Source organism: Streptomyces sp. NPDC026377 (genome assembly GCF_055567715.1).
This window is the reverse complement of record NZ_JBVHPV010000015.1, coordinates 113,862-170,063: the sequence shown is the minus strand read 5'-3', so window position 1 is coordinate 170,063 and position 56,202 is coordinate 113,862. Positions and strand designations below refer to the sequence as shown.

Here is a 56,202-nt window from a genome sequence, read left to right as displayed (position 1 = left end):
CGCTGCTCGCGGCCCAGCTCTACCAGGAGAGCGGCTGGAACCCGACCATCGTCAGCCCCGCGAAGGCGCAGGGCATCGCCCAGTTCATTCCCGGCACCTGGGAGTCCCACGGCATCGACGGCAACGGGGACGGCAAGCGCGACGTCTGGGACCCGCAGGACGCCATCCCCTCGGCCGCTTCGTACGACTGTGAACTCGCCAAGTACGTCAAGAACGTGCCCGGGGACCAGGCCGCCAACATGCTGGCCGCCTACAACGCGGGCGCGTATGCGGTGATCAAGTACGGCGGGGTGCCGCCGTACCGCGAGACCCAGAACTACGTGAAGATCATCCGTACCCTGGAAAAGAGCTTCGCCCGCCCCACCACCCGAGTGGCCCCCTCCCAGCAGGCCGCGGGGGCCATCTACTACGCGCAGCAGAAGCTCGGGACCCCGTACCTCTGGGGTGGGGAGGGAACCGCTGCCCAGGGGGGACGGTTCGACTGTTCGGGGCTCACCCAGGCCGCCTACGCCAGCGTCGGGATCGAGCTGCCGCGCGTCGCCAACGACCAGTACAACGCCGGGCCCCACCCCTCCCGCAACGAGCTCCTCCCCGGCGACCTCGTCTTCTTCTCGGACGACCTCACCAACTCCCGCGCCATCCACCACGTCGGGCTCTACGTCGGCGGCGGGTACATGATCAATGCTCCGTACACGGGGGCTGTCATCCGCTTCGACAAGATCGACGCGCCCGACTACTTCGGCGCCACCCGGGTGACCAAGGACGGCGCCGCCGCGTTGCCCACCTTCAAACCGGGTACGTGAGCCGAGCCGGGTACGTGACCGGGGGCGCGAAGTGGCCGGAACTCGTCGGCACTCTCCGTCAAGTCATGGCCCTGAGCTGCGACGATGAGTCTCTCTTCGGTAACGTCGTCGTGATCATTCCGTGGAGAGTGGAACGCGAGGGCCGTTCAGGCCGTTCAGTGGACAGTGACAGCAGCAGTACTGACCACGGGGGTTGGTAGCTACACGCACAGGCAAGGGGCCTCGGCATGGCTGGACTCGCTCTCGACGGGTCGAACCTGGACGTCAGCCTGCTCTACGACATCAACGGACTCGCCGGCTCCGCTCCCACCTGGTTCGACCGGGTGATGGAGTTCGTCGGGGAGTACGGCATCCTGCTCGCCCTCGTCCTCGTCGTGCTCCGGTGCTGGTGGAGCCTGCGGCGCTCGGAGGACCGCGAGAGCGCGCTCGCCTCCCTCGCGGCCCTCGTCTGGGCGCCGCTCGCCGCCGGGATCGCGCTGCTCGTCAACATCCCCCTCAGGGGGTTCGTGGAACGGCCGCGGCCGTTCGTCGCCCACAAGGGACTCGACGTCCTGGTGGACGGCAAGACGGACTACTCGTTCGTGAGCGACCACGCCACGCTGGCGATGGCGATCGGGGCCGGCCTCTTCGTCGCGCACCGCAGATTCGGGCTGCTGGCCATCGGGCTCGCCCTCGCCGAGGGCTTCAGCCGGGTCTACATGGGCGTGCACTACCCCACGGACGTGATCGGCGGCTTCGCCCTGGGCACCGCCGTCACCCTGCTCCTCGCGCCGCTCGCGCTGATGCTGCTGACCCCGCTGGCGTCGACAGTGTCCCGCTCGCCCCGGCTCGGCCGTCTCGTACGGTCGCGGCGCGCCGGACAGTCCTCGCTGCGGCTCGCCGCGGATCTGCCGGAGCCGCGCGGCCCCAGGTCGGGAGCGGAGGCCGGGACGCCCGCCGGACCCGGGGAGAACGACCTGGCGGCGTAGGCGGGTTCGGCCGGTCGTCGGGCTTCGGCTGCCCAGGCCGCCGGTCGTCGTTTCGGTCGCCGCCGCGTGCCTGCCGCGCCTACAGCGCCTGCGGGAAGTCGAACAGGCGCGTCGGGTCGTACCGGCGCTTCAGCTCGGCGAGCCGGGGCGCGGCAGCGCCGTAGTACGCCCGGCGCCAGTCCCTCAGCTCCGGGTCGGTGTAGTTCTGGTAGGCGGACCCGTTGGCGTACCGGCTCAGGGCGTCATGGGTGGTATTCAGCCATGCCCGCTGGGCCGTTCCGGGGGTGTCCGGCCGCCAGGAGGCGATGTACTGCGCGAGCACCCGCGAGTGGCGGTGCACGAACGCCGTCGCCGTCGGGGGCACCCGGTTCAGCGCCCCGCCGAGCGCCGTGAGCGCCCCGCTGCCCGCCCCGCCGCCCTGTCCCACCGCCACGTTCCCGAACGCCTCGGTCCGGGCGATCAGGGCCCGTATGCCCTCGGCGGGGAGCGGCCGGTCGAAGAAGGCGGAGCGGGCGGCGTACGTCTCGCGCTGGAGCGTGCCCCGCGGTGAACGGCCGGGCGTGGCGCCGGGCAGCCGGCACCGGGCCTCGGAGAGTCCCGCGCAGCCGGCGTACGCGAGCATCGCGTCCGTGTAGCCGTCGCGGCGCAGCGAGACGGAGGCCGCGGGGGCGCCGACACGGTCGGCGAGGCGGTCCACGGCGTTGTGGAGGTCGCCGTAGGTGCCCAGCGAGAACACGGAGACGTCGACGGTCGGCGCGGCCCCGGCCTTCGCGCCGCCCGTCGCCGCCGCGAGATGGGCGGCGGACCAGATCTCGTCGGGCTGGTCGGGGCCCCACTCCTGCCAGGCCCCGACAACCTCCCGTGCCCTCGCCCAGGGCCAGGTCAGCCGGGCGGTCACGGTCCGGGGGGCGTCGTGCGTACGGAAGGTGAGGCCGGTGACGACGCCGAAGTTGCCGTTGCCCGCGCCGCGCAGCGCCCAGAACAGGTCGCTCTCGTGGTCGGCGTCGGCGGTGAGCCGGCTGCCGTCGGCGGTGATCAGGGTCGCGGAGGTGAGGCTGTCGCAGGTCGCGCCGTACGCGCGCGTGGCGACGCCGTGGCCGCCGCCCAGGGTGAGCCCGGTGACGCCGACGGTGGGGCAGGAGCCGCCCGGGATCGTCCGGCCGCCTCTGCCCAGGGCCCGATACACGTCGAGCATCCGGGCGCCCGCGCCGACCGTGGCGGTGTCGCCGTCGGCCCGGACGCCGTTGAGGCTCGACACGTCCAGGACGAGGCGGCCGGTGCCCGAGGACCAGCCGGCGTAGGAGTGGCCGCCGCAGCGCAGGGCGACAGGGGTGCGGTGGGCGCGGGCGAAGGCCAGGCACTCGCGTATGTCGGCCTCGTTCGCCACGTACGCGACGGCGGCCGGGCGCAGGCCGTCGAAACGGGTGTTGTAGAGCTGACGGGCGGTCGGGTACGCGGCGTCCCCGGGCCGCACCAGCGAACCGGCGAGCGAGCGCGCGAGGGCGGTCCAGACGGCCGGGGCCGTGCCGGAGGTGGAGGCGGTGGCCACGGGCGGGCGCCGCGACTTGGAGGGCTCGCCGCGGGCCGCGCCGGACGTGCAGGCGGACGCGGCGGCGAGGGCGGCCCCCGCGGCCCCGGCGGCGAGGAGGGAGCGCCGGTCCATGCGGGAACGTCTTCCCGGGCGGTTCGGCTGCGAACCTCGCGCGCGCCGGGCTAGTCCGCCGACTCGTGGCGTTCCGCGTCCCCCCTCGCCTTGTCGCGGGAGCGGCGGGCGGGGCCGGTCCAGCCGCAGGTGCAGTGGGCGTGGGCGAAGCTGCCGCGTTCCGTCGTCGTGGTGCGGTGCTCAGGGGCTGAGGCTCGGTCGGGCACGCTGCCACGGTACCCAGCGCCCGGCGCGGGCGTGACCGGGGCGGGGACGCGGTCGTTAGACGGGACGGGTGGTGCGGCGGATCCGGAAGGCGCTTGGGGGTTGACGGCGATGGCGGTGCGGCGGCAGGGGCTGGGGCGCGTGGGCTTCGCCGGTGCCGTCGTGACCGGCGTGACGGCCGCCGCGGTGGCCGTCACGGGCGTGCTCGTCGCAGGCTGCGGGGCCGACGCCTCTCCGGGCGCCGACGGGCCGCAGGGGCGCGCGGCCGAGCCCGGCCGGGTGGTGGCCCGCGCGGCGGACGCGCTGGTGGCCGCCGGCAGCTCCAAGACCAGCACCTCCATGGAGATGGCCGCGGGCGGCACCCGCGTGACGATCCGGGGCGAGGGGGTCTACGACTTCACGCGCCGCATGGGCCGGCTGAAGGTCGTGCTGCCCCGGGACGCGGCGGGCGCGGAGGAGCACCGCCCGATCACCGAACTGCTCGCGCCCGGCGCGCTCTACATGAAGAACCGGGGCGCGGGCGTCCCCGTCGACAAGTGGGTCCGGGTCGACACGGCGACGCTCCCCGACGGCAACCTGGTCACCGGCGGGGTCACCGACCCGATGGTCGCGGCCGAACTGCTGCGCGGCTCGGGCGCGGTGAGGTTCGTGGGCGAGGAGGACCTGGCGGGCGTCCGGGTCCGGCACTACCGGGGCACCGCCGACATCCCGCGCGCCGCGGGCGCCGCCGGGCCGCATGCGCGCGGATCGCTGGCGGCGGCGGCGAAGGGCTTCGGCCGGTCCAAGGGCGCGGTGCCCTTCGACGCGTACTTCGACGCCCAGGGCCTGCTCCGCAAGCTGCGCCAGCACTTCAGCTACGTGAACCACGGGCGTACGGTCGCGGTCGCCTCGACCACGCTGCTGTACGGATTCGGGGTGCCCGCCGCCGTGAAGCTGCCGGCGGAGCGGGACATCTACGCCGGAAAGATCGAGTCATAGGCGCCCGGGGGGCGTTCGGGAATTCAGTCATGGATGGTGGCGGAAATGGTCCGTCCGTGCCATGCGCGGTGTGTGTGCTCCTCCCTACGCTAGGAAGCCGACGACGGCAGGAAGAGGGGCAGAGGGGTGAGGTGCGTGGCCGGGCTTCGCAGCACAACCGTCCAGGACCACGTGGCCCTCGTCGAGATCGAGCTGTGCGGTGAGCTGATGATCGCCGCCTCGGCCGCCGACGGGGAGCGGCTCAGTCCCGACCTGATCGACCAGGTGCTCAAGGTCGAGCCCGAGACCCCCTCGGGGGCCGGGGGCTGATTCCGGCCGGGGCCGCGGCCCCGGGCCACGTGACCGGCCCTGGCCGCCGTTTTTCGGCCAGGCGGCCGGTGGCACGGGAGGCGCCGGGCCGCACCGGCGGGGTCCGGAGGCGGTCCACCGCGACCCCGCGGGCTCAGGTGCGCAGCAGGCGGGCGATCGCCTTCGTGGCCTCTTCCACCTTCGCGTCGATCTCCCCGCCCCCCTTCACCGCGGCGTCCGCCACGCAGTGCCGCAGGTGCTCCTCCAGGAGCTGGAGGGCGAAGGACTGGAGGGCCTTGGTGGAGGCGGAGACCTGGGTGAGTATGTCGATGCAGTAGACGTCCTCGTCCACCAGGCGCTGGAGCCCGCGGATCTGGCCCTCGATCCGGCGCAGCCGCTTGAGGTGTTCTTCCTTCTGCTTGTGGTAGCCGTGTACCGGGTGCGGCTGGTCCGTGTCCGTGAGGACGGTGTCCGGCTCGGCGGGCTCGGTGGTCGTCATCGCGTCCTCCCGTGGTGAGAAAAGGGGATGGATACCCCTCGTGGGTATAGGGTAACGAACCCCGTGGAAGGGGGTGCGGATACGGGCCGGGGGCCCGTGCTGATCACTGTGCCTGATGGGCGACACTGAAGTACGCCGGTTAGCCGTGGCCGGATGATGCGCCTAGCATCAGCCTGACCGAATCCAGAGCACCCCGAGGACCCCACGTGCGCTTTCGTCTGACCCCCAGGGAGACGAGCTTCTACGACATGTTCTCCGCGTCCGCGGACAACATCGTCACGGGCTCGAAGCTCCTGATGGAACTGCTCGGAGCGGATTCCGCGTCCCGGGCCGAGATCGCGGAGCGGATGCGGGCAGCGGAGCACGCGGGTGACGACGCGACTCACGCGATCTTCCACCAGCTGAACTCCTCGTTCATCACGCCGTTCGACCGCGAGGACATCTACAACCTCGCGTCGTGCCTCGACGACATCATGGACTTCATGGAGGAGGCCGTCGACCTCGTCGTCCTCTACAACGTCGAGGAGCTGCCCAAGGGCGTCGAGCAGCAGATCGAGGTGCTGGCGCGGGCGGCCGAGCTGACCGCCGAGGCCATGCCGAACCTGCGGACGATGTCCAACCTCACCGAGTACTGGATCGAGGTCAACCGCCTGGAGAACCAGGCCGACCAGATCCACCGCAAGCTGCTCGCCCATCTCTTCAACGGCAAGTACGACGCCATTGAGGTGCTCAAGCTCAAGCAGATCGTGGACGTGCTCGAAGAGGCGGCCGACGCCTTCGAGCACGTGGCGAACACGGTGGAGACCATCGCCGTCAAGGAGTCCTGAGCTTCGTGGACACCTTCGCACTGATCGTGACCATCGTGGTCGCGCTCGGATTCACGTATACGAACGGCTTCCACGACTCGGCGAACGCCATCGCGACCTCCGTCTCGACGCGGGCGCTGACCCCGCGCGCGGCGCTGGCGATGGCCGCGGTGATGAACCTCGCCGGTGCCTTCCTCGGCCAGGGGGTCGCGCACACCGTCAGCAAGGGCCTGATCGCGACGCCGACCGGCGACAAGGGGATGGGCATCCTCTTCGCCGCGCTGCTCGGCGCGATCGTCTGGAACCTCGTCACCTGGTACTTCGGCCTTCCCTCGTCCTCCTCGCACGCGTTGTTCGGCGGCATGGTGGGCGCGGCGCTCGCGGGCGGTACGGACGTCATCTGGTCGGGTGTCCTGGAGAAGGTCATCATCCCGATGTTCCTGTCGCCGGTGGTCGGTCTCATCGCCGGTTACCTGGTGATGTGCGCGATCATGTGGATCTTCCGCAAGGCCAATCCGCACAAGGCCAAGCGGGGCTTCCGTATCGCGCAGACCGTCTCGGCGGCCGGTATGGCGCTGGGCCACGGCCTCCAGGACGCGCAGAAGACCATGGGCATCGTAGTGATGGCCCTGGTCATCGGCGATGTGCAGAGCGCTGACGCGCCGATTCCGGTGTGGGTGAAGATCTCCTGTGCGGTGATGCTCTCACTCGGGACGTACGCGGGTGGCTGGCGGATCATGCGGACGCTCGGGCGCAAGATCATTGAGCTGGATCCGCCGCAGGGGTTCGCCGCGGAGACGACGGGGGCGTCGCTCATGTTCGTGACGGCGTTCCTCTTCAAGGCGCCGATCTCCACGACCCATGTCATCACCTCCGCGATCATGGGTGTGGGGGCGACCAAGCGGGTCAATGCGGTGCGGTGGGGGGTTGCGAAGAACATCATCCTTGGGTGGTTCATCACGATGCCTGCGGCTGCGATGGTCGCGGCGGCGAGCTATTACGTGGTGCGGGTCTTCTTCGGCTGAGCCGTGCCGCGGCGGGCCCGGGGCTCCGCCCCGGGCCCCCTTTTTTTGCCCTGCGGGCCGTGGCGGCTTGCTCACGCAGTTCCCCGCGCCCCTGGGAGGCCGTGGCCGAGCTGGGTTCTTTGGCCTGGCCCGACCCGCTGGGGGCGCGGGGAACTGCGCGATCAGCCCAGCACGGTCCGCAGGCGAAAGCGGAGCCCTCCGGACCCATGGTCGGCCGGAACGCGGAAATGGGCCCGCCCCCTGGCACCAGGGGGCGGGCCCTTCGTCTTGCGGTGGCACCGCCATGCAGCACCGCAGACGGTCGGGGGGGGGGTTATCCGAAGCGGCCCGAGATGTAGTCCTCGGTCGCCTGGACGGACGGGTTGGAGAAGATCCGCTCGGTCTCGTCGAGCTCCACGAGACGGCCGGGCTGGCCGACGGCCGCCAGGTTGAAGAAGGCCGTACGGTCCGAGACGCGCGCCGCCTGCTGCATGTTGTGCGTCACGATGACGATCGTGAAGCGCTCCTTCAGCTCGCCGATCAGGTCCTCGATCGCGAGGGTGGAGATCGGGTCCAGGGCCGAGCAGGGCTCGTCCATCAGCAGGACGTCCGGCTCGACCGCGATCGCGCGGGCGATGCACAGCCGCTGCTGCTGGCCGCCGGACAGGCCCGAGCCGGGCTTGTTGAGGCGGTCCTTGACCTCGTTCCAGAGGTTCGCGCCCCTGAGGGACTTCTCGACCACGTCCGCCAGCTGGTTCTTCTTGTACGACCCGTTGAGGCGCAGACCGGCCGCCACGTTGTCGAAGATCGACATGGTGGGGAACGGGTTCGGGCGCTGGAAGACCATGCCCACCGTACGGCGCACCGCGACCGGGTCGACGTCCCTGCCGTACAGGTTCTCGTCGTCCAGGAGCACCTTGCCCTCGACGCGGCCGCCGGGGGTGACCTCGTGCATCCGGTTCAGGGTGCGCAGGAAGGTGGACTTGCCGCAGCCGGACGGGCCGATGAAGGCGGTCACGGAGCGGGGCTCCACGGTCATCGAGATGTCCTCGATCGCCTTGTGGGAGCCGTAGTACGCGGTCAGGCCGCTGACGTCGATTCGCTTGGCCATCTGAATCACTGCTTCTTTCGTTGGTCGCGTCAGCGGCCGGTCTTCGGGGCCTTCCAGCGGGCGATGCCGCGGGCCACCAGATTGAGGATCATGACGAAGGCGATCAGGACCAGGGCGGCGGCCCAGGCGCGGTCGTACGACGCCTCGCTGCCCACCCGGTACTGCTCCCAGATGTAGAAGGGGAGCGAGGACTGGGCGCCGTCGAACGGGTTGGTGTTGATCAGCTGGCTGCCGAAGACGAGCAGCATGATCGGGGCGGTCTCACCGGCGATACGGGCGATGGCGAGCATGACGCCCGTGGTGATGCCGCCGATCGCGGTCGGCAGGACCACCTTCAGGATCGTGCGCCACTTCGGCACACCGAGGGCGAGGGAGGCCTCGCGCAGCTCATTGGGGACGAGCTTGAGCATCTCCTCGGTGGAGCGGACCACGACCGGCATCATCAGGATCGCCAGCGCCAGCGAGCCCATGAAGCCGGACGGCTTCAGCTCGAACATCAGCATCAGGGTGAGGATGAACAGGCCCGCCACGATGGAGGGGATGCCGGTCATCACGTCGACGAAGAACGTCACGGCCTTGGCGAGCGCGCCCTTGCCGTACTCCACCAGGTAGACCGCGGTCAGCAGGCCGAGCGGGGCGGAGATCAGGGTGGCTATGCCGACCTGCTCCAGGGTGCCGACCAGCGCGTGGTAGACGCCGCCGCCCTTCTCGAAGCCGGGGACACCGGCCATGGAGTGGGTGAGGAAGTCGCCGTCGAGGACCTTGGTGCCCCGGCTGACCGTCGTCCACAGCAGGGAGAGCAGGGGGATCAGGGCGAGGATGAAGCAGACCCAGACGAGCGAGGTGGCGACGCGGTCCTTGGCCTGGCGCTTGTTCTCGACGGCCGAGGTGACCGCGTACGAGATGATCACGAACAGGACCGCGGAGAGCAGGCCCCACTGGACCTTGCTCTCCAGGCCGAAGGCGAGGCCGATGCCGCAGCCGAGCGCGATGCCGGCGGCGCCGAAGGCGGCCCCGGCCCAGCGGGGCAGGCCCCGGCGGCTCAGGCTGTCCCGGCGGGGCGCGGACGCGGCCGGGCGGGTGTCCTGGACAACTGCGTTGGACATCAGGCGTTCGCCCCCGAGTACTCCTTGCGGCGCGCGATGATCAGGCGGGCCGCGCCGTTGACCAGCAGGGTGAGGATGAAGAGCACCAGGCCGGAGGCGATCAGGGCGTCCCGGCCCAGCTCGTTGGCCTCGTCGAACTTCGCCGCGATGTTCTGGGCGAAGGTGCCGCCACCCGGGTTGAGGATGTGGGCGGAGAGCAGATAGCTGGGGGAGAGGACCGTGGCGACGGCCATCGTCTCGCCGAGCGCGCGCCCCAGGCCCAGCATCGAGGCGGAGATGACGCCGGAGCGGCCGAAGGGCAGCACCGACATCCGGATGACCTCCCAGCGGGTGGCGCCCAGCGCCAGGGCGGCCTCCTCGTTCATCCGCGGGACCTGGAGGAAGACCTCGCGGCTCACGCTGGTCACGATCGGCAGGATCATGATCGCGAGCAGGATGCCGACCGTGAAGAGCGAGCGGGCGACGCCGACCTCGGTCTTCTCGAAGACGTAGGTCCAGCCGAGGTACTCGTCGAGCCAGGAGTTCAGGCCCTCCAGGTACGGCACGAGGAAGAGGGCGCCCCAGATGCCGTAGACGATCGAGGGGATCGCGGCGAGCAGGTCGACGACGTACGCCAGGGGCGCGGCCAGCTTGCGCGGCGCGTAGTGGGAGATGAACAGGGCGATGCCGACGGCGATCGGAACCGCGATGGCCATCGCGATGACCGAGCTGACGACGGTGCCGAAGAGCAGGACGGCGATGCCGAAGACCGGCTTCTCGGCGGCGGGGTTCCAGTCGAAGGTGGTGAGGAAGTTGCCCTCGTCCTTCGACAGGGCTATCGCGGCGCGCACGCTCAGGAAGACGGCGATCGACGCCATCAGGACGAGCAGCAGGATGCCGGAGCCCCGGGAGAGGCCGAGGAAGACCTTGTCGCCCGCGCGGCCGGTGGACTTGCGGCGCGGGGCGGGGGCCGGAGCCGGTGGTGGCGGAGTGTTCGTGGTCAGGGATGCCATCGATCTTTCCGGTCTGTGGGCGGGGACGGTGTGGGTCCCCTGGCGGCGGTGCACCGGATGGTGGGGGCGGGGGCCGGATCAAAGCCCCCGCCCCAGGGGCCTCGGGGCGGCCGGTTCACCGCTCGCCCCTCGGACCGACGGGTGTTACTGCAGACCCGCGACGGTCTCGCGGACCTTGGCGTTGATCTCGGCCGGGATCGGCGCGTAGCCGGCGTCGGAGAGGATCTTCTGACCCTCGTCGCCCGAGGTGTAGGTCAGGAAGGACTTCACCGTGCCGAGGGTGTCGGCCTTGTTGCCCTTGTCGCAGGCGATCTCGTACGTGACCAGGACGATCGGGTAGGCGCCCTCGGCCTTGGTGGCGTAGTCCAGGCCCAGGGCCAGGTCCTTTCCGGTGCCCTTGATCTTGGCGGCGGCGATCGCCTTGGAGGCGTTCTCCGGGGTGGCCTTGACCGGGGCGGCGGCGCCCGTGTTGATGTCCACGGTCTTGATGGACTGCGAGGTGGCGTAGGAGAGCTCGAAGTAGCCGATCGCGCCGTCCGTCTGCTTGACCTGCGCGGCGACACCGGCGGAGCCGGACGCGGCCTGGCCGCCCGGGGCGGGCCACTTCTTCTCGGGGGCGTAGGTCCAGTCGGACTTGGCGGTGGCGCCGAGGTACTTGCCGAGGTTCTGGGTGGTGCCGGAGTCCTCCGAGCGGTGGAACGGCTGGATCGCCTTGTCCGGGAGCTTGGCGCCCGAGTTCAGCTTGGCGATGGCCTCGTCGTTCCACTTCTTGATGTCGCCCTTGAAGATCTTGGCGAGCGTCGGGGCGTCCAGGACCAGGCTGTCCACGCCCTCCAGGTGGTAGCCGATCGCGATCGGGCCGCCGACCATCGGGAGGCTGATGCCCTGACCGCCGGTGCAGATCTTCTTGGAGTTGGCGACCTCCTCCGGCTTGAGCGCGGAGTCGGAGCCGGCGAAGGCGACCGTGCCCTGGTTGAAGTTGATGATGCCCTCGCCGGAGGAGGAGCCCTTGTAGTTGATCTCCACACCCTTGCAGGCCGCCATGTAGTTCTTGACCCAGAGGTCCATGGCGTTCTTCTGCGCGGAGGAACCGGAGGCCAGCAGCTGGCCCTTGGCGCCGTCGCACTTGATGTTCGACGCGGCGCTCGTCTTGCCGCCGGTCCCGCCGGTGGAGCCCGAACCCTTGTCGTTGTCGTCGCTGCCGCACGCCGTGAGGGCCAGGGCGCTGGACACGGCGATGACGCCGAGGGCGGTGGCGCGGAGCCGGTTCTTGCGCTGAAGCTTCACTTTCGGGTGTTCCTTCCAGGAGCCGCCGGGGTCCGTCCGTTGTACGGCGGCGTGCGAAGAGGTGTCCGGCCGGGCGGGTCGCCTCACACCGTGTAAGGCCGAAATTAGGCAGAACAGGTGAAGCCGCCGACGGAGGAGGGTGAACGGGAGGTGAACCGTGTCGGACAGTGCGGTGCCGACCGTTACCGGTTCGTGTTCGGCCGCCTCCCCAGATGAACGGCGCCCGGCTGGAAACCGACCCCCAGGCGGCGCGGGGGAGCGGGTTCAGCCCTCGGGGAGAGGCTTTTTCACGACCGGTGCAGCGCGTCCAGCAGGGCGTCCACCAGGGCGCGGTCGCGGGGCTGGGTGAGCCGTTCGCGGGCCGCCGCCGGGGTCAGCCACAGCACCCGGTCGATCTCGTCGTTCGGCTGGAAACAGCCCTCGCCGGCCTCGGCGGCCCAGTAGTCGACCGCCTTGGGGCGGCCCTGGGGGTCGATGTAGTGCGCGGACGGCAGCCGCGCCCCGGGCACGCAGAGGTGGCCGGTCTCCTCCCGCACCTCCCGGACGGCCCCCGCGAGCGGCTCCTCGCCGTCCTTGAGCTTGCCCTTGGGGTGCGACCAGTCGTCGTATTTCGGCCGGTGCACCAGGCAGATCTCCAGCCCCTCGGCGCCCTCGGGCGTACGCCGCCACAGCACGCAGCCCGCCGCGAGCACCGTCCCCTCCCGGTTCACGGCGCGGCCACCCGGGCACCGGCCGGCGCGGGCACGTCCGGACCCGTCTGCGGGCCCGTCTGGGCGCCCACGGCCGCCATCGGCTGCCAGATCTGCTGGAAGGCGAACCGGGCCGCCTCCACCTCGTGCCGCTGGTCGGCGTGGAGCACGCCGAGCGCGTAGGCGGTGGCCGGGGCGATCCTGGGGGTGCGGGCGGCCTCGGCGGCGTCGGCGGCGGCCTCGGAGGCGTCCCGGTGCCGGTCGAGCGCGAGCCCGGCCCGCAGCAGCCGCTCGTCGTCCTCGTACGGCAGACCGGCGCGCAGCACCTCCTGGGCGTACCGGTGCAGCCGCAGCCGCCGCCGCACCTGGTGCCACGGCGCGTCCTGGGCCTCGCCGGGCTGGGCCAGCGCCTCCGCGTTGTACGGATGGGCGGCGCGGGCCAGCGGCAGCGCGGCCACCGCCTGGCCCAGCCGCTGCTCGGCGAGGCGGGCGGCGGGCGGCAGCACCTCCACCGCGTACGCGGCCGCCGAGCCGGACAGGGGCACCTCGCTGGCGAGCAGCGCCACCGCGTCGGCCACCGCGTGGAAGCGGGAGGAGCCCATCGCCTGCAGGGCCGCCGAGTGCGCCCGGGTGCGGGCCAGGGTCAGCCGGCGGTCCAGGAGCGCCGCGGCCCGGGCGGCGCCCACCGCCGAGGCCGCCGCCTCGCCGCGCGGCGCGGGCACCTGGGGGCCGCCGGAGAGCCGGTGGAGGCCGTCGAGCAGCCGGGTGAGCCGGGCCGCGCAGGCGTGCTCCCCGGCCAGCGTGGCGCGGAGCCAGGACAGCTCCGTGCGCAGCGCCTCGGCCCACAGGGGGTCGAGCAGCGGGCGGAAGGTGTGCAGGGTGGCGCCGATGCGGCGGGCGGCGCGGCGCAGCGCCCGCGCGGCCTCCTCGGCGCCGTCGTTGTCGGGCCCCGCCTCGCGGTGCAGACGCAGCCCGCGCAGGAACTCGCCCGCCTGCGCGTGGAGATAGGGGGACAGGACGTCCGCGGCGGTCCGCGGTCCCGGGACGTTCTCAGGGCTTGGCACGCCGGCGCCTCCGGGCGTCTATCAGCATCTCCTGCACGTGGCGCAGCGGCTGTCCGTCGGCGTCGGCGGCGTGCCGGGTCCACTCGCCGTCCGGGCCCAGGTGCCAGGAGGTGGTGGAGTCCGACATACCGGTCTCCAGGAGCCGGGAGAGAGCCAGGCGGTGGGCCGGGTCGGTGACCCGCACCAGCGCCTCGATGCGGCGGTCCAGGTTGCGGTGCATCATGTCGGCGCTGCCCAGCCACACCTCGGGCTCGCCGCCGTTGCCGAACGCGAAGAGCCGGGAGTGCTCCAGGAAGCGCCCCAGTATCGACCGCACCCGGATGTTCTCGGAGAGCCCGGCGACTCCGGGGCGGACCGCGCAGATGCCGCGTACCCAGATGTCGACCGGCACACCGGCCTGCGAGGCGCGGTAGCAGGCGTCGATCACGGCCTCGTCGACCATCGAGTTGACCTTGATGCGGACGTAGGCGGGACGCCCGGCGCGGTGGTGGGCCGTCTCCTTGTTGATGCGCGAGACCAGGCCGTCGCGCAGGGACTTGGGGGCGACCAGCAGCCGGCGGTAGGTCTCGCGGCGCGAGTAGCCCGACAGCCGGTTGAAGAGGTCCGAGAGGTCGGCGCCGACCTGCGGGTCGGCGGTGAGCAGCCCCAGGTCCTCGTAGAGGCGGGCCGTCTTGGGGTGGTAGTTGCCGGTGCCGACGTGCGAGTAGCGGCGCAGCGTGTCGCCCTCCTGACGCACCACCAGCGACAGCTTGCAGTGCGTCTTCAGACCCACCAGGCCGTACACCACGTGGCAGCCCGACTCCTCCAGCTTGCGGGCCCACTTGATGTTGGCCTGCTCGTCGAAGCGCGCCTTGATCTCGACCAGGACGAGGACCTGCTTGCCGGACTCGGCGGCGTCTATCAGGGCGTCCACGATCGGCGAGTCGCCGGAGGTGCGGTAGAGCGTCTGCTTGATGGCAAGCACGTCCGGGTCGGCGGCGGCCTGCTCCAGGAACGCCTGTACCGAGGTGGAGAAGGAGTCGTACGGGTGGTGGAGCAGCACGTCCCGCTCGCGCAGGGCCGCGAAGATGTCGGGCGCGGACGCCGACTCGACCTCGGCGAGGTCGCGGTGGGTGCCGGCCACGAACTTGGGGAACTTCAGCTCCGGCCGGTCCAGGGCCGCGATGCCGAAGAGGCCGGTGAGGTCCAGCGGGCCGGGCAGCGGGTACACCTCGGCGTCGCTGATCTTCAGCTCGCGCACCAGCAGGTCCAGGACGTACGGGTCGATGGACTCCTCGACCTCCAGACGCACCGGTGGCCCGAAGCGGCGCCGCATGAGCTCCTTCTCCAGCGCCTGGAGGAGGTTCTCGGCGTCGTCCTCCTCCACCTCCAGGTCCTCGTTCCGGGTCACCCGGAACATGTGGTGGGCCAGGACCTCCATGCCGGGGAAGAGCTCTTCGAGGTGGGCCGCGATGACGTCCTCCAGGGGGACGTACCGCTGTGGCGACGCCTCCAGGAACCGCGAGAGCAGCGGCGGCACCTTGACCCGGGCGAAGTGGCGGTGGCCGCTGACGGGGTTGCGCACGACGACCGCGAGGTTGAGCGAGAGCCCCGAGATGTACGGGAAGGGGTGCGCGGGGTCCACGGCCAGCGGGGTGAGGACCGGGAAGATCTGCTGGCGGAAGAGGGTGAACAGGCGCGCCTGCTCCTTCTCGGTGAGGTCCGGCCAGCGGATGAGGTGGATGTTCTCGTCGGCGAGCGCCGGGGCCACGTCCTGCTGGTAGCAGGCGGCGTGCCGGGCCATGAGCTCGCGCGAGCGGGTCCAGATCAGGTCCAGGACCTCGCGGGGCTGGAGCCCGGAGGCGGACCGGGTGGCCACCCCGGTGGCGATACGGCGCTTCAGGCCCGCCACCCGGACCATGAAGAACTCGTCCAGGTTGGAGGCGAAGATCGCCAGGAAGTTCGCGCGTTCCAGCAGCGGGGTCGCCGGGTCCTCGGCGAGCTCCAGGACGCGCTCGTTGAAGGCGAGCCAGCTGCGCTCACGGTCGAGGAAGCGCCCCGAGGGCAGCTCGTCGCCGCCCGGCGCGTCCTCGCGGTCGCGCTCGTAGCCGTCGTACCCGTCGAGATCCGCGTCGATGTCCGGCTCCAGGTCGGAGACGGCGGCGGCGAGGGTGTGCGGCCGGTGCGCGGCTATGGAACCGACCGACGGCTGGGTGGTGGGCTGGAGGCGGACCTCGGCACTCGGCTGCTGGCTCATGAACCCATTCTTCCGCGCTCCGGCGATCTCAGGCGCGTCGGAGAGCACGTCGGAGCGGGCAGGCGTGAGCGCCTTGGGGCGGGCGGCGGTCCCGTTCCGGGAGGGTGGCACCTCGGGCTGCATTGAGCGAGCGTCGCAAGCGTGTCTGAATACGCGGTAACGGGGACATGACGTGAGGGAATCCGTGGCCTGGCGCGGATGTCAGGAGCACCCGCGCCCGGCGGGCGGAGTGCGGACGGCACCGAGGTCCACCGCCGTGTCCGCGCCCGGCCTGCCCACGCCCCGCGGCGCCGGGTACGGACAGGGGCGCGGGGAACCGCGCGACCGGCCCCCCGCCGTCCGCAGACGAAAGCCGGGCACACCCCGCCGAGGGCCCGGCCGGCCCTACGACTCCGTCCGGTACATCAGGTCCACCTCGTGCGTGGTGAACCCCAGGCGCTCGTACACCGCGACCGCCGCCGTGTTGTCGGCGTCCACGTACAGCATCGCCGCCGGCAGCCCCTCCGCCGCGAGATGGCGCAGCCCCGTCGCGGTGAGGGCCTTGCCCAGGCCCCCGCCCTGCGCGTCGGGCCTGATGCCCACCACGTACACCTCCCCGATCCTCTCCGCCGCGTGCACCTTCGTCCAGTGGAAGCCCACGATCCGGCCCTCGCGCTCGGCGAGGAAGAAACCCTTCGGGTCGAACCAGGGCTCCGCCTTGCGGTCGTCGAGGTCGCGCTGGGTGAGCGCGCCCTGCTCGGGGTGGTGGGAGAAGGCCGCCGCGTTCACCGCCAGCCACGCCGCGTCGTCCTCGCCGGGCACGAAGGTCCGTACGCTCACGCCCGGCGGGTAGACCGGCTCGGCGATGTCGGCGGGGTCCAGCGGCCGCCGCATCTGGCGCAGTTCGCGGAACAGGGTGAGGCCCAGGACCTGGGCGAGGTGGCGGGCGGCGGAGTGCCCGCCGTGCGCCCACACCCGCAGCCGCTTGCCGGAGGCGCCCAGCAGCGCCGAGCCGAGCGCCCGGCCGTGGCCCCGGCCCCGGTGGGCGGGGTGGATGACGAGCTCGGCGGCGGGCGCCTCGACGGGGTCGGTGTCCTCCAGCTGCGCGTACCCGATCAGCTCGGGCCCCCCGGCCGTGGCGAGCGTCAGCAGGAAGTGGCGGATGCCGGGCCGCCGGCCGCCCCGCAGCTGGAGCCGCCCCTGCTCGGACACGGCCTGCTGCCCGTCGGTCCCGGCGGCCTCGGCGAGCAGCGCGAGGACCTCCTGGGCCTGGGGGTGGGTGAGCTCGTCGAGGGTCCGGATCTCACGTCCGGAGGGGCCGGGCACGGCGGGGTCGGTCGTCATGGGTACGAGCGTACGGCGACCGGGGGCAAAACCTGACGTACCGACAAACGGCAACCATCCCGTAACCGCATCCCCCTGTCGCGCTACGCGCGTTGACCCTAGGCTTCCGCTCGCGGCGGCACGACCGGGTTTCGGCCACCGCCCGACCAGATCGCGGTTCTCCGCGCACACCAGGCTCCACCACCAGCTGAATCGTTTAGGGGAGAGATGACAGCGACACCCCGGAAGCACCACGGCGGCCGTGCGGGCCGCCGGGTCCTGGCGGCCGCCGCCGGCCTCACCACGCTCGGCGCGCTCGTCGCCGCGATGCCGGCCGCCGACGCCCACGACAAGGGCCACGGGCACCCGAAGCCCGCGCGGACGGTGGACGTCCAGCTCCTCTCCTTCAACGACCTGCACGGCAACCTGGAGCCGCCGGCCGGCTCGGCCGGGGCCGTGAACGAGAAGCAGTCCGACGGGACCGTGAAGTCCATACCGGCCGGCGGCGTCGAGTACCTGGCGTCCTCGCTGCGCACCGCGCGCGAGGGCCACCCGTACTCGATCACCGCCGCGGGCGGCGACATGATCGGCGCCAGCCCGCTGCTCTCCGGCCTCTTCCACGACGAGCCGACCATCGAGGCGCTCAACCGGATCGACCTCGACGTGACGGCCGTGGGCAACCACGAGTTCGACGAGGGCGCGGTCGAGCTCGCCCGGATGCAGAACGGCGGCTGCCACCCGGTCGAGGGCTGCTACGAGAAGGGCAGGAAGTTCCGGGGCGCCGACTTCCCGTATCTCGCCGCCAACGTGACCAGCGAGAAGACCGGCAAGCCGCTCCTCAAGCCGTACACGGTCTGGAAGAAGAACGGCGTCAGGATCGGCTTCATCGGCGTGACCCTGGAGGGCACCCCGGACGTCGTGACCGCCTCGGGCGTCAAGGGCCTGAAGTTCCACGACGAGATCGAGACGATCAACAAGTACGCCAAGGAGCTCGACCGGCAGGGCGTGAAGTCCATCGTCGCGCTCGTCCACGAGGGCGGGATGCCGGCGACCAACGCGTACAACTACGACTGCGACTCGGCCGGTCCCGGCAGCGGTCTGTCCGGTCCGGTCGTCGACATCGCCAAGGGCGTCACGCCCAAGGTGGACGCGCTGGTCACCGGCCACACCCACCAGGCGTACACCTGCACGATCCCGGACCCGGCGGGCAACCCGCGCATGGTCACCTCGGCGGCCTCCTACGGCAAGCTCTTCACCGAGACCACGCTCACCTACGACAGGCGGACCAAGGACATCGTCCGGACCGCCGTGACGTCCCCGAAGTCGGTGAACCGCGTCGTCCGCCGTGACCAGCCCAAGGCGCGGGACATCACCGACCTGATCGCCCGCTGGAACAAGCTGGCCGCTCCGATCGCGGGCCGCCCGCAGGGCTACATCTCCGCCGACATCAACGGCCGGGGCTCCGAAGCCCCCGAGAAGCCGCTCGGCGACCTCATCGCGGACGCGCAGCTCGCCGGGCTCTCCCCGGCCGACAAGGGCGGCGCCCAGCTCGCCTTCATGAACCCGGGCGGCATCCGCTCCGACCTCGTGTACAAGGCGAGCGGCGGCGAGGGCGACGGGGTGGTCACCTACGGCGAGGCGTTCACCGTCCAGCCGTTCACCAACATGATGAACGTGGTGGACCTGACCGGCGCCCAGATCATCCAGGGCCTCCAGCAGCAGGTCAGCGGCGGCAACGCGGCATCGCCGAAGATCCTCCAGGTGTCGAAGGGCTTCAGCTACACGCTCGACATGACCAAGGCGGGCGCGGACCGCGTCCTGGTGGACACGGTCAAGCTGAACGGGGTCGCCCTCGACCCGGCGAAGACCTACCGCGTCGCCATGAACGAGTTCCTCGCGGGCGGCGGCGACGGCTTCGCCGCCCTCGGCCAGGGCAAGAACAAGCTGGTCGGCGCCTCCGACCTGGACGTCTTCGACGCCTACCTGGCGGCGAACTCCTCGGCCTCCGCACCGCTCGCGCCCCCGGCCGGCGGCCGGATCACGGTCGTGGGCAAGGTGGCGGGCGAGTAGTCGCCTTCCGTCGTACGGGAAAGGGGTGCCGGATTCTTCCCGGCGCCCCTTTCCCCTTTCCCCATTCCCCACCCGCCCGACGCGCGTCCGGTGGCCCGCTCACACCCCCGGGGCGTCGGGCGGCGGGGTCGGCGCGCCCGGCAGGCGGATCGTGGCCACCGTGCCGCCGCCGTCCGGCGCCGCGCCGAGCGTGATCGTGCCGCCCGTGTGCTGGACCGTCCGGGCCACGATGGAGAGCCCGAGCCCCGAACCCGGCAGCGAACGGGCCGAGGGCGAGCGCCAGAACCGCTCGAAGACGTGCGGGAGTTCGTCGGCGGGGATCCCGGGGCCCTGGTCGCGCACGGTCAGGACGCCCCGGTCGAGGGTGACGTCGACGGTGCCGCGCGGCGGGCTGAACTTGACCGCGTTGTCCAGCACGTTGACGATCGCCCGCTCCAGGGCCGCAGGCTCCGCCCGTACGTACCAGGGTGCGAGCCGGGCCGTGATCTCCAGCTCGGGGCCGCGCAGCCGGGCGCGCTCCAGGGCGGCGCGGGCGATGTCGTGGAAGGCGACGACCTCCAGCGGGCCCGCGCGGACCGCGTCCGGCCGGGACAGCTCCTGCAAGTCGCCGATCAGGGCCGCGAGTTCGGTCATCTGCGCCTTGACGGACGCCATCAGCGCCTTGCGGTCGGCGGCCGGAATGGCCCGGCCGGTCTCCTCGCTCCGGGCCAGCAGCTCGATGTTGGTCCGCAGCGAGGTCAGCGGGGTGCGCAGCTCGTGCCCCGCGTCCGCGATCAGCTGCGACTGCCGGTCGCGGGAGGAGGCGAGGGCGGCGGTCATCGCGTTGAAGGACCGCGAGAGCCGGGCGATCTCGTCCTCGCCCTCGATGGGGATACGGACCGTGAGGTCCTCGGTACGGGCCACGTGCTCGACCGTGCCGGTCAGCCGGTCCACGGGACGCAGGCCCGTACGCGCCACCCAGAGCCCGGCCGCGCCGCCCGCCACGACCCCGGCCCCGGCGAGCCCCGCGAGGAGCAGCGCCAGCCGGTTGAGCGAGGAATCGATCTCGGTGAGCGGCCGGGAGAGCGACACGGTGACCACCCGGCCGGCGATCTGCTGCCGCTGGGTGCGCACGCGGACGTCCACTCCGCCGTCGGTGACGCCGCTGTGCAGGGCGTCGAGGCGGTGGCCCCGGGCCACGGCCACGTCCTGGGATGTGACCCGCACCGGAGGCGACTCGGGAGCCGCGCAGCGGGAGCCGTCGATGAGGACGACCTGGATGTAGGCGAACCCCGAGCGCTCGTCGTCGGGCACCGCCCCCGGCGTCCCGCAGGTGGCGAGCGCGGCCTGGACCAGGGTGGGCGGGGCGCTGGTGTTGCGCAGCGTGTTGTCCAGCTCCTCGCCGAGCTGGGCCCGGGTCAGCAGCCAGCACGCCACCGACACGGCCGCGACCGCGACCGCCACGGCCGTCGCCACCAGCAGCGCGAGCCGCGACCGCAGTGGCATCGCCCGGTAGCGCCGGACGACTCCGTTCACTCCGCGCCGCCCGTGCGCAGGGCGTACCCCACCCCGCGCACGGTGTGGACCACGCGCGGCTCGCCGCCCGCCTCGGTCTTGCGGCGCAGGTACATGACGTACACGTCGAGGGAGTTGGACGACGGCTCGAAGTCGAAGCCCCAGACCGCCTTGAGGATCTGCTCGCGGGTGAGGACCTGGCGGGGGTGGGCCAGGAACATCTCCAGGAGGGTGAACTCCGTACGGGTCAGCTCCACCACCCGCTCGCCCCGCGTCACCTCCCGGGTCGCCAGGTCCATGCGCAGGTCGCCGAAGGCCAGGACGTTGTCGTCGGGCCGCTCGCCGCCCGCCTGCCCCGCGTACGAGCTGCGGCGCAGCAGGGCGCGGATACGGGCGAACAGCTCGTCCAGCTCGAACGGCTTGACCAGGTAGTCGTCCGCGCCCGCGTCCAGGCCGGTGACGCGGTCGCCGACCGTGTCGCGTGCGGTGAGCATCAGCACCGGGGTGGTGGACCCGGCGCCGCGCAGCCGCCGGGCGGCGGTCAGCCCGTCCATCCGGGGCATCTGGATGTCGAGGACGATCAGGTCCGGCCGGTACGCCTCCGCCTTGGCCAGCGCGTCGAGCCCGTCCACGGCGACCTCCGTCCCGTACCCCTCGAAGGCGAGGCTGCGCTGGAGCGCCTCGCGGACGGCGGGCTCGTCGTCGACGATCAGGATGCGCTGGGTGTCGTCCTCGGCGGCTGCGGGGCTCATCGCTTGGGGGTCTTCCTCGGGTTCGGGTCGGGCCGGGTGCGGTCCAGCGTCGCATGCCGGACCCGCGCCCGTGGCGAGCATCAGCTGTAGCTGCCGCTGCTCTCGCCGCCGCTTGTGCCGCTTCCGCCGCTGCCGGCGCGGAGGGAGGCGAGGTCGGCCTTGACGGTGTTGACGGGGATGGCGAACCCGAGCCCGACGCTGCCCGCCGAGGAGGAGGACTGGGCCCCCGCCGAACTGGGGCTGTACATCGCGGAGTTGATGCCGACGATGTTGCCGTTCATGTCGATCAGGGCGCCGCCGGAGTTGCCCGGGTTGAGCGAGGCGTCGGTCTGGATGGCCTTGTACGTGGTCTTGGACGAGCCGGTGTCGCCGTTGAACTGCTGCCCGCCGAACTCGAAGGGCCAGCCGCCGCGCTGCCGCCCCTGCCCCTGGTCCTGTCCCTGCCCCTGCTCCTTGGCGACGGTGACGTCACGGTTGAGGGCGGAGATGATGCCGCTGGTGACGGTGCCGGTCAGGCCCTCGGGGGAGCCGATGGCGACGACCTGGTCCCCGACCCTGAGGTTGTCGGAGTTGCCGAGGCTCGCGGGCTTGAGACCGCTCGCCCCGCGCACCTTGACGAGCGCGAGGTCCTTGTCGGGGTCGGTGCCGACGACGCTCGCGGGGTACGTCTTGCCGTCGCTGGTACGCACCTTGACCTCGTCGGCGCCCGCGATCACGTGGTTGTTGGTGATGATCTCGCCGCCGGAGGTGATGATCACGCCCGATCCGGTGGACTCTCCGGAGGTGGAGGTGGCGCTGATCTCCACGATGCTGGGGGAGACGGCCTGGGCGACGCCGGAGACGGTGCCGGTGGTGCTCCGGGAGGCGTTCGTGCCCGGAACGCCGGGCGCACCAGCCGTACTGTCCCCACCGGCGGCCCACCGCTCCACGAGGGTGGCGGTCCCTCCGCCCACGGCCGCGGCGGCGATGGCGACGGCGGCGAGCAGCCCGACGGAGCGGCGGGCGCGGCGGGGGGCGGGGGCGGGGGTGCCGTCCGCGCTCCCGGGCTCGTACGGGGGCGGCGGGGGGTAGCCCCCGAGCCCCTGCGCGGAGGGGTGCGGCGGCTGCGGCTGCGTCTGCTTCGGCTGCTGCTCGGGGAAGGTCATGTGCATTACCTTCGCGGTGCTGGATGAGAGCTGTCTGAGGACGGGGTAAGAAGCCCGACAGAAGGATGTTTGCCCGAAATAAAGATTCCCGGGGGTGCGGGCGGGCGGGTGGCGGCGCTTGTCTGCGGACCGCGGGTGGCTGGTCGCGCAGTTCCCCGCGCCCCTGAGGGGTGTCGTGTTCGCCTGCGGACCGTGGGTGGCTGGTCGCGCAGTTCCCCGCGCCCCCAGGGGGTCGTGGTTGCTCGCGATTCTAGGCGGTGGGGGGTGCGCGCCGCCCAGCCGCGGCTGAAGCCCGTGCCCCCGATGCCCTGCGGCCGAGCCGGGGGCCCCGGGCGGCGGGGGGCCCACCTGAGGGGCGCGGGGAACTGCGCGACAGGCCCCCAGCGGCCGGAAGTGGAAGTCGGTGCTCCTCAGGGCCTTTGGCCGGGCCGAGAATCCCCGGCTGCGGGGGGCTCACCTGAGGGGCGCGGGGAACTGCGCGACAAGCCCCCACCGGCCCGCAGGTGAAGACGGGGCCCCGCAGGGGCGCGGGGAACTGCGCGACAAGCCTCCACCGGCCCGCAGGCAAAGACCGGGCCCAGCAGGGGCGCGGGGAACTGCGCGACCAGCCACCCACCCACCCGCAGACGACCACGCACCCGGCCCCGCACCCCCGGCCCCACACCGCCCCCTCGAACACCCGCACCCCAAGAGATAGCCTCGCGCCCATGCCCAATGGTCAGTGGTACCCGCCGGAATGGCCCGACCGCATCCGCGCCCTCGCCCACGGCACCCTCACCCCCGTACCCCCCCGCCGCGCCGCGACCGTCCTGCTGCTCCGCGCCGGAGCCGAGGGCGGCGGCGGCCTCGCCGTGCACATGCTGCGCCGCCGCACCTCCATGGCCTTCGCCGGCGGCGCCTACGCCTACCCGGGCGGCGGCGTGGACCCCAGGGACGACGCCAGACGGATCGGCTGGGCCGGCCCCAGCCGCGAGACCTGGGCGGCCCGCCTCGGCGTGGCCCCCGACGACGCCCAGGCCATCGTCTGCGCCGCCGTCCGCGAGACGTACGAGGAGGCCGGGGTCCTCCTCGCCGGGCCGGACGCCGGCAGCGTCGTCGGCGACACCACCGGCGACGACTGGGAGGCCGACCGCCGCGCCCTCGTCGCCCGCGACCTCTCCTTCGCCGAGTTCCTCGACCGCCGCGCCCTGGTCCTGCGCTCGGACCTGCTCGGCGCCTGGGCCCGCTGGATCACCCCGGAGTTCGAACCGAAGCGGTACGACACGTACTTCTTCGTCGCCGCGCTCCCCGAGGGCCAGCGCACCCGCAACGCCTCCACCGAGGCCGACCGGACCGTCTGGATCCGGCCCGCCGACGCCCTGGCCGGATACGACGCGGGCGAGCTGCTGATGATGCCTCCGACGGTCTCGACCCTGCGCGCCCTCCTCCCGTACGCCACCCCCGCAGAGACGGTCGAAGCCGCGGCGGCCCGGGATCTCACACCCGTACTGGCGCGCGCGAGCCTCGGCGATGACGGCGAGATCGTGCTGAGCTGGCCCGGGCACGACGAGTTCACCAAACGGGTACGCACCACGAACGGCACCACGAACGGCACCATGGACGGCGCCACGGAAGGCACCACGGACGGCGCCACGGAAGGCGCCACGGACGGCGCCACGGAAGGCACCTCGTGACCCCGCCCGCCCGCGTGCCGCCCGCCCCCACACCCCCGCTCCCCACGGAAGGTTCCCTCGCGTGACCGAAGCCGCGGCCCTCCCCGGCCGGCCCCGCGGCGGGGTGCTCTCGGGCCCCGCCACGACCCGTACCGTCAGCGTTCTCGCGCCCAACCCCTCCGCGATGACCCTCGACGGCACCAACACCTGGATCGTCGCCGAGCCCGACTCCGACCTCGCGGTCGTCGTCGACCCGGGCCCCCTCGACGAGGGCCACCTGCGGAACGTGGTCGCCACCGCCGAGCGGATGGGCAAACGGGTCGCCCTCACCCTGCTCACCCACGGCCACCCCGACCACGCCGAGGGCGCGGCGCGCTTCGCCGAGCTGACCCGTACGCACGTACGCGCCCTCGACCCGGCCCTGCGCCTCGGCGACGAGGGCCTGGCCACCGGCGACGTGATCACCACCGGCGGACTGGAGATGTGGGTGGTGCCCACCCCCGGCCACACCGCCGACTCCCTCTGCTTCCACATCCCCGCCGACAGGGCCGTGCTGACGGGGGACACGGTCCTCGGGCGCGGCACGACCGTCGTGGCGCACCCGGACGGCCGCCTCGGCGACTACCTCGACTCCCTGCGGCGGCTGCGCTCGCTCGCGGTCGACGACGGCGTCCACACCGTGCTGCCCGGGCACGGGCCCGTGCTCGACGACGCGCAGGGCGCCGTCGAGTACTACCTCGCCCACCGCGCCCACCGGCTCGCGCAGGTGGAGACGGCGGTGGAGGACGGCCACACCACGGCGGCGGAGGTGGTGGCCCGCGTCTACGCGGACGTCGACCCGTCCCTGTGGCCGGCGGCAGAACTGTCCGTACGCGCCCAGCTGGAGTATCTGAGCGAGCACGGCCTCATCTAGCCGCCCGGCTGTGCCCCCCAGCCGTTGCCCCCGGCCGTGCCGCCCAGCCGTGCCACCCGCCCGGCCCGCGCCGCCCCTGGGCCCACTCAAGCGGCTCGCGGCTGCAGAAACGGGACGGGCCCGCCTCCCCGAGGGGAGGCGGGCCCGTACACGTCTACGTGCGCGCGCGCCGCGTCAGCGCGACCGCTTCGCGAGCCGCTCCACGTCCAGCAGGATCACCGCACGGGCCTCCAGCCGCAGCCAGCCGCGCTGCGCGAAGTCCGCGAGGGCCTTGTTGACCGTCTCGCGGGACGCGCCGACCAGCTGGGCCAGCTCCTCCTGCGTCAGGTCGTGCACGACGTGGATGCCCTCCTCCGACTGCACGCCGAAGCGGCGCGACAGGTCCAGGAGCGCGCGGGCCACCCGGCCCGGAACGTCGGAGAAGACCAGGTCGGACATCTGGTCGTTGGTCTTGCGCAGCCGGCGGGCGACCGCGCGCAGCAGGGCCGTGGCCACCTCGGGCCGGGCGTTCAGCCAGGGCTGGAGGTCACCGTGGCCCAGGCCCAGCAGCTTGACCTCGGTGAGCGCGGTCGCGGTGGCGGTGCGCGGGCCCGGGTCGAAGAGCGACAGCTCGCCGATGAGTTCGCCGGGGCCGAGGACCGCCAGCATGTTCTCGCGGCCGTCGGGGGAAGTGCGGTGGAGCTTGACCTTGCCCTCGGTGACCACGTAGAGGCGGTCGCCGGGGTCGCCCTCGTGGAAGAGGGCGTCGCCACGGGCGAGCGTCACCTCACTCATCGAGGCGCGGAGCTCCGCGGCCTGCTCGTCATCGAGCGCCGCGAAGAGCGGGGCGCGCCGCAGAACGTCGTCCACGAGTTCTCTCCTTGTCGACCGGTTCAGGGGACCGTGTTCCCCTTTTTACCGGACGGGGTAAACAGTGCGATCAATCACAAGGATGACGCACCGAAGCCGCGGGCTGTGCGGCAGGGGGCCGATTGGGGTGGTGATCGGCCGGGGCCCGGGCGGATGTCAGTCTGTGCCTTTAGGCTGGCCGGGTGTCCAATTCGCCGGTGAGAGCGCAGGCCAGGGGGGCCACAAGAGTGTCGGCAGGCAAGGATTCCGCTGTGGGCGAACAGCCCACGAGTAAACCGAAAAAAGCCGCGAAAGTAGCAAAATCAGCCAATCGGGCCGCGTCGCTATCCGAGGCGCTCCCGGGCGCGTCGCCCGCGCCGGGCGCCAAGAAGCCCGCCGCCAAGAAGGCCGCGCCCAAGAGCGCGGCCAAGAAGGCGGCTGAAAGCGCCCCGGCTGCGGCGGCCAAGAGCGCCCCGGCGGCCCCCGCGCCCGAGTCCGCCAGACCCGCCCCGCCCGAGTCCCGTCTCTCCATGGTCCGCCGGGCCCGCCGGATCAACCGGGAGCTGGCGGAGGTGTATCCGTACGCCCACCCGGAGCTCGACTTCCGCAACCCCTTCGAGCTGCTGGTCGCCACGGTCCTCTCGGCCCAGACGACCGACCTGCGGGTCAACCAGACCACGCCCGCGCTGTTCGCCGCGTATCCGACCCCCGAGGAGCTGGCCGCGGCCGACCCGGAGGCGGTCGAGGAGCTGATCCGGCCGACCGGGTTCTTCCGCGCCAAGACCAAGTCGATCATGGGTCTGGCGGTCGCCCTGCGCGACGAGTTCGGGGGCGAGGTGCCCGGGCGCCTGGAAGACCTGGTGAAGCTTCCGGGAGTCGGCCGCAAGACGGCCAACGTGGTGCTGGGCAACGCCTTCGGCGTCCCCGGCCTCACCGTCGACACGCACTTCGGGCGGCTGGTCCGGCGCTGGAAGTGGACCGACGAGGAGGACCCGGTCAAGGTCGAGGCCGTCGTCGCCGGGATCTTCCCCAAGAGCGAGTGGACGATGCTCTCGCACCGCGTCATCTTCCACGGCCGCCGCATCTGCCACGCCCGCAAGCCCGCCTGCGGCGCCTGCCCCATCGCCCCGCTCTGCCCGGCGTACGGGGAGGGCGAGACGGACCCGGAGAAGGCCAGGAAGCTCCTGAAGTACGAGAAGGGCGGCTTCCCGGGCCAGCGGCTCTCCCCGCCCCCGGACTACCCGGGACGCCCGGCCCCGCCGCTGGGGGCCGGATGACGGGGCGCGGATGACCCGACGGATACGGATGACCCGGCGGATACGGATGACGCGGCGGATACGGATGACGCGGCTGAGCCCGACGGGACCGCTTGGCGGGGTGGCCCGGCGGGCGATCCGGCGGAACGGTCCCGAGAGGGACACGTCCGGCCCGGCCGGAACGAACGCGACCGGCCCGGACGTTGTGACCGGTGGACGACGGGGGTGCCCATGACGCACGCGAGCGACACCAGCAGGACCAGCTCCAGCAGGACCAGTGACACCAGCAGGACCAGCTCCAGCACGACCGGCGAGCCCAGCGGGACCGGCTCAGGCGCGGCCGGCTCCAGCCGCACCAGCGACCCCAGCAGGGCGTACGGGAGCGGCCGGGGGGGTCCGGCCCCCTCCGGGGGGCGCGGCGGCCCTCACGGGCCCGCCGTGAGCCGTGAGGGGCTGCCCGAGTGGCTCGGCCCCGTCGCGCGCGCGGCCGACCGCATCGAGCCGCTCCAGCTCAGCCGCTTCCTGCCGCCCGAGAGCGGCGCGGGACGCCAGTCCGCCGTGCTGGTCCTCTTCGGCGAGGGCCCGGCCGGACCCGAGCTGCTGCTCATGGAGCGCGCCAGCCAGCTGCGCTCGCACGGCGGCCAGCCCTCCTTCCCGGGTGGCGCCCTCGACCCCGAGGACGGCGACCCCCAGACCACCGGGCCGCTGCGCGCCGCCCTGCGCGAGGCCGAGGAGGAGACCGGTCTGGACCCCGAGGGGGTGCAGATCTTCGGCGTGCTGCCCCGGCTCTACATCCCGGTGAGCGGTTTCGTGGTGACTCCGGTCCTCGGCTGGTGGCGCGAGCGCACCGAGGTGCGCGCGGTGGACGCGGCGGAGACCGCCCGGGTCTTCACGGTCCCCGTGGCGGATCTCACGGACCCGGCCAACCGGGCCACCGCGGTGCACCCGCGGGGCCACGCAGGCCCGGCCTTTCTGGTCGAATCCGCCCTCGTGTGGGGCTTCACGGCCGGGGTGATCGACCGGCTGCTGCACTTCGCGGGCTGGGAGCGGCCCTGGGATCGCACCCGCCGGGTCCCGCTCGACTGGCACGCGTGACAGGCTGACCCCGTGAACGTGCTGGACATCCTGTTGCTGGTCGCCGCCGTGTGGTTCGCGATCGTCGGCTACCGCCAGGGCTTCGTCGTCGGCATCCTGTCGGTGATCGGCTTCCTCGGCGGTGGTCTCATCGCCGTGTATCTGCTGCCGGTCATCTGGGACCAGCTGACGGACAAGCGGACCGTGTCGACCACCGCCGCCATCGTGGCGGTCGTCGTCGTGATCGTCTGCGCCTCCGTGGGCCAGGCCTTCACCACCCACCTGGGCAACAAGCTGCGCCAGCACATCACCTGGTCGCCCGCGCGCGCCCTGGACGCCACGGGCGGCGCGCTTGTCAACGTCGTCGCCATGCTCCTGGTCGCCTGGCTGATCGGCACCGCGCTCGCCCCGCTCGCCGACCCCCAGGACTCCTCCAGCCGGGGGAACGCGCTGGGCCGGGCGGTCAACGACTCCCGCATCCTGCGCGGAGTCGACAAGGCGATGCCCCAGCAGGCGTACACCTGGTTCTCGGACTTCTCCTCCATGCTCGCCCAGAACGGGCTGCCGCAGGTCTTCGCCCCGTTCACCAACGAGTCGATCACCAAGGTCCCGCCCCCCGACCAGGCGCTGGCCACCAGCCCGGTCGCGGCCTCCGCCAAGCGCTCGATCGTCAAGGTCACCGGCACCGCGCCGAGCTGCGGCAAGCGCCTGGAGGGCACCGGCTTCGTCTTCGCCGAGCGCCGGGTGATGACCAACGCCCATGTGGTGGGCGGCGTGTCGGACCCGAAGATCCAGATAGGCGGTCAGGGGCGGACGTACGACGCGAAGGTGGTCGTCTACGACTGGCGCCGTGACATCGCGGTCCTGGACGTGCCGGACCTGAAGGCCCCGGTGCTGCGGTTCGCCTCGCAGCAGGCGCACAGCGGCAGCGGCGCGATCGTCGCGGGCTTCCCCGAGGACCAGCCGTACGACGTGCGCGCCGCGCGCGTGCGCGGCCGGATCACCCCGCCGGGCCCGGACATCTACCACCGCGGCACGGTCACCCGCGAGGTCTACTCGCTGTTCACCACGGTCCGCCCGGGCAACTCCGGCGGCCCCCTCCTCACCCCCGACGGCAAGGTCTACGGAGTGGTCTTCGCCAAGTCCCTCGACGACCCGAACACCGGTTACGCGCTGACGGCGAACGAGATCCGCGAGGACATCCAGCTCGGCCGCACCGCCAACCAGCAGGTCGACAGCCAGCAGTGCGCCCTCTGACGACCGCGGTGCCGCCCCACTGACCCCGGCACCCCGTCGACCCCGATTTCCCGCTGATCCCGACATCCCGCTGATCCCGACTCCCCGAAGAGGCCGGAATGCGACTGACGATCCTCGGCGGCGGCGGTTTCCGCGTGCCGCTCGTGTACGGCGCCCTGCTGCGCGACCACGCCCCCGGCCGGATCACCGAGGTCACGCTCTACGACGTGGACGCGGCCCGGCTCGCGGCCATCGCCCGGGTCCTCGCGGACCAGGCGCGCGGTGCCGTGGACGCCCCGGCCGTCCGGGCGGTGACCGACCTGGACGAGGCGCTGCGCGGCGCCGACTTCGTCTTCTCCGCGATCCGGGTGGGCGGCCTCGCGGGCCGGGCGGCCGACGAGCGGATCGCGCTCGCCGAGGGCGTCCTGGGCCAGGAGACGGTCGGCGCGGGCGGTATCGCGTACGGCCTGCGGACCGTGCCCGTGGCGGACGCCCTCGCCCGCCGGATCAAGGCGCTCGCCCCCGACGCCTGGGTCATCAACTTCACCAACCCGGCCGGTCTCGTCACCGAGGCCATGGGCCGCCACCTGGGCGCGAGGGTCATCGGCATCTGCGACTCCCCGGTCGGCCTGGCCCGCCGCGTGGCCCGTACGGTCGGCGCCGACCCCGACTCCGTACGGCTGGACTACGCGGGTCTGAACCACCTCGGCTGGCTCCACGGCCTCTACGAGGGCGAACAGGACGTGCTGCCGCGGCTGTTCGCGGACGACGCGCTGCTGACCTCGTTCGAGGAGGGCCGGCTCTTCGGCGCCGACTGGCTGCGCTCCCTGGGCTCGGTGCCCAACGAGTATCTGCACTACTACTACTTCAACCGCGAGGCCGTGGCCGCGTACCGGCAGGCGGAGCTGACCCGTGGCGCCTTCCTCCTCGGCCAGCAGGAGCGTTTCTACGCGACCGTGGGCGGGTCCGCCGGTGGGCGCGAGCAGGCGTGGGACGCCTGGGACCGCACCCGCGCCGAGCGCGAGGCCACGTACATGTCCGAGAACCGGGAGGTCTCGGGCGCGGGCGAGCGCGCTCCGGACGACCTGGAGTCGGGCGGGTACGAGAAGGTCGCGCTGGCGCTGATGCGGGCGATCGCGCGCGACGAGCCGGCGACGCTGATCCTGAACGTCCCCAACGGCTCCTCGCTGCACGCCCTCGACGCCGAGGCGGTCGTCGAGATCCCGTGCCGCGTCGACGCCTCGGGCCCGCGCCCGCTGCCGGTCACCCAGCTGACGGGCCATGAGGCGGGCCTGGTCAGCGCGGTGAAGGCGGTCGAGCGCTGTGTCCTGGAGGCCGCCGAGGGCGGGTCGGCACGGGCGGCGGTGAAGGCCTTCGCCCTGCACCCGCTGGTCGACTCCGTCCAGGTGGCCCACCGGCTTCTGGACGGCTACCGGGACGCCCATCCGGGGCTCGCGTACCTGCGCCGGTGATCCCGGACGGACGCCGGGCGCGCGCGGCGCGTGCTACGTGCGCGAATGGCGCAGCCGGGCCGAGACCCAGCGGGCCCGGCGACGGAGGATACGCGGAATGCCGAGTCGGGGATCATGGCCCTGAGCTTGCGGGCCACCCCTCTCGTGCGAAATCGGCGCGGTGGCCGAGCGGCGGTTGCGTGCTGCGTCACCGTAGTCGTGCGTCCAGCCCATACCCCGACGTCTGCCCGGGCCCCAAGGTCGGTAACCGCGTCTTGGGCGGCCAATTGGCCTATGCGCCGGGCATTTGGCTGTTCGTCAGACAAACGTTCCCGTCCGCTCGCCGGACGGCCCCACTGCCCGGCTCGCCACCCGGCTTACCGCCCGGCGGAACGGGTCAGCGGTCGGGCTCGGGATCCTTCAGCCAGTTCACCAGCTCCGCCGAGAACGCGGCCGGGTCCTCCTCGTGGGGGAAGTGGCCCAGACCGTCGAACAGCCGCCAGCGGTAGGGGGCTTCGACGTACTCGCCGGAGCCCGCCGCGCTGCGGGTGCGCATCACGGGGTCGAGCGAACCGTGCAGATGCAGCGTCGGTACCCGTACCGGCCGCTTCATCCGGCGGTTGAACTGGATGCCGTCGGGCCGGGCCAGCGAGCGCACCATCCAGCGGTACGGCTCGATCGAGCAGTGCGCGGTCGACGGGATCGTCATCGCCCGCCGGTACACCTCCACAGCCTCGTCCTCGGGAGCCAGCGGACCCGACCACTCCCGCATCAGCTGTCCCACCAGCGCCGCGTCGTCCGCGACGAGCCGGCGCTCCGGAAGCCACGGCCGCTGGAAGCCCCAGACGTACGAACCGGCCCGCGACTGCGCGAAGTCGGAGAGCATCGCGGAGCGCCAGCGCCGGGGGTGCGGCATCGACGACACCGCCAGGCGGCGCACCAGTTTGGGCCGCATCACGGCCGCCGTCCACGCCAGATAGCCGCCCAGATCGTGGCCGACCAGCGCCGCGTCGGGCTCGCCGAGCGACCGTACGACCCCGGTGATGTCCAGCGCGAGGTTGGCCGGGTCGTAGCCGCGCGGCGTGCGGTCGCTGCCGCCGACGCCCCGCAGGTCCATGGCGACCGCCCGGAAACCGGCGTTGGCGAGTGCGGTCAGCTGGTGCCGCCACGTCCACCAGAACTGCGGGAAGCCGTGGAGCAGCAACACCAGCGGACCGTCACCCAGCTCCGCGATGTGGAAGCGCGCACCATTGGCCGCTACGTCCCTGTGTGTCCAGGGACCATCGATGCGGACAGGGCTGCCATTGCCGCCGGGGCTGCCCGTGGCGCCGGTACCGGTATCAGGTGCGGTCATGCAGACGAGCGTGCCACAGCCGGGGTCTGCTCCGTGACCGGGCGGGGATGCGGCTTGACGCCCCCGAGCACGGCGGCGGTCTGCTTGGCCGAGGCGATGGACTTCTCCGGCGGCTTCACCTTCTTGAACTTCGACACCGACAGCAGCGCGAGCAGGCCCGCGAGCAGCAGGAACGCCCCGCCCACGATCAGGAACGACCAGGCGAGGCCGAGGCCCAGGTTGTGGATCCCGTACGCCGCCGCGAAGCTCAGCACCGGCAGCGAGAACAGGGCGAACACTCCCGCGGTACTGATGGCGAGGCCACCGATCGCCCCGCGCTTGACGTCCTGGCGCAGCTCCGCCTTGGCGAGCGCGATCTCGTCGTGCACCAGCGCGGACATCTCGGCCGTCGCCGTGGCGACCAGCTGGCCGAGGCTGCGGTCGGCGCCGCCGACGGCGGTGTTGCTGGGGTCGCTCATTCGCTGACTCCCTCTTCTCTCTCCGGTCCCGTCATCTCCCGGCCCAGACGTCCTTCTCCGGCCCAGATGTCAGATCATGCCGGACGGTCGGCCTCGTCGCTCCCCGCCCCCGCCACTTGCGCGAGGCGTCGGTGCTCGGCGGCCTTCGCCTCGTAGAGGACGGCCATCCGCAGGTGATAGGCCGGATTGTGCTGTTCGTACACATCCGGGATGCCGTCGTGGTCCTCGTCGCGCTCCTCCTCGTCGACGAGCGCGCGGTAACGGCGTACGCGCAGCTTCAGCAGGACGGTGGCGAAGACGGCCGCGATCAGCGAGCCCACCAGGACGGCCGCCTTGATCTCGTCCGCGAGCGCGCCCTCGCCGTCGAAGGCCAGCTCGCCGATGAGCAGCGAGACGGTGAAGCCGATCCCGGCCAGCGCCGCCACCGCGAAGACGTCCGCCCAGGCGAGGTCCTCGTTGAGCTCCGCCCTGGTGAACCGCGCGGCGCACCACGTCCCCGCGAAGATGCCCACCGCCTTGCCGACCACCAGACCGAGCACCACGCCGAGGGTCTCGGGCCGGGTGAAGACGTCCGCCAGCGCCCCGCCGCTGACACCGACCCCGGCCGACATCAGGGCGAAGAGCGGCACGGCGAGCCCGGCGGAGAGGGGGCGCACCAGGTGCTCGATGTGCTCGCCCGGGGAGTGCTCCTCGCCCTCGCGGCGGGTGCAGCGCAGCATCAGGCCCATGGCGACGCCCGCGATGGTGGCGTGGACGCCGCTGTTGTACATCAGCCCCCAGACGACCAGCGCCAGCGGAACGTACACGTACCAGCCCCGTACGCCGGTGCGCAGCAGCACCCAGAGGAGGGCGAGGCCGAGGAACGCACCCCCGAGCGCGAGGAAGTCGATCTCCTTGGTGAAGAGGACGGCGATGATGAGGATCGCGAAGAGGTCGTCGACGACGGCGAGCGTGAGCAGGAACGCGCGCAGGGCGCTGGGCAGCGAGGTCCCGATGACCGCGAGCACGGCGAGCGCGAAGGCGATGTCGGTGGCGGTCGGCACCGCCCAGCCGTCCAACGCCCCGCCGCCCACGGCGTTGACCAGCACGTATACGAGGGCGGGCATCGCCATCCCGCAGACGGCGGCGATCACGGGGAGCGCGGCGGCCTTGGGGTCGCGCAGCTCACCGGCGACGAGTTCGCGCTTGAGCTCGATGCCGGCGACGAAGAAGAAGACGGCGAGGAGGCCGTCGGCGGCCCAGTGCTGGAGGGAGAGATCGAGCCCGAGGGAGCCGACGCCGACGTGCACCCCCCGTACGTGGGCGTAGCTGCCGCCCCAGACGTTGGCCCAGATCAGCGCGGCGATCGCGGCGGCGAGGAGCAGCACTCCGCCGACGGTCTCGGCGCGCAGCGCCTCCGCGACGTAGTTCCGCTCAGGCAGCGAGAGCCGCGCGAGGAACGTCCGGCGGCTGTCCTTGAGGGGGCCGGGCGAGGTGTCGGGCGAGGTGTCGGGCGCGACCACGGGGGCGACCTCCGGTCCGGTTCTACGGGCATGACCAACCACATTGCCGACCAGACTTCCCGGCGCACCCGAATCCTTACTTTACCTAAGCCTTTACCCGGGAAGAGAAGGGCAAATCCGACGATCGCCACTTTAGGGGCAGAGGGGTTTGTTGCCCGGGGTTCGTCTGCGGCCCGGCGGAGGGCTGCGCGCGCAGTTCCCCGCGCCCCTGGGGCTGCCGGGACCCGGCACCGCCCCGGCTCGCCAGTGATGGGGCGAAGCCCCTTCCAGGGGCGCGGGGAACGGCACGCTCAGCCCCCACGGGGCCGGCAGTCGAACGGGGGGCTTTGGGGGCGCGGGGAACGGCGCGAGAACCCTCCACCGACCGGCAGCCGAACGGGGGGCTTAGGGGCGCGGGGAACTGCGCGAGCAACCCTCCACCGGGCCGGCAGCCGAAGCCGAACCCGGGGGCCCCGGGGGCGCAGCTCCCGGCAGGGCCGATACCAGCTGCACCCACCCCCAACCCCCGGAGGGTTCAGGGAAGGGGCGGGGTGGGGGAGAACCGCCGTAGGCGCAACCCCACACACCCCGCACCCGGCAGACGACCACCCCCCGCCCCTGCCCCCTCCCCCTCACCCCTCGCTACCCACCCCCGGCAACTGCGTCTGAATAAGCTCCATCACCGAAGAATCCGTCAACGTAGTGACATCCCCCAGCTCCCGATTCTCCGCAACATCCCGCAGCAACCGCCGCATGATCTTCCCCGACCGCGTCTTGGGAAGCTCCGCCACCGGCAGAATCCGCTTGGGCTTGGCGATCGGCCCCAGCGTGGCCCCCACATGCGCCCGCAGCTCCTCCACGAGCCCCTCGGTCTGCGCCGCCGCCCCCCGCAGGATCACGAACGCCACGATCGCCTGCCCGGTCGTCTCGTCGGCCGCGCCGACGACCGCCGCCTCGGCGACCGACGGATGCGAGACGAGCGCCGACTCGACCTCGGTCGTGGAGATGTTGTGCCCGGACACGAGCATCACGTCGTCCACCCGGCCCAGCAGCCAGATGTCCCCGTCCTCGTCCTTCTTCGCCCCGTCCCCGGCGAAGTACTTCCCCTCGAACCGCGACCAGTACGTGTCGATGAACCGCTGGTCGTCGCCCCAGATCGTGCGCAGCATCGACGGCCACGGCTCGGTGAGGACGAGGTACCCGCCGCCCCCGTCCGGCACCTCGCGCGCCTCGTCGTCCACGACGGTCGCCGAGATGCCCGGCAGCGCCCGCTGCGCGGACCCGGGCTTGGTCTCCGTCACGCCCGGCAGCGGCGAGATCATCATCGCGCCGGTCTCGGTCTGCCACCAGGTGTCCACGATCGGGCAGGAGTCCGCACCGATGTGCTTGCGGTACCACATCCATGCCTCGGGGTTGATGGGCTCGCCCACCGACCCCAGCACCCGCAGCGACGACAGGTCGAACTTCGCGGGGATGTCGTCGCCCCACTTCATGAACGTCCGGATCGCCGTCGGCGCCGTGTACAGGATCGTCACCCCGTACTTCTGCACGATCTCCCAGAACCGCCCCTGGTGCGGGGTGTCCGGCGTGCCCTCGTACATGACCTGCGTCGCCCCGTTGGCCAGCGGCCCGTAGACGATGTACGAGTGTCCGGTCACCCAGCCGATGTCGGCGGTGCACCAGTACACGTCGGTCTCGGGCTTGAGGTCGAAGACCGCGTGGTGGGTGTAGGCGGCCTGCGTCAGATAGCCGCCCGAGGTGTGCAGGATGCCCTTCGGCTTCCCCGTCGTACCGGACGTGTACAGGATGAACAGCGGGTGCTCGGCGTCGAACGCCCGCGGGGTGTGCTCGGCCGACTGGCGCCCGACGATGTCGTGCCACCAGACGTCCCGGCCCTCGGTGAAGGCGGTCTCCTGGCCCGTGCGCCGCACCACCAGGACGTGCTCGACCTGCGGGCACTTCGCCACCGCGTCGTCGATCGCGGGCTTCAGCGCGGACGGCTTGCCGCGCCGGTACCCGCCGTCCGCCGTGATGACCAGCTTCGCGTCGGCGTCCTGGATACGGGAGGCGACCGCGTCGGCCGAGAACCCGCCGAAGACCACCGAGTGCGCCGCGCCGATCCGCGCGCAGGCGAGCATCGCGACGGCCGCCTCGGGAATCATCGGCATGTACACCGCGACCCGGTCCCCGGCCCGGACGCCCAGCTCCGTCAGGGCGTTGGCGGCCCGCGAGACCTCGTCCTTGAGCTCGGCGTAGGTGATCGCGCGGCTGTCGCCGGGCTCGCCCTCGAAGTGGATGGCGACCCGGTCGCCGTTGCCCGCCTCGACGTGCCGGTCCACGCAGTTGTACGCCACGTTCAGCTGCCCGTCGGCGAACCACTTCGCGAACGGGGGGTTCGACCAGTCGAGCGTCTCGGTCGGCTCGGTGGCCCAGCTGAGGCGTCGGGCCTGCTCGGCCCAGAAGCCCAGCCTGTCCGCCTCGGCCTGCTCGTACGCCTCTGCCGTCACGTTGGCGTCAGCGGCCAGCGCGGCAGGAGGAGCGAACCGGCGCTCCTCCTTCAAGAGGTTGGCCAGGCTTTCGTTGCTCACGACATCTCCCTTTCCCAGGGCGTCCCATGTGCCTATGTGTCCCGGGCCATAGCTCATCAGGCCAATCGCCGGGTGACAAGGGTCTCCCGAAAATTGGTTTAGACCTGTAGTGCTGCCGGGCCGTCGGCGTGCCATCAGACGGTCTCACGGACCAGGTCCGCCCTGGGTTCAGGCAGTCGCGCGGCGCGCGCCGCGGCGCGTCAGCCGAGGGCCGCTTCGAGGGGGGTGGGCGCGACTTCCTCGAAGACTTCCTCGCAGTCGTCGGACGCCAGCAAGTACGCCTGCGCCTCGCCGACATGGAAGTACATGCCGTGCAGGGTCAGCGTGCCCTCGGCCAGCCGCCGCGCCACCGACTCGTGGCGCCGCAGATGGTCCAGCTGCTGCACCACGTTGGTGAGGCAGAGCTGTTCGACGGCGTCTGCGGGCAGCCGACCGGCGATCCGCGCCCAGGCGTGCCTGCGGCTGGCCATCCGCTCCAGACTGGGCATCCCGTGCCGCAGCCAGCGCCGCAGTGGCGTCTGCGGGGCATCCGGCTTGCCCGCGAGGAGCGCCTGCATGGCCCCGCAGCCGGAGTGGCCGCAGACCGTGATGGACCCGACCCGCAGCACCTCCACCGCGTACTCGATCGCCGCCGCCACCGAGTCGTCGCCGCACTCCGCCCCGGGCGGCGGCACCAGGTTGCCGACGTTGCGCACGGTGAACAGGTCGCCCGGGCCGCTCGACGTGATCATGCTGGTGACGAGCCGGGAGTCCGCGCAGGTGAGGAAGAGCTGGGACGGCTGCTGCCCCTCGCGCGCCAGCCGCGCCAGCTCGTCCCGCACCAGGGGCGCGGTGTTGCGCTGGAACGAGCTGAGCCCATCGGCCAGTTGGTGCCCCTGTCGCTCGGGCGCGGGTGCCGCGTCGTGGCAGTGGTGGTTGCGCCAGGGGGTCCAGGGGCGACAGCAGCTCTGCGCCCCGGAGAGGGCCTCGGAGACGCGGCCGCCGGACCGGCCGGTGATCCGCACCTCGCCACCGCGCGCGGTGTGCGTGGCCTGCCAGCCCTGCAACGCCTCGTACGCCGCGTGGTCCATGAACGACCCGTCCAACTCCACGACCGAGCACGCTCCTTGCGGCACCTGGTTCAGCGCCCTGGTCAGCCGCGGTACCGCCAGGAACGTCAACTGACCGCGTGCCCGCACCAGATACGACCCGTCGTCCTGGCGGTGCACGGTGATCCGGGTGCGCGTCACCCGGCGCAGCGCGACCGCGACGGCCACGGCGATCCCGATGACCACGCCCTGGAGCACGCCGAACAGCAGCACCCCGCCCACCGTCGCCACGTACACCAGGAACTCGCGGTGGCGGTGGACCTTGCGGATATGGGCGTACGACACCATCTGGAGGCCGACCATCATCACCAGCGCGGCCAGCGCCGCCAGCGGAATCCACTCCAGCACGGCCACCAGCAGCCCGGCGGCGAGCAGCACCCACACCCCGTGCAGCACGGTGGAGGCGCGCCCGGTCGCCCCGGCCCGCACATTGGCGCTGCCGCGCACCGCGCCACCGGAGACCGGCATTCCGCCGAGCAGTCCGGAGACGGTGTTGGCGATGCCCTGGCCGCGCAGCTCCCGGTCGAGATCGGCCCGGTGGGGGGCGCCGCTCGGCCGTTCGGCGGCCAGCTTGTCCACGGCGACGGCGGAGAGCAGCGACTCCAGGCTGGCGACCAGGGTCACCGTGAGCACGGCGGCGACCAGTCCGCCCGCCGGCCCGTGCGGCAGCTCGGGCAGGACGTGCGCGTCCCAGGAGGGCAGGTCGACCCGGGCGATGTCCGGCGCGGCCACGGCGGCCGCCCCGGTGGCGATCACCACACAGGCGAGCGCGGCGGGCAGGCGGCGCAGGAATCTCCCCGTCCGCCCGGGCAGCCGGGGCCACGCCAGGAGCACGGCGATGGTGAGCGCCCCGATGAGGGGTGCGGCGGGACCGACCCTGGCCAACTGGTCGGGCAGCGCCCGCGCGTTGTCGACGGCCGAGCTCTGCGGGGAGCCGCCCAGGACGATGTGGAGCTGGGCCAGCGCGATGGCGGCGCCGATGCCGGCGAGGGTGCCGTGCACGATGGCGGGGCTCACGGCGAGCGCGGAGCGCGCGGCCTTCAGCGAGCCGAGTGCGATTTGGAGCAGACCCGCGAGGACGGTGATGGCGCAGGTGGTGCGCCAGCCGTAGCTCTGGATCAACTCGGCCGAAACCACCGTGAGTCCGGCGGATGGGCCGCTGACAAGGAGCGGTGTGCCGCCGAGCAGCCCGGCGACGATGCCGCCGACTCCGGCGGCGACGAGGCTGGCTCCCAGCGGGGCGTCGATGGCGACGGCGAGGCCGAGCGACATCGGCACGGCGAGCAGGAAGACGGTGATGGACGCGGCCAGATCGGCTCCGGCGATCCGGAAGCGGCGGCCTCCTCTCCTGGGGGGCGGGGCGGGCTGATGCCGGTGGCTGTCGGGGTGAGTGAGGGGCTGGGTGCGGGTGGGGACGCAGGCAGACATGTTCCCGTCTCCTCCGGGGCGGCGCGGTCGCGGATGGGGGGTCGCGGCCGTGGGTCACGGCGTACAGCGGCGGGATTCTCAACTCTCGGTAAACGAATCGTAATGCAGAGTAAAGGTCAGCGCTTGACATTTCGGTCAAATGGCGCAGCGATTCACTCGCAGCGGTGAATAAGCAGCTTTTCGTGCGGCCTGTCGCGCCTCCTTCCCTCATCCTGCGTGTCACTTTTGCGGCGATTTGATGACCTTCGGTACGAGAGATCTTCGGATCTACTGATCTGCGAGGAAGAGGGTGGGCGGATGATGGCCGCCACGAAGAGGATCGCCACCGGCGCCGTCGTCGCCGCGCTGATCGCGGGCGTCGCGGGGTGCTCGGTGGGCAACGGGACCAAGGCGGCCGCGCCCGGGCCCGGAGCGGGCGCCGCCGCCCCCAAGAACGTCGTACGGCTGATCGGGGACGGCTCCACCGCGTTCACCGGGGCCCAGCCCCATCTGCTGAAGCCGCGCAAGCTGGCGCCGGGTCAGCAGCCGCCGCAGTTCGTGGTGTTCTCCTGGGATGGGGCCGGTGAGGACAGCCAGCGGCTGTTCTCCCACTTCCGCGAGGTCGGCAAGAAGTACAACGCGACGATGACGTACTTCCTCAGCGGTGTGTACATGCTCCCGGAGAGCAAGCGCGAGCGGTACACCGCGCCCAAACACTCGGCGGGCAGCAGTGACATCGGGTTCAACGACCTGAAGGGCATCAAGGACACGGTCACCCAGCTGCGCGCCGCGTGGCAGGACGGCAACGAGGTCGGCACCCACTTCAACGGCCACTTCTGCGGGAACGACGGCGGCGTCGGCACCTGGTCGGTGGACGAGTGGAAGAGCGAGATCGCCCAGGCCAAGTCGTTCGTGAAGAACTGGAAGTCCAACTCCGGGCTCAAGTCGGAGGCGCCACTTCCGTTCGACTACGACAAGGAGCTCATCGGCGGCCGCACCCCCTGCCTGGAGGGCCGCAAGAACTTCGTGCAGGCGGCCGGCCAGCTCGGCTGGCGCTACGACACCAGCGGCGTCAACGACCAGGTGTGGCCGAAGAAGAACGACAACGGCGTCTGGGACCTGTCGATGCAGCTGGTGCCGGTCCCGGGCCGCGCCTTCCAGACGCTGTCCATGGACTACAACTTCTACATGAACCAGTCGGGCGCGGTGACCGGCGACGCCGACCAGCACGAGTTCTGGGGCAACCAGATGCGCGACGGCCTGCTCCAGGCCTTCGAGCGCTCGTACAACGGCAACCGCGCGCCGCTGATCATCGGCAACCACTTCGAGTCCTGGAACGGCGGGGCCTATATGCGGGCCGTGGAGGACACGATCAAGACGGTCTGCGTCAAGCGCGAGGTTCACTGCGTGTCGTTCCGCCAGCTCGCCGACTGGCTGGACGCCCAGGACCCGTCGACGCTCGACAAGTTCCGTCAGCTGAAGGTCGGCGAGGCCCCGAAGGGCGGCTGGACGGCCTTCCTGACCGCCCAGCCCGCCCTGCCGGTCCAGTCGGCCAAGCCGCTCCCGCAGCCCGGCCTCAAGCAGGCCGCCGCGAGCTGACCCGGCCACCGACTGTCCTGGCCACCGACTGAGCTTGCCACCGACTGAGCTTGCCGCCGACTGAGCTCGCCGCGCTCCGCCCGGCGGGCTCAGCTCGGCTGCGGAACGGCGAACTCCTCCCGCAGCACGAAGTCGGGGTCGACCTGGGCCGCCAGGTCGGCGCCCGTCTTCGCGTTCCCCCAGCTCTCGGCGTTCTTCAGATGGAAGTGGACCATCTGGCGGGTGTACCGCTCCCAGTCGCGCCCCTCGTACGAGTCCTCCGCCGCGTTCTGCAGCGCCTGGAGGGCGAGCCGGTTGTCGGCCTCCAGGAGCTCGAAGCGCGGCGGGCGCCCCTTCTCCATCGCGCGCACCCAGTCGGAGTGCCCGACCGTGACCAGCAGGTCCTCCCCGACCTCGGCCCGCAGGAAGTCCAGGTCGTCCTGGCCCTGCACCTTGTTGCCGACGACCTTCAGAGCGACCCCGAAGTCGCGCGCGTACTCCTTGTACTGCCGGTAGACCGACACGCCCTTGCGGGTCGGCTCGGCCACCAGGAAGGTCATGTCGAAGCGGGTGAACATCCCGGAGGCGAACGAGTCCGACCCGGCCGTCATGTCGACGACCACGTACTCGTCCGGGCCGTCCACCAGGTGGTTCAGGCACAGCTCCACCGCGCCGACCTTCGAGTGGTAGCAGGCCACCCCCAGGTCGGACTCGGTGAACGGGCCGGTCGCCATCAGCCGGATGTCCCCGTCGTCGAGCACCACCCGCCGCGCGCACGCCTCGTAGATCGGATTCGACTCGCGCAGCCGCAGCAGCCGCGAACCGTGCCCCGGCGGAGTCGTCTTGATCATCGTCTCGGCGGAGACGATCCGGGGGTTGGTGCCGCGCAGATAGTCCTTGATCAGCGGCAGCTGCGCGCCCATCGCGGGCAGCGCGGCGGCCTCCGGCTCGTCGAGCCCGAGCGCGGCCCCCAGGTGCTGGTTGATATCGGCGTCGACCGCCAGCACGGCGGCCTCGTTGGCGGTGAGGTGGCGGATGAAGAGCGAGGACAGCGTGGTCTTGCCGCTGCCGCCCTTGCCCACGAAAGCGATCTTCATGTTCACCAACGGTAATCGTACGGCAGCGTTATGTAGGGGACGCGAGTGAAGAAGACCACTCGAAGGTGGGGTGTGGGCCCCGGACGCGTAGCCTCGCTACCTATGAGTACGAACGCCTCGTCGACCCCCGATCCGCTGGTCGCCCTGGGTACCCTGCCGGGCGTCCCGGACGCCGTGGACTCCGTGCGCAAAGCCGTCGACCGGGTCTACGGACACCGGGTCATGCGCCGGCGCAGCAACGAGATCACCTCCGAGGCGGCCCTGCGGGGGGCGCGTGGCAGCGCCGCGCTCTCCGGCGCGGACTGGGCGCTGGAGGAGGTGCGGCGGCGCAGCGACTTCGGCTCCGAGAGCGAGGCACGCACGGTGGGCGCCGCTCTGCGCCTGACCGCCGAGGCGGGCCAGTTGCTCTCCATCTGGCGGCAGTCGCCCCTACGGGTGCTCGCCCGGCTGCATCTGGTCGCCGCCGCCGACTCCGCGGACGCGGTCGGGCGTCCGCGCGCGCACGGCGAGCCGGTGGACGAGCCGCTGATCGAGCTGCCGCTGCCGGACGCCGACGAGGTGGCGGGCCGCCTGGAGGGTCTGTCCCAGCTGATCATCGCGGGTTCCTCGGCCCCGGCGCTGGTCACGGCGGCCGTGGTACACGGCGAACTGCTCGCTCTGCGTCCGTTCGGCTCGTACAACGGGCTGGTGGCGCGAGCCGCCGAACGCATCGTGCTGATCGGCAGCGGTCTCGACCCCAAGGCGATCTGTCCGGCGGAGGTGGGCCACGCGGAGCAGGGGCGCGCGGCGTACGCGGCGGCGCTCGACGGCTACGCGTCGGGGACCCCGGAGGGGGTGGCCGCCTGGATCACCCACTGCGGCCGCTCGGTCGAGCTCGGTGTACGGGAGTCGACGGCGGTCTGCGAGGCGCTTCAGCGCGGAGCGGCCTAGGCGGCGCGGGGGCCTTGGAAAAGGAGTGCGGCGGTACCGGATCGGTACCGCCGCTGGCATGTCCACCGGGTTACCAAGCGTCCTCGAAGGTTGCCCATCAGGTCGGGAACTTCTGCCCGTCACCTGGTGCGGCTGGCCCGTAATCGACGGGTCGACGTCGCGTGGGTGCTCGATGGTCCATGCTCGGTCCGTGGGGCCGTGTTGCGTAGAAGGTGATCCTCTCGGATGTCCCAGGTCTCGCGGGCCGTTGCCTTATTTGTACTCCAGGCCGGGGTGAAGCGGAACCCCTGACCGCACTTCTTTACTTTTAGGTTCAAACAGGGCAGAACGACTGGTGCGCGCTGCGGCTCGTGGGGCGCCGTCGCTCGGTCAGCTCGCCGCCGCCGCGCGTCGCCGGCTCGCGTACCAGACGAGTCCGGCGGTGGCCGCCGCGGCGCCCACGGCCGCCGCCGCGACCAGGGCCGGCCGCGGTGGCATGGAGAGCCCGGGGAGCCGCTGCTTGAGCCGGACCGGCCGGTTGAAGACGAGAACCGGCCAATCTCGGATGGCCGCTTCGCGCCGGAGTGCCCGATCCGGATTGACCGCGAAGGGGTGGCCCACCGACTCCAGCATGGGGACGTCGGTCGCCGAGTCGCTGTACGCGTAGCAGCGGGACAGGTCGTACCCCTCGGAGGCGGCGAGCTCCTTGACGGCCTCCGCCTTGGTGGGGCCGTAGGCGTAGTACTCGACGTCACCCGTGAAGCAGCCGTCGTCCCCCACGACCATCCGGGTGGCCACCACGCGGTCCGCCCCGAGCAGCTCGCCGATGGGCTCGACCACCTCGGCGCCGGAGGTCGAGACGATCACGACGTCACGGCCGGCGGTGTGGTGCTCCTCGATGAGGGAGGCGGCCTCGTCGTAGATGATCGGGTCGATCAGATCGTGGAGCGTCTCGGCGACGATCTCCTTCACCTGCTCGACGTTCCAGCCCTTGCAGAGCGCCGACAGGTACTGGCGCATCCGCTCCATCTGGTCGTGGTCGGCGCCGCCCGCGAGGAACACGAACTGGGCATAGGCCGTACGCAGCACGGCCCGGCGGTTGATGAGTCCCCCTTGATAGAAGGACTTGCTGAACGTGAGGGTCGACGACTTGGCAATGACTGTCTTGTCCAAGTCGAAGAAGGCGGCGGTCCGCGGCAAGGAGTGGTTTTCCACGAAGGCGAGCATAGGCGCCCACCATTCGGCGTACGCTGGGGCGTGTGGGTTTGCCTGAGAAGGCTCTCGGGTACACCATGGAAGTCACGGATCGTTCGCGACCGTGCTAACCCGGTCCGGCTCCTCCCCCCCCGAGTCGGCCGGAAAGACGACCCCCGCTCTCCCCCCCGGCGGGGGTCGTCGCATGTCCGGATGCATTTTCGGACCTCGCACACGATCCTTCCCCTCCCTCGGGCCGCGTCGGCTCCGCCCTCACACCTGTCCAGACTCGTCACTGTGCGTGATGGTTCCGGTGCGCTCCGGAAGTCACCGGTATAGGTGAACGGAATATTCACAACCCGCGAGTTGTCCACAGTTTTCGACCAAGATCCACTCGATTTCCGGAACCGCTCCACCGTGATTCCAGTTCGCGAGATCCGCGGACGTGGGAATCGCAGGGAGAGGGGGCGGAGATCATGGACGGACCCTTCGTGTCCGACCGGTCACCGGGTGTTCCGGGGCGGCGTCCGGGGCCGCTGATCGTGACCGAGGACGAGGCGCTGCTCGACGATCTGCTGCGGCTGTGCGCCGCCGCGGGAGCCGAGCCGGAGGTCCATCACTCGGTGCCCGAGCGCCGGTCCGGCTGGGAGAGCGCGCCGCTGGTCCTCGTCGGGGACGACGCGGCGGCCCGGGTGCGCGGCGCCGCCCGAAGGCGCGGAGTCCTGCTCGTCGGCAGGGACCAGGACGACCCGGGTGTGTGGCAGCGGGCCGTGGAGATCGGCGCCGACCATGTGCTGCGGCTGCCCGACGCGGAGCAGTGGCTGGTCGACCGGATCGCGGACGCGGCGGAGGGCGTGGGCCGCCAGGCGCTGACCGTCGGAGTCGTCGGCGGGCGGGGCGGGGCCGGGGCCTCGACGCTCGCGTGCGCCCTGGCGGTGACCGCGGCCCGGACCGGCCGCCGCACCATGCTCATCGACGGCGACCCCTTGGGAGGCGGCCTCGATGTGCTGCTCGGGGGCGAGCAGGCCGAGGGCCGACGGTGGCCGGATTTCGCCGCCTCGCGCGGCCGGGTCGCGGGAGGAGCGCTGGAGGAGTCGCTGCCGCATCTGCACGAGCTGCGCGTCCTCAGCTGGGACCGGGGCGATGCGGTGGCGATCCCGGCGGAGGCGATGCGCGCGGTCCTCGCGGCCGCGCGCAGACGCGGCGGCGTGGTCGTCGTCGACCTGCCCAGGCGGGTGGACGACGCGGTGGCGGAGGCCCTGGCCCAGCTCGACCTGGGGCTGCTCGTCGTCCCGGCCGAACTGCGGGCGGTGGCGGCGGCGAACAGGGTCGCCTCCTCGGTCGGCATGGTGCTGCGGGACCTGCGGGCGGTGGTCCGCGGTCCGTACGCGGCGGGGCTCGACGAGCAGTGGGTGGCGGCCGCCCTGGGGCTGCCCCTGGCCGGTGAACTCCCGGTGGAGTACGGCCTGCTGGAGGCCCAGGAGAAGGGCGCCCCGCCGGGCAGCGAGGTGCGCGGTCCGCTCTCCCGCTTCTGCACGGCCTTCTGGGAGCAGGCGTTGACGGGAGGTGCGGTCGCATGAGCATGAATACGGGACGCGCGCGTACGGGCCGCAGGGCGGCGGGCGGTGGTGGCGGCGGGATGCCGCCGGGGGCGTCTCCCGGTGCGCCGGGGCAGGGCGCCGCGCCGAGGCCGCTGCTCGACGCGGTGCGCCGCCGACTCGCGGAGAGCGGGGCCGAGCCGACCCCGGCCCGGGTCGCGGCGGCGCTGCGGGCCCAGGGCCGCCTCCTCGGCGACGCGGAAGTCCTGGGCGGCGCAGAGGAGTTGCGCTCCGAGCTGGTCGGGACGGGCCCGCTGGAGCCGCTGCTAGCCGACCCCCGGGTGACGGACGTCCTGGTGTCGGCCCCGGACCGGGTCTGGGTGGACCGGGGCGCGGGGCTTGAGCTCACCGGGGTCCGCTTCAGCGACACGGCCGCGGTGCGCCGCCTGGCCCAGCGGCTGGCCGCGGTGGCCGGACGGCGCCTCGACGACGCCCGGCCGTGGGTGGACGCCCGGCTGCCCGACGGGACCCGGATGCACGCGGTGCTGGCGCCGGTCGCGGTCGGAGCGGACTGCCTGTCGCTGCGGGTGGTGCGGCCGAGGGCGTTCTGCCTGGACGAGCTGGTCGCGGCGGGGACGGTGCCCCCGGGCGGGGAGGGAGTGCTGCGGGCCCTGGTCGCGGCCCGGGTCTCCTTCCTGGTGAGCGGCGGCACGGGCTCCGGCAAGACCACCCTGCTGTCGACGCTTCTGGGCCTCGTGGGAGAGCGCGAGCGCATCGTCCTGGCCGAGGACTCGGCCGAACTGAGGCCGGACCACCCCCATGTGGTCCGGCTGGAGTCACGGCCCGCCAACCAGGAGGGCGCGGGCCTGGTGACCCTGCGGGACCTGGTGCGCCAGGCCCTGCGGATGCGGCCGGACAGGCTGGTCGTGGGTGAGGTCCGCGGCGCCGAGGTCACCGACCTCCTGGCAGCGCTCAACACCGGCCACGAGGGCGGCTGCGGCACGGTGCACGCCAACACGGCCGCGGACGTCCCCGCCCGGCTGGAGGCGCTGGGCACGGCGGCCGGGCTCGACCGGGCGGCCCTGCACAGTCAGATGGCGGCGGCGCTCTCGGTGGTCCTCCATCTCGTACGGGACAGGACCGGCCGGCGCCGGGTCGCCGAGGTCCGGGTCCTCGAACGGGACGCGGCGGGCCTGGTGGTGGCCGTCCCGGCGCTGCGCTGGGGTGTGGGCGGCTTCGTGCAGGAGCCCGGCTGGGAACGGCTGCGGGTGCTGCTCGGGGGCGCGTGGTGAGCGCCTGGACGGCGACCGGTCCGCCCGGGCTCACCCCCGTCTCGGCGGCGGCCGTGTGCGCCTTCGCGGCGGCCTGGCTCTCGGTGGGGCGGGAGCAGGGGCTGCGCAGGGCCCGGCTCATCGTCGCGGGAGGTGCGGTGGAACCGGACGAGCCGCCATGGGGGCGGCTCTGGGGGCGGCTGCGGGCCAGGGCGCGTCCAGAGTGGCTGTGCGCGCCGGCGGCGGTGGCCGTGGCGGTGCTGGCGGACTCGGCACTGCCCCTGGCCGCCGGGGCGGTGGCGGTACCGCTGGTGGGGCGGCGGCTGCGGGCCCGGGAGCGCGAACGGGCCCGGTGGCGCCGGGGGGACGAGGTCGTCTCCTGGTGCGGCGCGGTCGCCGGGGAGCTGCGGGCGGGACGCCAGCCCGGCCAGGCGCTGACCCTGGCCACCCGGGACACGGAGGCCCTCGGCGCCGCAGAACCTCTGGTGCTGGCGGCGGCGCGGTTCGGCGGCGATGTGCCCGGGGCCCTGCGGGAGGCGTCCCGTGAACCGGGTGCCGAGGGACTCGCGGGCGCGGCCGCGTGCTGGCAGGTGGCGGTCGACGGGGGCGCGGGCCTCGCGGCCGGGCTGGAGCGCCTGGAAGCGGCGCTGCGGGCCGAGCGGGACCAGCGGGAGGAGCTGAGGGCCCAGCTGACCGGGCCGCGCACGACGGCCGCGCTGCTGGCCCTGCTGCCCGTCCTCGGCCTCCTGCTCGGCACGGCGATGGGCGCGAACCCCTTGCGGGTCCTGCTCCACACCCCGGCCGGCCTGGGCTGTCTGGCCCTGGCCGGTGTGCTGGAGGCGGTGGGGCTGTACTGGACGGCGCGGATCACCCGGGCGGGGGAAGGGCGGTGAGCGGAAAGCTCGGACGGGAACTGGGCTCGGGGGCGGGGCCGGGGCTTGGCTCCGGGGGCGAGGCCGAGGGGGTGTGCCCGGAGGTTTTCCACAGCCTGGGGGTGACGGTCGCCCTCGCGGCCCTCCTCCTGTGGACAGCGCTGGAGGTCGCCCGGCGCGCCCGGGAGCGGGCGGTGCGACGGCGGGGCGCGGGCCTTGTGCGGGCGGATAGATGGCCGTCGGCCACGCGGTCGCCGGGTACCTGGCTGTCGGCCGTCCGGTCACCGGTGGCCCGGCGGCTGGGCACGGGCGCACGCCCCGGGGCGTCTGCCCGGAGCCGGGCCGGTGCCTGGGCCGCGCCCCTGGGGGTGCTGGCCGCCGCGTACGTACTGATCGGCGGAGCGGCTGGAGCGGGGGTGGGACTGGCGGCGGCGTACGGGACCGGGCGCTGGGCCCGCCGCCGGGAGCCGCAGCGGGCGCGCTCCGGAACCGAAGCGGTGGACCCGGAGCTGCCGCTCGCGGCGGACCTGCTGGCCGCCTGTCTGTCGGCCGGGGCGGGACCGCGCGAGGCGGCCGGGGCCGTGGGCGAATCGCTGGACGGCCCGGTCGGGCGGCGGCTGGCGCAGATCGCCGCCGAGCTGCGACTGGGGGGCGGTCCCGCCGAGGCGTGGGGGAGGTTGGGGGAGATACCGGGCGCGGCGGGGCTTGCCCGGTGCCTGGAGCGGGCCGCCTCCTCGGGGGCGCCGGCGGCCGGCCCCGTAGGCCGGGTGGCCGAGCGCTGCCGTGCCGAGCGGGCCCGGACGACGGCCGCCCGGGTGCGGCGGGCGGGCGTACTGATCACAGGGCCGCTGGGGCTCTGCTTCCTGCCCGCGTTCCTGGCCGCCGGAGTGGCACCGGTGGTGATCGGGCTGGCCGGAGGGCTGCTCCGGAGCTGAACACGCGGGACCAACAGACGAACAGATCACAGATCACAAGACACGACCAGGAAAGAACCGGCATGGGGGTTGGGATGAGGACATGGATGCGGGGTGTCGCGCGGCGGATGCGCGGGGACGCCGGGATGACGACCAGCGAGTACGCGGTGGGAACCATCGCCGCGTGCGGCTTCGCGGCGGTGCTCTACAAGGTGGTGACGAGCGAGGCCGTCTCCTCGGCGCTCCAGTCGCTGGTGGGGAGGGCGCTCGATGTGCAGTTCTGAGGACGCTGCTCCCGGGCCGGACGGCCGCCGGTCCGGCAAGGGGCCTCCGTCCGTGGGGCGCGGGCGCGGGGTCCGGGCCGACCGGGGCTTCGTGACGGCCGAGGCGGCTGTGGTGATCCCGGCGCTGGCCGCGTTCGCCCTGGCACTGCTGTGGGGGCTGATGGCGGCCGCCGCGCAGATCCAGTGCCTGGACGCGGCCCGGGCCGGGGCTCGGGCGGCCGCCAGGTCCGAGGCCGAGCAGGCGGTGCTGGAAGCCGCCCGCTCGGCGGCCCCGCCCGGGGCGAAGGTCGCCCTGCGGCGGGACGGCGGCCTGTGGCGCGTACGCGTGGAGGCCGCGACCCCGGGGCCCCACGTGCTGGCCCTGACGCTGAGCGGGGACGCGGCGGCGCTGGCGGAGGACACGGTCGGGCGGCCCCTGGCCGGGGAGGGGCGATGAGGCCGGGTGCGCGGGGCGCTCCCGTCGGATCCCGCCCGGCCCATGCCGGGGACGGGGGCTCGGCACGGGGAGGAGCGATGAGGTCGGGCACGCGGGGCGCTCCCGTCGGCTCCCGCCCGGCCCGTGCCGGGGACCGGGGCTCGGCGTCCGTCTGGGTGGCGGTGGCCGCCTCCGCGCTCTGCGTGGTGTTCGCGGCGGTCCTCGCCCTCGGGCAGGCCGTGGCGGCCCGGCACCGGGCGGGCGGTGCGGCGGACCTGGCCGCGCTGGCGGCGGCCGACCGGGCGCTGTGGGGGACGGCCGAGGCCTGCGCCGGGGCGGTCCGGGTCGCCGGAGCACAGGGCGGCGAGGTGGTGCGGTGCACGGTGACGGGGGAGATCGCCGACGTGACCGTACGGGCGAGGTTCGGCCCGTACGCCCCGGCGGTCAGGTCCCGGGCGGGCCCGGCGGAGCCTCCTCCTGCGCAGTCTCCTTCTCCGTCCCCTGCGGCCCTTGCGGCCCCTCCGGCGCCCCTCGGAGCAGCTCCGTGAGGAGCCGGACCGCGCCGCGCTTGTGGAGCGGGTCGTTGCCGTTGCCGCACTTGGGGGACTGCACGCAGGACGGGCAGCCCGCCTCGCACTCGCAGGAGGCGATGGCCTCGCGGGTCGCCGTCAGCCACTCGCGCGCGGTGTGGAAGGCGCGCTCCGCGAACCCGGCGCCCCCCGGCTGGCCGTCGTACACGAAGACCGTCGGCAGCAGGGTGTCCGGGTGCAGCGGGACGGAGACGCCGCCGATGTCCCAGCGGTCGCAGGTGGCGAAGAGCGGCAGCATGCCGATGGAGGCGTGCTCGGCGGCGTGCAGGGCGCCGCCGAGGGTCTCCGGATTGATCCGGGCCGCGTCGAGCTGGTCCTCGGTGACCGTCCACCACACGGCCCGGGTGCGCAGGGTGCGGGGCGGCAGGTCCAGCTTGGTCTCGCCGAGCACCTCGCCGGTGATGAGTTTGCGGCGCAGGAAGGAGACGACCTGGTTGGTGACCTCGACGGAGCCGTAGCAGAGGCGGCCGGCCCCCCAGGGAATGTCGGTCTCGGTGTCGAGCACGGAGATGGAGGTGGTGTCACGGGCGACGGTCGAATAGGGCGGACTCGCCTCCTCGACGAGGGCGACAGGACCGGCGGGGTCGTCCAGGTCCAGGTGCTCCACCAGGTACGTACGGCCCTGGTGGAGGTGGACGGCGCCGTCGTGGACGGCGGTGTGGGCGGCGGACGCGTCGACCGTGCCGAGCAGCCGTCCCGTCGACGCCTCGACGATCTGGACCGGGCGGCCCCCCTCGCCCCGGATGTCGGCGAGGTCGGCGGCCCGCTCGCGGCGGGTCCAGTGCCAGCCCGACGCCCGGCGCCGGAGCAGCTTCGCGGCCTCCAGCTGCGGCATCAGGCCGGGGCTCGCCGGTCCGAAGAGGGCGAGGTCGGACTCGGTGAGAGGCAGTTCGGCTGCGGCCGCGCACAGGTGCGGGGCGAGGACGTAGGGGTTGTCCGGGTCGAGCACGGTCGACTCGACGGGCTGCTGGAACAGCGCCTCGGGGTGGTGGACGAGGTAGGTGTCCAGCGGGTCGTCCCGGGCGACCAGGATCGCCAGCGCGCCCTCGCCCGAGCGCCCGGCGCGCCCCGCCTGCTGCCACAGCGAGGCCCGGGTGCCGGGATAGCCGGAGATGATCACGGCGTCCAGGCCCGACACGTCGATGCCCAGCTCCAGGGCGGAGGTGGCGGCGAGGCCGAGCAGTTCGCCGGAGTGCAGGGCCTGCTCCAGGGCCCGGCGCTCCTCGGGGAGGTAGCCGCCCCGGTAGGCGGCGACCCGGCGGGCGAGGGTGCGGTCCACCTCGTACAGCCGTTCCTGGGCGATGACGGCGACGAGCTCGGCGCCGCGCCGGGAGCGGACGAAGGCGACCGTGCGCACGCCCTGGACGGCGAGATCGGTGAGGAGGTCGGCGGTCTCGGCGGTGGCGGTGCGGCGTACGGGCGCGCCCTTCTCGCCGATGAGGTCGGTGAGCGGCGGCTCCCACAGGGCGAAGACCACCTCACCGCGCGGCGAGGCGTCGTCGGCGACCTCGACGACGGGCAGGCCGGTCAGCCGGCCGGCGGCCACGGACGGCTGCGCGGCGGTGGCGGAGGCGAGGAGGAAGACGGGGTCCGCGCCGTAGCGGGCGCAGAGCCGGCGCAGACGGCGCAGGACCTGGGCGACGTGGGAGCCGAAGACGCCCCGGTAGGTGTGGCACTCGTCGATGACGACATAGCGCAGCGCGCGCAGGAAGGAGGACCACCTGGGGTGGGCGGGGAGTATGCCCCGGTGCAGCATGTCCGGGTTGGTGAGGACGTAGTTCGCGTACTGGCGCACCCATTCGCGTTCCTCGACCGGCGTGTCGCCGTCGTAGACGGCGGGCCGGATCGCGTTGCCCAGGGGCTGGGCGAGGGCCTTCACCGAGCGCCGCTGGTCGGCCGCCAGGGCCTTGGTGGGGGCCAGGTAGAGAGCGGTGGCGCCGCGTCCGTTCGGGGCCTCGGAGCCGTCCAGGAGCGTGCTGAGGACCGGGGCGAGGTAGGCCAGGGACTTCCCCGAGGCGGTGCCGGTGGCGATCACCACGGACTCGCCGTCCAGGGCGTGCTCGGCGGCGGCCGCCTGGTGGGCCCAGGGGTGCTCCACGCCGGCCCGCTGAATGGCGTTGATCACTTCCGGGCGGATGCGGTGGGGCCAGACTGCATGGCGGCCCTCACGCGGGGGCAAGTGCTCCGTATGAGTGATGCGCGCAGCCCGGTCCGCCCCCGAGGCGAGCCGGTGCAGGACCGTGCCGGGGTCGGGTCGTTCACCCGTGCCCTGGGCGGGTGTTCTGGGGCGGAGATTCCTGGCCATCGGCACCGAGTGTGTCACTGGCGTGACGGACAATGGTCCCAAGGCGTCGTGCATGGCTGCTGGTAAGTGATTGAATGCCATCGCGGCTGGCGATCCGTTCTCTGGCTCCGCCGGGGAGACTCAGGGAGCGGCCGCTCGATAGCAAGGTGCTGGAGGATCCGTGGACCTGTCCCTGTCGACTCGCAATGTGTCCGGCCCTGGTGGCGACCGTACGGTCGTCGAGGTCGGTGGCGAGATTGATGTGTATACCGCGCCCAAGCTGCGCGAGCAGTTGGTCGAGTTGGTGAACGACGGCAGCTACCACCTGGTTGTCGACATGGAGGGCGTGGACTTCCTCGACTCCACCGGCCTCGGCGTGCTCGTGGGCGGACTCAAGCGTGTCCGTGCCCACGAGGGCTCCCTGCGGCTCGTCTGCAACCAGGAGCGCATTCTGAAGATCTTCCGGATCACCGGGCTCACCAAGGTGTTCCCGATCCACGGCTCGGTCGACGAAGCCGTCAACGCCACTGACTGACGGCTCCGGAGGAAGCACAGGGGCACCGGGCCGATCCAGGCCCGGGGCCCCTGACAAGCACGCCCGTACGTTCGAGGGGGATCGCATGGCCACCGTTGAACTCCGCTTCAGCGCCCAGCCCGAACACGTCCGGACGGCCCGCCTGGTGGCGGCCGCCGTGGCGCGCCGAGCAGGGGTGGACGAGGCGGTCCTCGACGAGGTCAGGCTCGCCGTCGGCGAGGCGTGCAGCCGTGCCGTGGGGCTGCACCGCGCGTATGGGTTGACGGCGCCGGTGCGCGTCGCGCTGACCGAGGAGGAGAAGTCGTTCTCCATCGAGGTCGGCGACGAGGTGCCCGGCCCGGGTTCGGGGGGCACCGCGCCGAGCGGGCGCGGGGCCACCACCGAGCAGGAGCCGGACGACGGCGGGGAGGACGGGATGGGCCTCGCGGTCATCAGCGGCCTCGTCGACGACGTGGAGGTCACTTCGGACGAGTACGGCGGTGTCATCCGTATGACCTGGCCGATCACCGGGGCGACCACCGAGCCCTGACCGGTCCCCGGACCCCCCCCCGAACAGGCCCTGCTGAGCAGGGCCTTTTTCGTTTTTAGGGATTATTCTCTAGATCGTTGATCAGCCGTCAATGCTTTTGCCCCATTACCGCTTTCGGGGGCCTTTTCGTGGCGCGATCATTTGCTGATGAGCGACTGAAGGTCAATTCCGCTGGCCGCGCCCTGTTTTGATCGTGTTCCGCTCCCTACAATCCGTCCACATCTTGGGCTCTGAACGTCAAGGAGGACGAATGGCGGGGCTCTTCAACCCACAAGAACTCGATCACCCCACTTCACTCGCGGCCGCGGTACTGACCGACGGCAACCGGTTGATCGTGATCGTCATCGCGGCCGTGGCCCTCGCGGCCCTGGTCGTGGCCCAGCTGCTGGTCCGCCAGGTACTGGCGGCCGGCGAGGGCACCGAGTCGATGAAGAAGATCGCGGCGGCCGTACAGGAAGGCGCGAATGCCTATCTGGCCCGGCAGCTGCGCACCCTCGGCGTCTTCGCCGTCGTGGTGTTCTTCCTGCTCTTCCTGCTGCCGGCCGACAACTGGTCGCAGCGAGCGGGCCGGTCTGCCTTCTTCCTGATCGGCGCGCTCTTCTCGGCGACGACCGGATACGTCGGTATGCGACTGGCCGTACGCGCGAATGTGCGCGTGGCGGCCGCCGCCCGCGAGGCGACCCCTGCGGAAGGCGAACCCGAAAAGGATCTCACGGCCGTTTCGCACAAAGCCATGAAGATCGCTTTCCGTACGGGCGGCGTGGTCGGCATGTTCACGGTGGGCCTCGGCCTGCTGGGTGCCTCCATCGTCGTCCTGGTCTACGCCGCGGACGCTCCCAAGGTCCTGGAGGGCTTCGGCCTCGGCGCCGCGCTGATCGCCATGTTCATGCGTGTCGGCGGCGGCATCTTCACCAAGGCCGCGGACGTCGGCGCCGACCTCGTCGGCAAGGTGGAACAGGGCATTCCGGAGGACGACCCGAGGAACGCCGCCACCATCGCCGACAACGTGGGCGACAACGTCGGCGACTGCGCCGGCATGGCCGCGGACCTCTTCGAGTCGTACGCCGTGACCCTGGTCGCCGCGCTGATCCTCGGCAAGGCGGCCTTCGGCGACTCCGGCCTCGCCTTCCCGTTGATCGTCCCGGCGATCGGCGTGGTCACCGCGATGATCGGCATCTTCGCGGTCGCCCCGCGGCGCGCCGACCGCAGCGGGATGTCCGCCATCAACCGCGGCTTCTTCATCTCCGCGGTGATCTCCCTCACCCTGGTGGCTGCGGCCGTCTACATCTATCTGCCGTCCACATACGCCGAGTTGGACGGGGTCACCGACGCCGCCATCAAGACGCACGGCGGCGACCCGCGGATCCTGGCGCTGGTCGCGGTGGCGATCGGCATCGTGCTCGCGGCCGTCATCCAGCAGCTGACCGGATACTTCACCGAGACCACCCGGCGCCCCGTCCGCGACATCGGCAAGTCCTCGCTCACGGGCCCCGCGACGGTCGTCCTGGCCGGTATCTCCATCGGCCTGGAGTCCGCCGTCTACACGGCCCTCCTGATCGGTCTGGGCGTCTACGGGGCCTTCCTGCTCGGCGGCACCTCGATCATGCTCGCCCTGTTCGCGGTGGCGCTGGCCGGTACCGGTCTGCTCACCACGGTCGGCGTGATCGTCGCCATGGACACCTTCGGCCCGGTCTCCGACAACGCGCAGGGCATCGCGGAGATGTCCGGCGACGTCCAGGGCGCCGGCGCCCAGGTCCTCACCGACCTGGACGCCGTGGGCAACACCACCAAGGCCATCACCAAGGGCATCGCCATCGCCACCGCGGTCCTCGCGGCGGCGGCGCTCTACGGCTCGTACCGCGACGCCATCGCCACCGCGGTCGACGACGTGGGCGCCAAGTCCGGCGAGATGACGCTGAGCATGGACATCTCCCAGCCCAACAACCTGGTGGGCCTGATGCTGGGCGCGGCCGTCGTCTTCCTGTTCTCGGGTCTCGCGATCAACGCGGTGTCCCGGTCGGCGGGCGCGGTGGTCTTCGAGGTGCGGCGGCAGTTCCGCGAGCACCCCGGGATCATGGACTACAGCGAGACGCCGGAGTACGGACGGGTCGTCGACATCTGTACGAAGGACGCGCTCCGGGAGCTGGCGACCCCCGGCCTGCTCGCGGTGCTGGCGCCCATCGCGGTCGGCTTCACCTTCGGCGTCGGCGCGCTCGGCTCCTACCTCGCGGGCGCGATCGGCACCGGCACGCTGATGGCCGTCTTCCTCGCCAACTCCGGTGGCGCGTGGGACAACGCCAAGAAGATGGTCGAGGACGGCAACTACGGAGGCAAGGGCAGTGAGGCCCACGCCGCCACCGTCATCGGCGACACCGTGGGCGACCCGTTCAAGGACACCGCGGGCCCGGCCATCAACCCGCTGCTGAAGGTGATGAACCTGGTCGCGCTGCTCATCGCGCCGGCGATCGTCAAGTTCAGCTACGGGGCTGACGCCAGCCCCGCCGTGCGCACGGTCGTGGCGGTGCTCGCCACCGCCGTCATCGTCGGCGCGGTGTACGTCTCCAAGCGCCGCGGAGTGGCGGTGGGGGACGAGGGAAATCACGAGATGACCGCCAAGTCGGCTGACCCGGCGGTCGTTTCCTAGCAAGAGCACGACAAGAGCGGGCGGGCGGTGCGGATTGACGCACCGTCCGCCCGTCGCTTTGACGTCGTGAGCCTTGTCTCCCTTGGTGCAAATGGCTGCAAAAGCGAGCAGATCAGACGTACGACACGCGGTTGTCGCCCACTTGGCGTGTATGTTCCGGGGCCGAGAGCCTTGGAAGGGACCGATCCGGTGAACAAGAAGCTTGCGGCCGCACTGTCCGGCGGCGCGGTACTGGTGCTCGCACTGTCGGGTTGCAGCAGCGACGACTCGGACAAGAAGGTGAACGACTGGGCCAAGACCT

The 56,202-nt window shown here is 72.4% G+C and carries 50 protein-coding genes (2 of these 50 running past the window's edge); 26 read left to right on the top strand and 24 right to left on the bottom strand.

Features of this window, described 5'->3' with window-relative positions:
- Window positions 1-803, top strand: partial view of a C40 family peptidase gene (locus ACZ4MU_RS27380; protein WP_467881625.1) — the 3' portion only. 214 nt of this gene lie to the left of the window's left edge; the window shows 803 of its 1,017 coding nt (coding positions 215-1,017); the start codon falls outside the window, past its left edge; the stop codon is at window positions 801-803.
- Window positions 804-1,030: 227 nt separating this feature from the next.
- On the top strand, window positions 1,031-1,771 hold the full coding sequence (locus tag ACZ4MU_RS27375) for a phosphatase PAP2 family protein (RefSeq protein WP_467881624.1): 741 nt from the start codon (window positions 1,031-1,033) through the stop codon (window positions 1,769-1,771).
- Between the two features lie 79 nt (window positions 1,772-1,850).
- Here ACZ4MU_RS27375 and ACZ4MU_RS27370 read toward each other — a convergent pair whose 3' ends face one another.
- Both ACZ4MU_RS27370 and ACZ4MU_RS27365 read right to left on the bottom strand, forming a co-directional pair.
- Window positions 1,851-3,434 (bottom strand): FAD-binding oxidoreductase, encoded by a 1,584-nt coding sequence (locus ACZ4MU_RS27370; RefSeq protein ID WP_467881622.1) that lies wholly within the window; start codon window positions 3,432-3,434, stop codon window positions 1,851-1,853.
- A 50-nt stretch (window positions 3,435-3,484) separates the two neighbouring features.
- Window positions 3,485-3,640 carry a hypothetical protein gene (locus ACZ4MU_RS27365; RefSeq protein ID WP_467881620.1) on the bottom strand — a complete coding sequence of 52 codons (156 nt, stop codon included), beginning with the start codon at window positions 3,638-3,640 and terminating at the stop codon, window positions 3,485-3,487.
- A gap of 109 nt (window positions 3,641-3,749) precedes the next feature.
- On the opposite strand from ACZ4MU_RS27365, the gene ACZ4MU_RS27360 reads away from it, so the two are divergent.
- Both ACZ4MU_RS27360 and ACZ4MU_RS27355 read left to right on the top strand, forming a co-directional pair.
- The gene (locus tag ACZ4MU_RS27360) at window positions 3,750-4,616 is read left to right on the top strand and encodes an SCO4651 family lipoprotein (RefSeq protein WP_467881651.1); all 867 of its coding nucleotides are present in this window, start codon (window positions 3,750-3,752) and stop codon (window positions 4,614-4,616) included.
- A 126-nt stretch (window positions 4,617-4,742) separates the two neighbouring features.
- Window positions 4,743-4,925: a hypothetical protein gene (locus tag ACZ4MU_RS27355; RefSeq protein WP_467881618.1), complete on the top strand. Its 183-nt coding sequence runs from the start codon at window positions 4,743-4,745 to the stop codon at window positions 4,923-4,925.
- 133 nt (window positions 4,926-5,058) lie between these two features.
- Here ACZ4MU_RS27355 and ACZ4MU_RS27350 read toward each other — a convergent pair whose 3' ends face one another.
- Entirely contained in the window at window positions 5,059-5,403 is a 345-nt protein-coding gene (locus ACZ4MU_RS27350) for a metal-sensitive transcriptional regulator (RefSeq protein WP_467881616.1), read from the bottom strand.
- Between the two features lie 206 nt (window positions 5,404-5,609).
- Here ACZ4MU_RS27350 and ACZ4MU_RS27345 point away from each other — a divergent pair, with 206 nt between their 5' ends.
- Complete coding sequence (locus ACZ4MU_RS27345; protein WP_067155188.1) at window positions 5,610-6,230, top strand: DUF47 domain-containing protein; 621 nt, start codon at window positions 5,610-5,612, stop codon at window positions 6,228-6,230.
- Between the two features lie 5 nt (window positions 6,231-6,235).
- Window positions 6,236-7,234 (top strand): inorganic phosphate transporter, encoded by a 999-nt coding sequence (locus ACZ4MU_RS27340; protein ID WP_467881615.1) that lies wholly within the window; start codon window positions 6,236-6,238, stop codon window positions 7,232-7,234.
- Between the two features lie 313 nt (window positions 7,235-7,547).
- Here ACZ4MU_RS27340 and pstB read toward each other — a convergent pair whose 3' ends face one another.
- From pstB to mshD, 8 genes are all read right to left on the bottom strand, one after another.
- A complete protein-coding gene (gene pstB, locus ACZ4MU_RS27335; RefSeq protein WP_467881613.1) occupies window positions 7,548-8,324 on the bottom strand; it encodes a phosphate ABC transporter ATP-binding protein PstB in 777 nt (258 codons plus the stop codon).
- Window positions 8,325-8,353: 29 nt separating this feature from the next.
- Window positions 8,354-9,430, bottom strand: coding sequence for a phosphate ABC transporter permease PstA (gene pstA, locus ACZ4MU_RS27330; RefSeq protein WP_467881611.1), 1,077 nt, complete (start codon window positions 9,428-9,430; stop codon window positions 8,354-8,356).
- On the bottom strand, window positions 9,430-10,422 hold the full coding sequence (gene pstC, locus ACZ4MU_RS27325) for a phosphate ABC transporter permease subunit PstC (protein ID WP_467881609.1): 993 nt from the start codon (window positions 10,420-10,422) through the stop codon (window positions 9,430-9,432). The genes pstA and pstC overlap by 1 nt, the downstream gene beginning before the upstream one ends.
- Before the next feature lie 144 nt (window positions 10,423-10,566).
- Complete coding sequence (gene pstS / locus ACZ4MU_RS27320; RefSeq protein ID WP_365100015.1) at window positions 10,567-11,709, bottom strand: phosphate ABC transporter substrate-binding protein PstS; 1,143 nt, start codon at window positions 11,707-11,709, stop codon at window positions 10,567-10,569.
- Between the two features lie 287 nt (window positions 11,710-11,996).
- Window positions 11,997-12,419, bottom strand: a complete 423-nt coding sequence (locus tag ACZ4MU_RS27315; RefSeq protein WP_467881607.1) for an NUDIX hydrolase — start codon at window positions 12,417-12,419, stop codon at window positions 11,997-11,999.
- Window positions 12,416-13,462: a CHAD domain-containing protein gene (locus ACZ4MU_RS27310; protein WP_467881606.1), complete on the bottom strand. Its 1,047-nt coding sequence runs from the start codon at window positions 13,460-13,462 to the stop codon at window positions 12,416-12,418. The genes ACZ4MU_RS27315 and ACZ4MU_RS27310 overlap by 4 nt, the downstream gene beginning before the upstream one ends.
- Window positions 13,449-15,698 carry an RNA degradosome polyphosphate kinase gene (locus ACZ4MU_RS27305; protein ID WP_467881604.1) on the bottom strand — a complete coding sequence of 750 codons (2,250 nt, stop codon included), beginning with the start codon at window positions 15,696-15,698 and terminating at the stop codon, window positions 13,449-13,451. Before ACZ4MU_RS27305 ends, ACZ4MU_RS27310 begins: the two co-directional genes overlap by 14 nt.
- Before the next feature lie 384 nt (window positions 15,699-16,082).
- Window positions 16,083-17,021 carry a mycothiol synthase gene (gene mshD / locus ACZ4MU_RS27300; RefSeq protein ID WP_467881602.1) on the bottom strand — a complete coding sequence of 313 codons (939 nt, stop codon included), beginning with the start codon at window positions 17,019-17,021 and terminating at the stop codon, window positions 16,083-16,085.
- A 207-nt stretch (window positions 17,022-17,228) separates the two neighbouring features.
- Here mshD and ACZ4MU_RS27295 point away from each other — a divergent pair, with 207 nt between their 5' ends.
- The gene (locus tag ACZ4MU_RS27295; protein WP_467881601.1) at window positions 17,229-19,070 is read left to right on the top strand and encodes a bifunctional metallophosphatase/5'-nucleotidase; all 1,842 of its coding nucleotides are present in this window, start codon (window positions 17,229-17,231) and stop codon (window positions 19,068-19,070) included.
- 99 nt (window positions 19,071-19,169) lie between these two features.
- On the opposite strand, the gene ACZ4MU_RS27290 is transcribed toward ACZ4MU_RS27295, so the two are convergent.
- The 3 genes from ACZ4MU_RS27290 to ACZ4MU_RS27280 all read right to left on the bottom strand — a co-directional run bounded on the left by ACZ4MU_RS27290 (window position 19,170) and on the right by ACZ4MU_RS27280 (window position 22,467).
- A complete protein-coding gene (locus ACZ4MU_RS27290) occupies window positions 19,170-20,555 on the bottom strand; it encodes a sensor histidine kinase (RefSeq protein WP_467881649.1) in 1,386 nt (461 codons plus the stop codon).
- 26 nt (window positions 20,556-20,581) lie between these two features.
- Complete coding sequence (locus ACZ4MU_RS27285) at window positions 20,582-21,316, bottom strand: response regulator transcription factor (protein WP_467881599.1); 735 nt, start codon at window positions 21,314-21,316, stop codon at window positions 20,582-20,584.
- 80 nt (window positions 21,317-21,396) lie between these two features.
- Window positions 21,397-22,467, bottom strand: coding sequence for a S1C family serine protease (locus ACZ4MU_RS27280; protein WP_467881597.1), 1,071 nt, complete (start codon window positions 22,465-22,467; stop codon window positions 21,397-21,399).
- Between the two features lie 701 nt (window positions 22,468-23,168).
- Here ACZ4MU_RS27280 and ACZ4MU_RS27275 point away from each other — a divergent pair.
- Complete coding sequence (locus ACZ4MU_RS27275) at window positions 23,169-24,134, top strand: NUDIX hydrolase (RefSeq protein WP_467881595.1); 966 nt, start codon at window positions 23,169-23,171, stop codon at window positions 24,132-24,134.
- 61 nt (window positions 24,135-24,195) lie between these two features.
- Complete coding sequence (locus ACZ4MU_RS27270; protein WP_467881593.1) at window positions 24,196-25,026, top strand: MBL fold metallo-hydrolase; 831 nt, start codon at window positions 24,196-24,198, stop codon at window positions 25,024-25,026.
- Window positions 25,027-25,200: 174 nt separating this feature from the next.
- Here ACZ4MU_RS27270 and ACZ4MU_RS27265 read toward each other — a convergent pair whose 3' ends face one another.
- Window positions 25,201-25,875: a Crp/Fnr family transcriptional regulator gene (locus ACZ4MU_RS27265; RefSeq protein ID WP_017947815.1), complete on the bottom strand. Its 675-nt coding sequence runs from the start codon at window positions 25,873-25,875 to the stop codon at window positions 25,201-25,203.
- 251 nt (window positions 25,876-26,126) lie between these two features.
- Between ACZ4MU_RS27265 and nth the strand changes: the two genes are divergently transcribed.
- The 4 genes from nth to ACZ4MU_RS27245 all read left to right on the top strand — a co-directional run bounded on the left by nth (window position 26,127) and on the right by ACZ4MU_RS27245 (window position 30,892).
- Complete coding sequence (gene nth, locus ACZ4MU_RS27260) at window positions 26,127-27,131, top strand: endonuclease III (protein WP_467881592.1); 1,005 nt, start codon at window positions 26,127-26,129, stop codon at window positions 27,129-27,131.
- A gap of 204 nt (window positions 27,132-27,335) precedes the next feature.
- A complete protein-coding gene (locus ACZ4MU_RS27255; protein WP_467881590.1) occupies window positions 27,336-28,205 on the top strand; it encodes an NUDIX hydrolase in 870 nt (289 codons plus the stop codon).
- 12 nt (window positions 28,206-28,217) lie between these two features.
- Window positions 28,218-29,441 (top strand): MarP family serine protease, encoded by a 1,224-nt coding sequence (locus ACZ4MU_RS27250; RefSeq protein WP_467881589.1) that lies wholly within the window; start codon window positions 28,218-28,220, stop codon window positions 29,439-29,441.
- A gap of 98 nt (window positions 29,442-29,539) precedes the next feature.
- Window positions 29,540-30,892 carry a 6-phospho-beta-glucosidase gene (locus tag ACZ4MU_RS27245; protein ID WP_467881588.1) on the top strand — a complete coding sequence of 451 codons (1,353 nt, stop codon included), beginning with the start codon at window positions 29,540-29,542 and terminating at the stop codon, window positions 30,890-30,892.
- A gap of 33 nt (window positions 30,893-30,925) precedes the next feature.
- On the opposite strand, the gene ACZ4MU_RS27240 is transcribed toward ACZ4MU_RS27245, so the two are convergent.
- The 6 genes from ACZ4MU_RS27240 to ACZ4MU_RS27215 all read right to left on the bottom strand — a co-directional run bounded on the left by ACZ4MU_RS27240 (window position 30,926) and on the right by ACZ4MU_RS27215 (window position 39,268).
- Entirely contained in the window at window positions 30,926-31,105 is a 180-nt protein-coding gene (locus tag ACZ4MU_RS27240) for a hypothetical protein (RefSeq protein WP_467881586.1), read from the bottom strand.
- A 163-nt stretch (window positions 31,106-31,268) separates the two neighbouring features.
- A complete protein-coding gene (locus ACZ4MU_RS27235; protein WP_467881585.1) occupies window positions 31,269-32,225 on the bottom strand; it encodes an alpha/beta fold hydrolase in 957 nt (318 codons plus the stop codon).
- Window positions 32,222-32,683 (bottom strand): phage holin family protein, encoded by a 462-nt coding sequence (locus tag ACZ4MU_RS27230; RefSeq protein WP_467881583.1) that lies wholly within the window; start codon window positions 32,681-32,683, stop codon window positions 32,222-32,224. The genes ACZ4MU_RS27235 and ACZ4MU_RS27230 overlap by 4 nt, the downstream gene beginning before the upstream one ends.
- A 74-nt stretch (window positions 32,684-32,757) precedes the next feature.
- Window positions 32,758-34,185 (bottom strand): Na+/H+ antiporter NhaA, encoded by a 1,428-nt coding sequence (gene nhaA, locus ACZ4MU_RS27225; RefSeq protein ID WP_467881581.1) that lies wholly within the window; start codon window positions 34,183-34,185, stop codon window positions 32,758-32,760.
- Window positions 34,186-34,796: 611 nt separating this feature from the next.
- Window positions 34,797-36,809, bottom strand: coding sequence for an acetate--CoA ligase (gene acs, locus ACZ4MU_RS27220; RefSeq protein ID WP_467881580.1), 2,013 nt, complete (start codon window positions 36,807-36,809; stop codon window positions 34,797-34,799).
- 143 nt (window positions 36,810-36,952) lie between these two features.
- Window positions 36,953-39,268, bottom strand: coding sequence for a bifunctional SulP family inorganic anion transporter/carbonic anhydrase (locus ACZ4MU_RS27215; RefSeq protein WP_467881578.1), 2,316 nt, complete (start codon window positions 39,266-39,268; stop codon window positions 36,953-36,955).
- Between the two features lie 297 nt (window positions 39,269-39,565).
- Between ACZ4MU_RS27215 and ACZ4MU_RS27210 the strand changes: the two genes are divergently transcribed.
- On the top strand, window positions 39,566-40,846 hold the full coding sequence (locus tag ACZ4MU_RS27210) for a polysaccharide deacetylase family protein (RefSeq protein ID WP_467881577.1): 1,281 nt from the start codon (window positions 39,566-39,568) through the stop codon (window positions 40,844-40,846).
- 89 nt (window positions 40,847-40,935) lie between these two features.
- Here the strand turns inward: ACZ4MU_RS27210 and ACZ4MU_RS27205 are convergent, their stop codons facing one another.
- Window positions 40,936-41,922, bottom strand: a complete 987-nt coding sequence (locus ACZ4MU_RS27205; RefSeq protein ID WP_467881575.1) for an ATP-binding protein — start codon at window positions 41,920-41,922, stop codon at window positions 40,936-40,938.
- A gap of 102 nt (window positions 41,923-42,024) precedes the next feature.
- Here ACZ4MU_RS27205 and ACZ4MU_RS27200 point away from each other — a divergent pair, with 102 nt between their 5' ends.
- Entirely contained in the window at window positions 42,025-42,852 is an 828-nt protein-coding gene (locus tag ACZ4MU_RS27200; protein ID WP_467881573.1) for a Fic family protein, read from the top strand.
- 369 nt (window positions 42,853-43,221) lie between these two features.
- Here the strand turns inward: ACZ4MU_RS27200 and ACZ4MU_RS27195 are convergent, their stop codons facing one another.
- Window positions 43,222-44,058, bottom strand: coding sequence for an HAD family hydrolase (locus ACZ4MU_RS27195; RefSeq protein ID WP_467881571.1), 837 nt, complete (start codon window positions 44,056-44,058; stop codon window positions 43,222-43,224).
- A 443-nt stretch (window positions 44,059-44,501) separates the two neighbouring features.
- Here ACZ4MU_RS27195 and ssd point away from each other — a divergent pair, with 443 nt between their 5' ends.
- From ssd to ACZ4MU_RS27160, 7 genes are all read left to right on the top strand, one after another.
- Window positions 44,502-45,605, top strand: coding sequence for a septum site-determining protein Ssd (gene ssd / locus ACZ4MU_RS27190; RefSeq protein WP_467881570.1), 1,104 nt, complete (start codon window positions 44,502-44,504; stop codon window positions 45,603-45,605).
- 59 nt (window positions 45,606-45,664) lie between these two features.
- Entirely contained in the window at window positions 45,665-46,855 is a 1,191-nt protein-coding gene (locus ACZ4MU_RS27185; protein ID WP_467881648.1) for a TadA family conjugal transfer-associated ATPase, read from the top strand.
- Window positions 46,852-47,727 (top strand): type II secretion system F family protein, encoded by an 876-nt coding sequence (locus ACZ4MU_RS27180; protein ID WP_467881568.1) that lies wholly within the window; start codon window positions 46,852-46,854, stop codon window positions 47,725-47,727. Before ACZ4MU_RS27185 ends, ACZ4MU_RS27180 begins: the two co-directional genes overlap by 4 nt.
- A 266-nt stretch (window positions 47,728-47,993) precedes the next feature.
- Entirely contained in the window at window positions 47,994-48,641 is a 648-nt protein-coding gene (locus ACZ4MU_RS27175) for a type II secretion system F family protein (RefSeq protein ID WP_467881566.1), read from the top strand.
- A 62-nt stretch (window positions 48,642-48,703) separates the two neighbouring features.
- Entirely contained in the window at window positions 48,704-48,904 is a 201-nt protein-coding gene (locus tag ACZ4MU_RS27170) for a DUF4244 domain-containing protein (protein WP_467881564.1), read from the top strand.
- Entirely contained in the window at window positions 48,891-49,340 is a 450-nt protein-coding gene (locus ACZ4MU_RS27165; protein ID WP_467881562.1) for a TadE family type IV pilus minor pilin, read from the top strand. Before ACZ4MU_RS27170 ends, ACZ4MU_RS27165 begins: the two co-directional genes overlap by 14 nt.
- Window positions 49,341-49,417: 77 nt before the next feature.
- Window positions 49,418-49,867, top strand: coding sequence for an Rv3654c family TadE-like protein (locus ACZ4MU_RS27160; RefSeq protein ID WP_467881561.1), 450 nt, complete (start codon window positions 49,418-49,420; stop codon window positions 49,865-49,867).
- Here the strand turns inward: ACZ4MU_RS27160 and ACZ4MU_RS27155 are convergent.
- Window positions 49,764-52,295, bottom strand: a complete 2,532-nt coding sequence (locus ACZ4MU_RS27155) for a DEAD/DEAH box helicase (protein ID WP_467881560.1) — start codon at window positions 52,293-52,295, stop codon at window positions 49,764-49,766. The genes ACZ4MU_RS27160 and ACZ4MU_RS27155 overlap by 104 nt on opposite strands.
- A gap of 79 nt (window positions 52,296-52,374) precedes the next feature.
- On the opposite strand from ACZ4MU_RS27155, the gene ACZ4MU_RS27150 reads away from it, so the two are divergent.
- From ACZ4MU_RS27150 to ACZ4MU_RS27135, 4 genes are all read left to right on the top strand, one after another.
- Complete coding sequence (locus tag ACZ4MU_RS27150; RefSeq protein WP_053728100.1) at window positions 52,375-52,728, top strand: STAS domain-containing protein; 354 nt, start codon at window positions 52,375-52,377, stop codon at window positions 52,726-52,728.
- An 85-nt stretch (window positions 52,729-52,813) separates the two neighbouring features.
- Window positions 52,814-53,257 carry an ATP-binding protein gene (locus tag ACZ4MU_RS27145; protein ID WP_467881557.1) on the top strand — a complete coding sequence of 148 codons (444 nt, stop codon included), beginning with the start codon at window positions 52,814-52,816 and terminating at the stop codon, window positions 53,255-53,257.
- 250 nt (window positions 53,258-53,507) lie between these two features.
- Complete coding sequence (locus ACZ4MU_RS27140) at window positions 53,508-55,901, top strand: sodium-translocating pyrophosphatase (RefSeq protein ID WP_467881555.1); 2,394 nt, start codon at window positions 53,508-53,510, stop codon at window positions 55,899-55,901.
- A 189-nt stretch (window positions 55,902-56,090) separates the two neighbouring features.
- On the top strand, window positions 56,091-56,202 hold the beginning of the coding sequence (locus ACZ4MU_RS27135) for a small secreted protein (RefSeq protein ID WP_467881554.1). It continues 641 nt past the right edge of the window; 112 of the gene's 753 nt are visible here — the first part of the coding sequence; it begins with the start codon at window positions 56,091-56,093; its stop codon lies beyond the right edge, outside the window.

What these genes read in the sequence shown, in the direction of transcription:
- pstC (WP_467881609.1), bottom strand. Translation starts at nt 10,422, where the DNA reads ATGGCATCCCTGACCACGAACACTCCGCCACCACCGGCTCCGGCCCCC.
- ACZ4MU_RS27170 (WP_467881564.1), top strand. Translation starts at nt 48,704, where the DNA reads ATGGGGGTTGGGATGAGGACATGGATGCGGGGTGTCGCGCGGCGGATG.
- ACZ4MU_RS27285 (WP_467881599.1), bottom strand. Translation starts at nt 21,316, where the DNA reads ATGAGCCCCGCAGCCGCCGAGGACGACACCCAGCGCATCCTGATCGTC.
- ssd (WP_467881570.1), top strand. Translation starts at nt 44,502, where the DNA reads ATGGACGGACCCTTCGTGTCCGACCGGTCACCGGGTGTTCCGGGGCGG.
- pstB (WP_467881613.1), bottom strand. Translation starts at nt 8,324, where the DNA reads ATGGCCAAGCGAATCGACGTCAGCGGCCTGACCGCGTACTACGGCTCC.
- ACZ4MU_RS27305 (WP_467881604.1), bottom strand. Translation starts at nt 15,698, where the DNA reads ATGAGCCAGCAGCCGAGTGCCGAGGTCCGCCTCCAGCCCACCACCCAG.
- ACZ4MU_RS27195 (WP_467881571.1), bottom strand. Translation starts at nt 44,058, where the DNA reads ATGCTCGCCTTCGTGGAAAACCACTCCTTGCCGCGGACCGCCGCCTTC.
- ACZ4MU_RS27165 (WP_467881562.1), top strand. Translation starts at nt 48,891, where the DNA reads ATGTGCAGTTCTGAGGACGCTGCTCCCGGGCCGGACGGCCGCCGGTCC.
- ACZ4MU_RS27235 (WP_467881585.1), bottom strand. Translation starts at nt 32,225, where the DNA reads ATGACCGCACCTGATACCGGTACCGGCGCCACGGGCAGCCCCGGCGGC.
- ACZ4MU_RS27205 (WP_467881575.1), bottom strand. Translation starts at nt 41,922, where the DNA reads ATGAAGATCGCTTTCGTGGGCAAGGGCGGCAGCGGCAAGACCACGCTG.
- mshD (WP_467881602.1), bottom strand. Translation starts at nt 17,021, where the DNA reads ATGACGACCGACCCCGCCGTGCCCGGCCCCTCCGGACGTGAGATCCGG.
- ACZ4MU_RS27160 (WP_467881561.1), top strand. Translation starts at nt 49,418, where the DNA reads ATGAGGTCGGGCACGCGGGGCGCTCCCGTCGGCTCCCGCCCGGCCCGT.
- ACZ4MU_RS27275 (WP_467881595.1), top strand. Translation starts at nt 23,169, where the DNA reads ATGCCCAATGGTCAGTGGTACCCGCCGGAATGGCCCGACCGCATCCGC.
- acs (WP_467881580.1), bottom strand. Translation starts at nt 36,809, where the DNA reads ATGAGCTATGGCCCGGGACACATAGGCACATGGGACGCCCTGGGAAAG.
- pstA (WP_467881611.1), bottom strand. Translation starts at nt 9,430, where the DNA reads ATGTCCAACGCAGTTGTCCAGGACACCCGCCCGGCCGCGTCCGCGCCC.
- ACZ4MU_RS27375 (WP_467881624.1), top strand. Translation starts at nt 1,031, where the DNA reads ATGGCTGGACTCGCTCTCGACGGGTCGAACCTGGACGTCAGCCTGCTC.
- ACZ4MU_RS27200 (WP_467881573.1), top strand. Translation starts at nt 42,025, where the DNA reads ATGAGTACGAACGCCTCGTCGACCCCCGATCCGCTGGTCGCCCTGGGT.
- ACZ4MU_RS27350 (WP_467881616.1), bottom strand. Translation starts at nt 5,403, where the DNA reads ATGACGACCACCGAGCCCGCCGAGCCGGACACCGTCCTCACGGACACG.
- ACZ4MU_RS27145 (WP_467881557.1), top strand. Translation starts at nt 52,814, where the DNA reads ATGGCCACCGTTGAACTCCGCTTCAGCGCCCAGCCCGAACACGTCCGG.
- ACZ4MU_RS27280 (WP_467881597.1), bottom strand. Translation starts at nt 22,467, where the DNA reads ATGCACATGACCTTCCCCGAGCAGCAGCCGAAGCAGACGCAGCCGCAG.
- ACZ4MU_RS27140 (WP_467881555.1), top strand. Translation starts at nt 53,508, where the DNA reads ATGGCGGGGCTCTTCAACCCACAAGAACTCGATCACCCCACTTCACTC.
- ACZ4MU_RS27215 (WP_467881578.1), bottom strand. Translation starts at nt 39,268, where the DNA reads ATGTCTGCCTGCGTCCCCACCCGCACCCAGCCCCTCACTCACCCCGAC.
- ACZ4MU_RS27295 (WP_467881601.1), top strand. Translation starts at nt 17,229, where the DNA reads ATGACAGCGACACCCCGGAAGCACCACGGCGGCCGTGCGGGCCGCCGG.
- ACZ4MU_RS27230 (WP_467881583.1), bottom strand. Translation starts at nt 32,683, where the DNA reads ATGAGCGACCCCAGCAACACCGCCGTCGGCGGCGCCGACCGCAGCCTC.
- ACZ4MU_RS27155 (WP_467881560.1), bottom strand. Translation starts at nt 52,295, where the DNA reads ATGGCATTCAATCACTTACCAGCAGCCATGCACGACGCCTTGGGACCA.
- ACZ4MU_RS27360 (WP_467881651.1), top strand. Translation starts at nt 3,750, where the DNA reads ATGGCGGTGCGGCGGCAGGGGCTGGGGCGCGTGGGCTTCGCCGGTGCC.
- ACZ4MU_RS27210 (WP_467881577.1), top strand. Translation starts at nt 39,566, where the DNA reads ATGATGGCCGCCACGAAGAGGATCGCCACCGGCGCCGTCGTCGCCGCG.
- ACZ4MU_RS27245 (WP_467881588.1), top strand. Translation starts at nt 29,540, where the DNA reads ATGCGACTGACGATCCTCGGCGGCGGCGGTTTCCGCGTGCCGCTCGTG.
- ACZ4MU_RS27185 (WP_467881648.1), top strand. Translation starts at nt 45,665, where the DNA reads ATGCCGCCGGGGGCGTCTCCCGGTGCGCCGGGGCAGGGCGCCGCGCCG.
- ACZ4MU_RS27290 (WP_467881649.1), bottom strand. Translation starts at nt 20,555, where the DNA reads ATGCCACTGCGGTCGCGGCTCGCGCTGCTGGTGGCGACGGCCGTGGCG.
- ACZ4MU_RS27240 (WP_467881586.1), bottom strand. Translation starts at nt 31,105, where the DNA reads ATGGGCTGGACGCACGACTACGGTGACGCAGCACGCAACCGCCGCTCG.
- ACZ4MU_RS27370 (WP_467881622.1), bottom strand. Translation starts at nt 3,434, where the DNA reads ATGGACCGGCGCTCCCTCCTCGCCGCCGGGGCCGCGGGGGCCGCCCTC.